Genomic DNA, 57,671 nt, shown 5'->3' with positions numbered 1-57,671 from the left:
GCCCTTCGACGGCGACGGCGACTTCTCGTGGGAGCGCTTCGAAGAGCGGTACAATTCCGATCTCGCGAACACACTCGGCAACCTCGCGAGCCGCGCGCTGTCGATGGTCGAGAAATATTGCGACGGCGTGGTGCCGCGTGGCGACGCGGTGTCGCTCGACCGCGCGGACGCGGACGATCTCGCGGAATACCACGCGTCGATCGAGGGCTCACGCGGCTTTCTGCTCAACGAGGCGCTGCGCCGTGTGATGCTGTGCGTCGCGCGCGGCAACGAATTCGTACAGTCGAGCGCGCCGTGGGCGCTCGCGAAAAGGCCCGACGGACGCGCGGAGTTGGAGACGGTGCTCGCGGGTGTGGTGCGCCAGCTTGCGCGGCACGCGATCTATCTTGCGCCGTTCATCCCGAACAAGGCGCAGGAGTTGTGGACGCAGCTCGGCGGCCCGGGACAGGTGAGCGAGCAACGCTTCGATGCGGCGAAGTCACTCGACGTGACGGGCTGGCGAGTGACGAAAGGGGCGTCGCTGTTTCCGAAGCCGGAGCAGAACAAAAGCTTGTCATCCTGAGGAGCGTAGCGACGAAGGACCCCTTTCATTACGGAGAGCTCCTCCGTCGGGACGGGGGTCCCTCGACTCGCTCCGCTCGCTCGGGATGACTACGGCTTCTTCGCCGCAGGAGGCGGCGCTGGCGCCGTCGGCGTTCCGAAATCCACCGTCGGCGGCCCTTGCTGCGCGTTGGCCGACGCCGTGAAGTACTTGCGCGCCTTGGCCCCTGTGAACTTCGCCGTGATCACCGCGGGGAATTGACGAATGTACGCGTTGTAATCGTTCACCGCGGTGTTGTAGTCCGTGCGCGCGACGGCGATGCGATTCTCCGTGCCCGTCAGCTCGTCCTGCAGGCGAATGAAACTCTGATCGGCCTTGAGTTGCGGATACGCCTCGACGCTCACCATGAGCCGGCCAAGCGCGGACGTCATCTGCGCGTTGGCGTTCGCCATCTGCTCGGGGTCGTGCGACTGAATGGAGTTCACGAGTCCGGAGCGCGCCTGCGCCACCTGAATGAAGACTTGCTCCTCGTGCTGGGCGTAGCCCTTCACGGTGTTCACGAGATTGGGAATCAGATCAGCGCGGCGTTGCAGCTGAACTTCGATCTGACCCTGCGCTTTTGATGCCGTCTCGTCGAGCGTCTGAATGCGGTTGTAGCCGCACGCGCCCAACGGAAGCAACAGCAACAGTGAGAGCCAGCGTTTCATGGTATGACTCCTCGAAAGGATCGGGTGATGGACACTACGGAACGCCGCCGAGGATTGTGTCACGCCGGCCGCGCCTGATAGCGGTCGAGATACGCCACGAGCTGCTCCATGCCGTGCAAGTAGCCGGTGAGCACCACACTCGCGTCCGCGGGCTTGAGCGCCGCTTCGCCACGCGCGTGACGCACCACGCGGGCGAACGGCTCCGCGTCGAACGACGCGCGTGCCGCGACGTCGTTCACGAGCGCGACGTTGTCCGTGGGAACCGAGCTCCCATGCAACCGAAGAAATGAGCGAAACACGATCAGAATCGCGCTCACGCTGGCGGACAACAGTTCGAGTTCGCGCTTTCCGTCATTCCCCGAAGCCAGTACGCCTTGTCGCAGCTTGAGCAGCTTGCCCATCGCTTCCTGCTCCAGCTGCAAGCGGAGATCGGAAAGCTCGACGTGAATTCCGTCGAAGGGAGATTCGCCGTGCAGCACCTTGTGATGCTCGAGAATGTCCGCGTACTCCATCGGAAAGATGTCCGATGATCCGCGCCATTCGCTCATCGTCATCGTGAGGGGTGCCGGGTTCCCCGCTTCTGTCCACGCGCGCGACGCGGCCGACGCGGCGGTGAGGCGCGACACATCGAGCACGTCGACGATCACGAGCACGTTGTAGTCGGAGTTCTTGTCGGTTTGGTTGCCTCGCGCCGCGGAGCCATAGAGCACCATCGAGCGAAGCGCCGTGCCGTACGCCGCGCGAAGCTGCGAGACGAGTTCGTCCAATCTCATGCGCGCCATGGGGCCTCTATCGTTCTCTCATCATCGCCAGGACTCACCACGATCTGCTCGATCCGCCGCCGCTGAAACCGCCGCCGCCGCCGAAACCACCGAACCCGCCACCACCGCCAAATCCACCGCCGCCGCCGAATCCTCCTCCGCCCCAACCACCGCCGCCCCCGCCGAACGGAAAGAAAATCGGGATACATCCACCACAACCGCGACGCCCGCGCCGGCCGCCGTTCAACAACGAAAGAATCACGAACAAGAGAATCATCCACACGAACGGCGGAATGCCGCCGCCGCGCATCGCGCGGCCGCCGCTCACCGGCGGCAGAGGCTCCGCACTCGGCGCCTGCAGCGTGGTATCGAGCGCGAAGTGGAATTCGCCGGCGAATCGCTGTGCGACGCGCAGCGTCATCAACTCGATGCCGCTGCCGTAGTCGCCTTGCGCGAAGAACGGGATGGCTTCGTCCTGAATCTGGCCGGACGTCGCATCGGTCAGGAAACCTTCGGCGCCGTTGCCGACTTCGATGCGAGAGTGCCCTTGGCCGTCGCTGCTCGTTTGCTTCGGCACGACGAGGATCAACACACCCGTGTTCCGCGCCGGATCGCCGGGCTGACCCTTGCGGCCGATCTTCCATTGGCGCGCGGTGTTCAGCGCGACGTCTTCGATGGGCCGGCCGCCCAGATCGGGCAGCGTCAGCACGACGATCTCGCCGCCCGACTTGGCGCGCACGTCGTCGATGATGCGCGTGATCGCCGCCACCTTGTCGGCGGTGATGACCTTCGCGAAGTCGTTGACGTAGCCGACGGGCGCCGCGGGGACTTGCGGAGCCTGGGCCGCCAGCGACAGAACGCCGAGGAAGAGGAGCGCGAGCGCGCGACGTATCACGAGGTGAAGGCTACGCGCACCGGCCCACCAACGGTAGTCAGCGATGACCCAGGCGCACGTCGGGGCGATCGATCAACGCGTTGATCAAGCGTGCCGAGAATTCGTGAATGTGCTCGGTGATGAACTCGGACTGGCCCACGAGATACTCGCGGCCAAGCAGCAGCACGATCGCGACGGACAGGCCGAACGCGGTCGGCGTGAGCGACCCGGCGAGTCCGAGCCAGATCGATTTCTCACCCGCGACGACGCCGGCCTGCGAGAGAAACGTGTCATGAATGCCGCGCACGGTACCGAGCACGCCCAGCAGCGCGGCGACGATCGAGAACGTCGGCAGATAGTGAATGCGGCGCGTCAGCTTGGGCAGTACGTGCAGCGCGGCCGCGCTCGCGACGTTTTGCAGATCGGCTTCGTCTCGGCTGCGGCTCCGCAGAATGAGCAGGCCCATGTCGGGAAGCGCCGCCGTCGATGCCGCGCACTGCTTGATCGCTTCGTCGATCTTGCCGGAGCGCACGAGCTGAATGATGCGCTCGATGAAGGGCCGCCCGTTGTTCTTCGAGCGCAGGACGATGACGTACAAGCGTTCGAGGAGCACCGCGAGGCCGGCGATACCAACGAGGAGGATCAGCAGCATGATCGGTCCTCCATGTCCATACCAGCCAAGCGTCGTTCCCATGTCGTCGAGTTCAAGTGGCACGATGAATCACTCTCGAGAGCGAGAGGTCACCGCACGTTCGCGGGGGTGCAAGACGTATGCCTTGTACGGCCCTGCGTCTTCCATGTCGCACACCGTTGTGGCGAAAGGGTTTGTGAGCCATCGACCCACCGCGTAGCTTTCATCGATCGTACGTTCGTTCGGCACCGTGCCGATGCCGCCCGACCCACCCCGCCTTATGCCTTCTATTCTGCTTCGATCGCTCGCCGCCTGCGCGTTCCTCGTGGCCTGCTCTCGCCCCGCGGCCACGCCGCGCACCACCGACACAGCCGGCGCGCGGCAAAGTGCCAGCGCCGACGGCTCGCTCGCCTCGAGCACGATGCCGCACGACAGCATCACCGATCTCGCCGACCGCGGCCGCATCGCCGGCGATCCGTCGGCAACCGTCTGGGTGCTCATGGCCAGCGACTTCCAGTGCCCGTACTGCAAGGAGTGGCACGACGCGTCGTTCCTTCCGTTGATGCGCGACTACGCGCAAAAAGGAAAAATCCGATTGGCGTTCGTGAACATGCCGCTCAGCATTCATCCGAACGCCATTCCCGCCGCCGAGGCGGCGATGTGCGCCTCGGTACAAAACAAGTTCTGGCCGGCGCACGACGCGTTGTTCGCCAGCCAGCCGCAGTGGGAGTCGATGCCCAAGCCCATCGCGAAGCTCGACAGCGTGATCGCGGGAACAGGAGTCGACATGGCGCAGTGGCGCAGCTGCATGGCGAAGCACGCGACGCTGCCGCTCATCCAGGCCGATCACGACAAGCTGCACAACGCGGGTGTGAACTCGACGCCGACGTTCTTCGTCGACGGCAAGATGCTCACGAACGACCAGGGCCTGTCCGCCGGCGTGGCGGCGGACGTGCGCGGGGCAATCGAGGCGGCACTCAAGGCGAAGGCCAAGCCGTAACGCGCGTGCGGTTTCCCATGCAGCTTGGCTACCGCGCGCTGGCGCAAATCGCGCGCGGTGCCGCGGTGGTCGCGCCGGAAAGCGAGTCCAAGCTGCTTCGGGCGTTGCGTGCGCGGCGAGGCATTCGCCGCCGCTATCGCGAATGGGCCGCCGACTATCGGGACCGATCGCGTTCTCTGCTCTGGATGCACGCGCCGTCGGTCGGTGAAGGACTGCAAGCCCGGCCGATTCTCGAACTCACGCGCGCGCGGCGGCCGGATGTCCAGCTCGCGTACACGCATTTCTCGCCCAGTGCCGTCGGATTCGCGCGCGGGCTCGATGTCGACTTCCGCGACTATCTCCCCTTCGACACACCGGGCGATGCGCGCGTGGCCCTCGACACGCTTGCGCCGACGGCGCTCGTGTTCTCGAAGCTCGATGTATGGCCCATCATCACTCGCGAAGCGAAGGCGCGCGGTGTTCGCCTGGGACTCGTCAGCGCGACCCTCTCGCGCGGCTCGTCGCGTCGGTCACGTACGGCCGCGGCGTTGCTCAGCGAAGCGTACGCCTCGCTCGAGGTCGTCGGCGCGATCGACGGCGCCGACGCCGACCGGCTCGTGGAGCTTGGCGTCGCGCCGCGTGCAATCGTCGTTACCGGCGACACGCGCTACGATCAAGTGTGGCTGCGTGCGCAAGGCATCGACCGCGCGAGCCCGATGCTCGAGCGCCTGCGCGACCCTCGGCCGACGCTCGTTGCGGGATCGACGTGGCCGGCGGACGAAGCGGCTCTCTTCCCCGCGTTCGAGACCGCGCGCCGCACCGTCGATGCTCGGCTCATCATCGCGCCACACGAGCCGACGCACGATCACGTGGCGCCCATCGTGGCGTGGGCGCAGCGCGCAAACTTGTCGGTCGCGCGGCTCGATGAGTCGCATCACACCACGGCCGACGTCGTCGTTGTCGACCGCGTCGGTGTGCTCGGCGAGCTCTATGCGCTGGCCGACGTCGCGTTCGTCGGCGGCGGATTTCATGCGGCGGGTTTGCATTCGGTGCTCGAGCCCGCGGCGTTCGGCACGCCGGTGTTGTTCGGCCCGAAGCACGAGAACAGCCGCGATGCATCGTTGCTGGCGCAACGCGGCGGCGGCGCGGCCGTGAGCGACGAATCGGATCTGGCCAAGCGCCTGCGCCAGTGGCTCGGCGATGTGGTGTCGCGGCGCGAAGCCGGTGACTATGCACGCGCGCTCGTACGAAGTGGAATCGGCGCGGCGGAGCGATCGTTCGAGCTCGTTGATCGGCTATTACGATAGCGTCTCGGCGGAGAGTTCCGCGTTACCACGGACGAACTTCGGACAACAGCGGCCAGGCACGGAGACGGCGTGAGCTGCCGTTGACGGCAGTTCGGTGACTTTTGACGAAACCCTCGGGATGTTTGGTGATCGCAACGTCCCGAGGGTTTCGTCAAAAAAGACTTCGGTTCTTTTATGAACACCCTCTGGACGCTCCCGGGTTCGAGCGTCCTGAGGGGTTTCCTAAAGAAGTATTTAAACTGCCGTCAACGGCAGTTCACGCCGTCTCCGTGCCGATCCGCCGTTGTCCGACGTTCGTCCGTGGGATGCCGTTTTGCCCGACTACCCCACTTTCTCGACTTTCTCCACCGGCTCCGCTTTCTCTCGCTTGAGCGCGCTGAGCGGCAGGTGACTCGGCCGGTGGAGGAAGAATCCCTGCACCAGATGGACGCCGAGCTGCTTGACGGTCTCGAACTCCTCGGCGCGCTCGACGCCTTCGGCGATCACTTTGGCGCCATGGTCGTTCGCGAAGCGAACCATCGTTTCGACCAGGTTCTGCTTGATGAAATTCGTGTCGATCGCGTTGATGAGCGAGATATCGAGCTTGATGAAGTCCGGCTCGAGGTTGGCGATCGAGCCCAGCCCCGCATAGCCCGAACCCGCGTCGTCGACGGCGAATCGGAAGCCGCGCTCGCGAAACTTCTGCAGCCGTTCGCGAAACTTGGGATAGTCCTTGATCGCGGTGCGCTCGGTGATCTCGATGACCACGCGCTCCGGATGCTCGACTTCAGACTCGTTGAATGCCGGATCGCTAAAGTCGTGCGGATCGACGTTGAGGAACAGCAGCTCGTCGCCGCGCAGGCGCGACGACATCCCCTCGATCGCGCGCGCGCGGCACAGCCGGCTCAATTCCCAGACGAGATCGGCTTCCGCCGCGACGTCGAACATCACTTCGGGACTCCGCAGGCTGCGCATGACGCCGCGCGCGAGCGCCTCGTAGCCGAAGATCTCTTTCGTATCGGTGACGACGATCGGATGATAGTCGACGTACACGCCGCGATCGCGCAGGCTGGACCGCAGATCGGCCACGCGCCGCGCACGCTCGCGCTCCTCGATCGACCGCGCCGCGTTGGCGGCTTCGCGAATGCCGCGATAGATCAGGCGCTCGAGGCGAATCTTCGGATTGTAGTACACGTGCGCACGCCCGACGTAGATGTCGAACAGCGCGGCGATGTCTTCGCCGTGCTGCGCCTCGATGCGCCCGCCGACGTGCCGCTGCAGCCGCGCCACGAGATCGGTGATCTCGTTCTCCGTCGCCGCGGCGACGCCGGCGGCGGGTACGTGAAAGAAAATGAAGTCGTCGTCGTTGGTGAAGCTCACCATCACGCGCGACGTGCTCATCGACGTGTCGTCGAGGAACTCGCGCACCGCCGCCGCGGTCGTCTCGAGCACCGCATCGAGCTTCTCCCAGCCGTAGATCTCTTCGATCTTCGAGTAGCGCACGAAGTTGAGATACAGCACCACGAGCTCGCCGCGCTCCTTGAACAGGTTGCGCGACCGTTCGATCATCACCGGCAGCGTCGGCAGCCCGGTGAGCGAATCGTGAAGCATCTCCTCGTACTCGACGCGCTCGACGCGGTCGTTGGTGGCCGCGCGATGCGCCGTGCCGCGTGCGACCGCCGCGCGGATGCGCTGCGCGACTTCCTCGGCATCGGCGGGACAGCGAAACCACTCCTCGACGTGCAGCTCGACGGCGCGGCGGCGCGCGGTGTCGTCCGCGCAGCCGACGACGACCGGAATGCCGCAGCTATGCGCCCGCTCGATCGCGTGACGCAGCACGGTCGGATCGGCGGACGTGATGAGCATGGCGCGCACTCCAGACCGTGCGGCCACGGCGTTCGGCAGCTCGCCCGACGACACGCGCTCCACCTCCCATCCCTCCAGGCGACTGACCGCGTCCGTGACGGAGGTATCGGTGGAATCGGTGAGCAGCCGCGAATCGCTCAAATCACGAAGCCTTGGCGCGCTGCATCGCCAGATTGCGCTCGACCGTGGTGGCCAGCGTCGGCAGATCGAACGGCTTCTCGACGTAATCATCAGCGCCGATCTGCAACGCCTCGCGCTTGTCCTGCCATTCGTCGAGCGCGGTCACCATCACCACGCGCACCGTGCGGCCGAGCGTTGGATGCTGTTTCATGATGCGGCAAACCTCCCAACCGTCGCGTCCCGGCATCATGACGTCGAGCAGCACGAGAGCGGGCCGAACCGTCTCGAACAGCGCGAGCGCTTCGTCCCCGTTGTGGGCCACCGTGATCGGGTACCCGCGAATTTCCAGGTACTGCCTGATGATCTCGGCGTTGTCGTGATTATCGTCGACCACCAGAATCGGCGGCAAGTCTGCATTGCTCATGATACAGCCCTAGGTGCTCCGGGGATGCGGCGCGAGACAGGTCGCGCGCCATCAGGCCATGAAGGGGCAATTCACAAGCCATCTACCGCTTGCCGAACGCGTACGACACGCCAACGCCGAAAAGAGATCCGCTGGGTCCACCCAAGCCCCGCGCGCGCGTCGCGCCAAACTCACCGCCGACCGTCGCACCAAGCGAGCTGGTGATGCCGAAGTCGGCGCCAACGCCAACCCGGAACAGGCCCTTGTTGCCGCTGCCGCCGCCCGTCTCGAAAACGTACGACGGCGTGCCGAATATCGAAAACCCGCGCGCCGATCCAATGGCGTGCCGCCACCCCACCGCCGCTCCCACTGGAATCTGCGTCGAGCTGGAAGTCGAGTCGATGGTGCCGGCCGTCGTCGCGGTCGTTCGCTTGACCGAGCCACCGCCGCCGATCCCGGCAAACGCGCCAAAGCCGAACGAGCCCGAGGCACCGCCCAGCGGCAGTGCGACACGCGCGCCGTACACCCCACCGGAGCTTCCGCCGGTGTGGCTCGCGAACCCGGCGCCGCCGCTGACCTCGAAACGGCCAGAACCCGGCGTCCACGAAGCGGCCGCCGCATAGACGGACCCGTCAGACCCGCCGCCTATGTCGATCGCCCCGACGACACCCGGCGTCGCCCAGGCGTTCTGGAGAATGGGCGTGCCGGGCATTTGGGCGTCCGCCGAGCCCGCTATGACGACGGCCAGTACCGCCGCCAGCCGAATGATCCACAACCAGCGTCCCTTCGTTCCCGTGCCATCAAATGATGCGTCGTACATGCGTCTTCGCGTTCCGGTCGAGGTTCGCGAAAGGCTGCGCAAGCATCGTGCACGATGCGAGGGAACCGTCCCGGCCCGGATTCCCTTCATATCCCGAACGAGGCCGCTCTCCGACTGTCTCTTGCCGGACCGCGGCGCGGCCTGCAATGTGTTAGCGCGTTTCGAAGGTGTTTTCAGGGCGTTTCCCGCTCCCGGCACTCCCACCCACCCCCACCTAGCCGCCTGTGCTTCGCGCCATGCGTCGAATCGCCGCGGTACTCGTTGGCGTCGCGTGCCTGTCCTTGTCCGCCGCGGACCAGGCGCGGGCACAGTCGCGTAGTGCCATCCTCCTGGGATGGATTCGCGACAGCGCCGGCAAGCCCGTCCCGCGCGCGGACGTCAACATCGAGTCGCTCCACGCCTGGACCCGCACCGACACCCTTGGCTTCTTCAAGCTCGCGTCCCTCGATCCCGGCAAGGTGACCGTCGGTCTGCGGCGGCTCGGCTTCGAGCCGCAGACGTTCGAGTTCACGCTTCGCCCGGCGCGACAGGACAGCGTGTCGGTGACCATGCTGCCGAACGTCGAAGTACTCGAGGCCATGAAGGTCGACGCCGCGCTCGAGCGCCGCTATGTCGCGCTCGCGGGATTCTACGAGCGCCGCGCCCGCGGCAGCGGCGTCTTCCTCACGCGCGAGGACATCGAGCAACATCACTCCAGCCAGTTGAGCGACGCGCTGCGCACGCTGCCCAACTTGCAATTCTCGCACGGCCGCGGCGGCCGCGGCATTCGCTTCCAGTCGGCGAGCGTGAAGCGATTCGACTGTCCGCCCGACTACTGGATCGACGGACGGCGCGTGACCAACACCGACGCCGACGACTACCCGACGAGCGACATCGAGGCGGTCGAGGTATACTCAGGCCCGTCGTCGACGCCCTCGCAATTCGGTGCATCGCCGGCGCGATACACGTGCGGCACGATCGTGATCTGGACGAGAATTCCCGGCCTGCCCTGAGCGGAGACGCAATGCGATTCAACCACGCCGCGAGCGCGACCCGTCTGCTGCTGACCTGCGCCGCCGCAACCGTATTCACCACCGCGTGCGCGAGCGGCAGCGCGGGCGCGGCAAGCGAGAGTGCGAGCGCGGTCAACCCGGCCGCCGACGTACCGCACCGCGACCGCAACACCATCCTCGCCGAGGACATGCACGATCTCACGGTCACGAACCTGTATGACGCGGTCCAACGCCTGCACCCCGAATGGCTCAACCCGCGCAATTCGTCGAGCATCGGGCGCCGCTCGGGCCTGACCAACGAGGCGAGCAACGACATTCAGGTCTACATCGACACGCAGCGGGCGGGCAACACGGACATGCTGAAGTCCATGGCCCTCTCCACCGCCGTGGCGCTCAAGTTCTACTCGGCCTCCGAGGCCCAGGCGCGGTTCGGGACCGGGAATCTGAATGGCGTGATTCAGGTGGTGATGACCAAGTAGAGCGGGCGTATGGGCGTATGGGCGTATGGGCGTATGGGCGTATGGGCGAGAATGCACGAGAGGCCGGCAATCGCCGGCCTCTCGCTTAGCCGCCATCGTCATTCCGAGCCGCAGGCGAGGAATCCGGCATCCCGAGCGAGGGACCGGCCGCTCTACCGTGACGCCAGATTCCTCGCTCCGCTCGGAATGACTAAATTTTAATTACGAAATACTCACGCCGCCGACGCGTGTTCCGTCACGACCCGCACCACGTTGTCCGCCACCTGCAGAAACCCGCCCTGCACGTTGAACTTGGGGCCCGCGTCGCCGCCCAGCCGCAGCACCCCCTTGCCGAGCAGCGCCATCATCGGGGCGTGGCCGGTCAGAATGCCGACCTCGCCGTCGAACGCCGGCGCCACGATCGCGTCGGTCTCGCCCTCGTAGACAGTCGCTTCCGGCGAGATCACCGAAACCTTGAGCATGTCGGTGTCTCGCTCAGCCTTGCAGCTTCTTCGCGTTCTCGACGACGTCGTCGATGCCGCCGGCCATGAAGAACGCCTGCTCCGGCAAGTTGTCGAACTCGCCCGCCACCAGCCGCTCGAACGACGAAATCGTTTCCTCGAGCTTCACATACTTGCCCGGAATGCCCGTGAACTGCTCGGCCACCGAGAACGGCTGCGACATGAAACGCTGAATGCGGCGCGCGCGGCCCACGATGCGCTTGTCCTCTTCCGACAGCTCGTCCATGCCGAGAATCGCGATGATGTCCTGCAGCTCCTTGTAGCGCTGCAGAATACGCTGCACGTCCGTCGCCGCCTTGTAGTGGCGCGCCCCAATGTAGTTGGCGTCGAGAATGCGCGACGACGACGCGAGCGGATCCACCGCGGGATAGATGCCGAGCTCCGTGATGGCGCGCGAGAGCACGACCGTCGCGTCCAGGTGCGCGAACGCCGTCGCCGGCGCGGGATCGGTGATGTCGTCGGCCGGAACGTAAATCGCCTGCACCGAGGTGATCGAGCCGTTGCGCGTCGACGTGATGCGCTCCTGCAGATCGCCCATCTCCGTCGCCAGCGTCGGCTGATAACCGACCGCGCTCGGCATGCGGCCAAGCAGCGCGGAGACCTCCGAACCAGCTTGCGTGAATCGGAAAATGTTGTCGATGAACACGAGCACGTCCGCGTTTTCCTGATCGCGGAAGTATTCGGCGACGGTCAAACCCGAGAGGCCAACGCGGAGACGCGCGCCGGGCGGCTCGTTCATCTGCCCGTAGATGAGCGCGACGTTCGGCAGAACGCCGGACTCCTTCATTTCCAGATACAGGTCGTTGCCTTCGCGCGTGCGCTCACCCACGCCGCAGAACACGGACTTTCCGCCGTGGCCCTTCGCGACGTTGTTGATGAGCTCCATGATCACGACCGTCTTGCCGACGCCCGCGCCGCCGAACAGACCGATCTTACCGCCCTTCACGAACGGGGAGACGAGGTCGACGACCTTGATGCCCGTCTCGAAGATTTCCGTCTTCGGCTCGAGGTTCACGAAGTCCGGACGCTTGCGATGGATCGGCCAGCGGAGCGCGTCCTTCGGAATCGGGTCGCCGTTGTCCACCGGGTCGCCGAGCACGTTGAGAATGCGTCCAAGCGCGGGCGCGCCGACGGGGACCGAGATCGGTCCGCCCGAGTCGACGACTTCCATGCCGCGCACCACGGCGTCGGTGGACGACATGGCGACGGCGCGCACCTGATTGCGCCCGATGTGCTGCTGCACCTCGGCGACGACCTTGATCTGCTCGCCGTCCGGCGCCGTCCCGGTGATCTCGAGCGCGTTGTAGAGCTCGGGCAGATGTTCCGCCTCGAACTCGACGTCGAGCACCGGTCCGATGATCTGGACGACCTTTCCAATATTGTGAATCGCAGTGGCGGTAGCCATGACGGAATCCTTATCCCTGTAGAGCCGCAGCGCCGCCGACGATCTCGGCGATCTCCTGCGTGATGGTGGCCTGGCGCGCGCGGTTGTACGTGCGGCCCAGAATCTTCAGCATGTCCGACGCGTTGTCGGTGGCATTCTTCATCGCGGTTCGCTGCGCCGCGTAGAACGCCGCGGTCATCTCAACGAGAGCGCGGTACACGGCATTGCGGACGTACAACGGCAACAGCTCGCCGAGAATCGTCTCGGCATCCGGGGCGAGGATGTAGTCCTTCTGCTTCGCGCCGGCCTTCGGCGGCTCGACCGGCAGCACCTGCACCGCGGCCGGCGGCGCCGAGAGAATCGATTTGAAGTTCGGATAGATCACGTAGACCGCATCGAGCTCGCCGCGCGTGAACTGATCCATCAGCGCGTTCACGATGTCCGCGGCCTGCGCCGCCGTCGGACGATCGCCGATGTCGGTGTGGCTGCTCGCGAGCGCGCGCCCGAGATAGCGATAGTAGCCGATGCCCTTCTTGCCGACGGCATGAATGTCGACCGCGGCACCGTCTTTCTCGAGCCGGGCGACCGTCGCGCGCGTTTCCTTGATGAGATTCGCGTTGAACGCACCGGCCAGGCCGCGGTTCGCCGTCAACATGATGACGGCGGCGCGCTTGACCGTCGTCGGCTGGCGAAGCAGCGGGAACCGCTCGGCCAGCTCGGACGAATACAGATTCGCGATGACTTCGCGCAGCGCCTCGGCGTACGGCCGTGCCGCGCCGACGCGATCCTGCGTCCGCTTCATCTTCGAGGTCGCGACCATCTCGAGCGTGCGCGTGATCTTGCGCGTGTTCTCGACGGATTTGATGCGGCCTTTGAGTTCGCGTCCTTTAGCCATTGGCGCGCCGGGCGTTGGGCGTTGGGCGATGGGCGTGCATTACAGGTCGCTCTTCGTGATCCCGGTCGCACGCGCAGGCGCAAACGACTTCTTGTAGTCCTCGATGCCGCGCTTGAGATCGGCCTCGATGTCCTTCGTCAGCGTCTTGCCCGTGCGAATGCCTTCACCCACCTGCGGGTATTTCGTCGCCATGTACTCGTGGAAGCCGCGCTCCCACTCGCGCACCTGCGGCACCGGCACATCGTCGATGAGGCCGTTGGTGACCGCGTAGATGATCATAATCTGCTGCTCGACGGGCATCGGCTGGTACTGGCCCTGCTTCAGGACTTCCACCGTGCGCGCGCCGCGGTCGAGCTGGCGGCGCGTGGCCTGGTCCAGGTCCGACGCGAACGCGGCGAACGCTTCGAGCTCGCGGAACTGCGCGAGGTCGAGGCGCAGACGACCGGCGACCGATTTCATCGCCTTGATCTGCGCCGAGCCGCCGACGCGCGACACCGAGATGCCGGCGTTGATCGCGGGACGAACGCCCGCGAAGAACAGGTCGGACTCGAGGAAGATCTGGCCGTCGGTGATCGAGATGACGTTCGTCGGGATGTACGCCGACACGTCGCCGGCCTGCGTTTCGATGATCGGCAGCGCGGTGAGCGAGCCGCCGGGCTTTAGAATATTCTTACCATCGACCACGCTCGGATCTTCGCTGAGCTTGGCCGCGCGCTCGAGCAGACGCGAGTGGAGATAGAACACGTCGCCGGGGAACGCTTCGCGGCCCGGCGGACGACGCAGCACGAGCGAGAGCTGGCGATACGCCGCGGCCTGCTTCGACAGATCGTCGTACACGCACAACGTCGGCTTGCCTTCGTTGTACATGAAGTACTCGGCCATCGCGCAGCCCGAGTACGGGGCGATGTACTGCATCGGCGCCGGATCGGATGCCGACGCGACGACGACGATCGAGTAGTCCATCGCGCCGGCCTGCTTGAGGCGCTCCACGACGGAGGCCACGGTCGACGCCTTCTGGCCGATGGCGACGTACACGCAGATGACGCCCTGGCCCTTCTGATTGATGATCGTGTCGATCGCGACGGCGGTCTTGCCGATGCCGCGGTCGCCGATGATCAGCTCGCGTTGTCCGCGGCCGATCGGGATCATCGAGTCGACCGCTTTGAGTCCCGTCTGCAGCGGCTCTTTCACCGGCTGGCGAACGATGATACCCGGCGCGTTCGATTCAACTTTGCGCGAGTGCTTGGCGTCGATCGGACCCTGTCCGTCGATCGGTGCGCCAAGTGCGTCGACGACGCGTCCGACGAGCTCGGGACCAACGGGCACCTCGAGCACGCGGGAGGTGCGACGCACCTCGTCGCCTTCCTTGAGCTGGAGATAATCGCCGAGGATGACGGCGCCGATGTTGTCCTCTTCGAGGTTCAGCGCGAGCGCGGTGACCTTGTTCCCCGTCTCGGACGACGTGACCTCGAGCATCTCGCCGGCCATGGCTTTTTGCAGGCCGTAGATGCGCGCGATTCCGTCTTTCACCTCGAGGACAGTCCCGACTTCTTCGACGTCGAGCTCGTGCAGGTCGGCGGCTTCGATTTCGCGAAGGAGGATGTCCTTGAGTTCGCCGGGGCGGAGTGTGGTGTCAGTGGCCATACGTTGGGTCGGAAAGGATTCCCGAGATCGGCGTGGTCGGTGCCTGTGCGTCGGGGGTGTGGGTGGTGCGTGGGTGGCTTGTGAAAAATATCACAAGGCAGGTCGCTCCGGCAAGACGCATGGAATTCCGAGTCGGATCTAACGTGTGGTATCCCATGGGTTTTCGCCGGCGAGCGAGACAGTCTATAGAGAGCGTCTGATCGGCACGCACCGCAACGATTCGGTGCCAGCGGCTTGCAACTTTGAGCCCATCTTCCGCCCATGTCTGGGAGCATCCGGGACCTCAAAGTGTGGCAGGAAGCCGTGGCCCTCGCGGCGGAAACGGTCAAGGCCGCCCGTCAGAATGCGCGCCGCGAAACCAAGATCGTGACCGATCAACTCATGCTGAGCGCCCTGAACGTGGCCAGCGCGATCGCGGACGGCTACGGGCGATACACCGCGCCCGAGCAGCGGCAACTCTATCGCGCGGCGAAGCGCGAGCTGTTACGCCTCGAAACGCAGCTCGCGATCGCTCGGCAAGCCGATCTCATCTCGGCACCGACGCACGCGGACCTGAGCAATCGCATTCAGAGCGTGCTCCGATTGCTTGGCGGGTATCTCGTGTATCTCGAGCGGCAGCTGAACGCGGAGAATGGGGTCGTGGCTCGATAGTACAGCCTTACCACGGACGAACGGCGGACAACGGCGGATCGGCACGGAGACGGCGTGCACTGCAGTTAACTGCGGTTCGATGGCTCTCTTTTGACACCTCAGGATCCTTCTGTTCGCGGAGCATCCTGATGGTGTTGAGAAAAATGATTCAATTCTTTCTTTAGAAAACCCTCAGGATGCTCCGATTCCGAAGCATCCTGAGGGTTTTCAAAAAAAGCATCACACAACGGCCGTTGACTGCAGTTCACGCCGTCTCCGTGCCTGCCCGCCGTTGTCCGACGTTCGTCCGTGGTACGCAGTTGTCGGTACTCACCCCCGACTCCGTCCATGCCCCTTCACAAATCTCTCCACGAGATCCACCGTACGAAGCCGTGTAAGCGACGCCGGCTTGGTGCCGATGACCCGCATCGCCGTGCTGGACAGATGCGACGACGACGCGAACTCCAGGATCGCCGCGACGTCCCGCAGATCATAGCCGGGGTTCTTCGCCAACTCCGCGGCCGCGACGATGCGCACCAGATCGATGATGCGCTTGAGATTCGGCGCGCCGCCCGCGGCGAACGAGCGGCTCAGATGCTCGCGCGTCACCTTCAGGAATTCCGCGAGCGTCGACGTGCGCACGGGACGGCCCGCGTGCGACACGATGAAGCGCCACGCCGCCTGCTGGAGCGGCGTGTCCAGCGTCAATGCGCGCGGCGGATCGTCGAGCGCGCGAGCGAATCGCGCCGAGTAGCCGGCGCGGCCGACGAGCTCGCGCGCCGCCTCGTCGTCGACGCCGTCGACCAGTACATCAGCAAACTCATATGTCACGCACTGCGCCAGCGCCGGACCCTCGGCAACCCGAAGCGGCGCCAGGCCGAAGAACGGCACCGTTGGAAATTCTCGCGCGAAGGACGCCGCGCGCCACGTATCCTCCTGCGCGCTGCCGATGTCGACGATCGCCGCGTCGACCAGATTCGTCCGGAACGCCGCCTCGAAATCCTCAGGAGTTCGCGTGAGCACGACCCGCGCCTTGCGTCGAGGAAAGGCCGTCTTCACGAGCGTGCGCGCCCGCTCGCGCTGCGTGTAGACGACGACGGCGGGAGTCGCGCCGCCGCCGTTCGCCGGGGCGGCAGCCGACACGGGAATACTCGTCATCGTCAGGCCGGCGCCGAGAACTCGAGCACCATCTCCTGCGCGCGCTTGAGCACCAGCCGCGCGTTCGCGTAGGAGACGAGCGTTTCCGCTTCATCGAAGTGCATCCACCGGCACGCGGTGATTCCTTCGGCGCGCTGCGGCAACGTGCGGGACTCCGCCGTTTCGATCAAATAGAAATGACAGAACTTGTGAATGAGCTGTCCGCGAAACCGGAAATACCAATCGATCGTGTCGATCGCGCCACGCACCTGCAGCTCGGCCAATCCGGTCTCCTCGGCGACTTCGCGCACGGCGGCCGCGTCGGCCTGTTCGCCCGACTCGATGTGCCCCTTCGGAAAGCCCCAGTTCTGGTAGCTGTCGCGAATGAGAAGAAAGAGCGGACGGCCGCTCTCGAAGCGATAGACGACGCCGCCGGCGGAGGTCTCGTCGCGCGCCGCGGCGCCGTTCCCGCTCTCGTTCGGCATCAGGCGCCGAAGCCCGCCGGCTCGGCTTCGATGTTCGCTTTGCCTTCGATGAACTGGCGAACGATCGGATCGCGCGAGTGCTGGATCTCGTCGACGCTGCCGACCTGGCGCACGCGGCCTTCGTACAGCATCGCGATGCGCGTTCCGACCGTGTATGCGCTTCGCATGTCGTGCGTGATCACAATGCCCGTGACGCCGAGCTTGTCGCGCATGCGCACCATGAGCTGGTCGATGACGGCGCTGGTGACCGGATCGAGGCCCGTCGTGGGCTCATCGTACAGGATGTACTTGGGGCGAAGCGCGATCGCGCGCGCGATGCCCACGCGCTTTCGCATGCCGCCCGACAGCTCGGCCGGGTAGCGGCTCTCGACGTTCGGCAGATCCACGAGATCCAGCGCCTCGCGCACGCGGTCGGTGATCTCGCTCTCGGTGAGCTCCTGCTGTTTGCGAAGTCCCATCGCGACGTTGTCGCCGATGGTGAACGAATCGAACAGCGCGGCGAACTGGAATACGTAGCCGATGCGCGCGCGGAGTTGATACAGCTCTCGGCGCGAGAGCTTGGGCACCTCGTAGTCGTCGACGAGGACCTGCCCCGAGTCGGGTTCGAGCAGCCCGACGATGTGCTTGATCGCCACCGACTTGCCGGTGCCCGAGTAGCCGATGATGACCATCGTTTCACCCTCGACGACGTCGAGCGTGAAACCCTGGAGGACCTTCTTGGGGCCGAAGGATTTGTAGACGTCGATGAGGCGGATCATCGGCGTTGGGCGTTGGGCGTTGGGCGCTGGGCGTGAGTCACGTTAAGAAATGTGATGTACGCTTTTCATCGGTGCTAGTGCGACGATCACAAAATGAAAAGGGCCGGCTGAAAGCCGGCCCTCGTCAACACGCCATACGCCCATGCGCCTACGCGGCCATACGCCCGCCGTCAGGCTGCAAAACTACCCAGCGCCCGCCCAACATCACCTTCACGCAGCCGCTTGAGTGCGCGGTCGCGCAGCTGGCGGACACGCTCCCGCGTGACGCCGAGCATGGAGCCGATTTCCTCGAGCGTGTGCTCGCGGCCGCCTTCGAGGCCGAAGTACAGACGCAGCACTTTCGCGTCGCGCGGCGGCAGGGTGCCGAGCGCCTGCTCGATTTCGTCGGTGAGGAAGCGATTCATGGCTTCCTCTTCCGTGTCCGGCATTTCGTCGGCGACGAAGCGCTCGATGAGCGAACGGTCGCCTTCGGGATCCATCGGCGCGTCGAGTCGCACGTCACTGGTGTTGAGTGCGGCGAGCGACTGCACCACGTCGACCGAGAGACCGGTGAGCTGGCTCAGCTCTTCGGGGCTCGGCTCGCGGTTGAGCTTCTGCCGGAGGATTTCACTCGCCTTGATGATGCGCGAGAGATCCGCCGTGCGGTTGAGCGGAACGCGGACCGTGCGACCCTGGCGGGCGAGCGCCGACAGGATGGCCTGGCGGATCCACCACACCGCGTAGGAGATGAACTTGACGCCCTGATCGGGATCGAACTTCCGGGCGGCAGTGAGCAGGCCGACGTTCCCTTCACCGATGAGATCGATGAGGGGGAGTCCGCGGTTCTGATATTTCTTCGCCACGGAGATCACGAAGCGGAGGTTGCGCTTCACGAGCTCTTGGAGTGCATCCTGGTCGCCGGCGCGGATCTTCTTGGCCAGATCGATTTCTTCCGTTCCTTTGAGGAGCGGATAGGTCGAGACCTCGTAGAGGTACTGGTCGAGGATGTCGCGCTCGGGTTCATTCGGAGCGATCCCAGCGGGGGCCGCACGGCGGCGACGGCGCTTGAGTTCGGTCATGTTGCGGTTAGCCCTCGCGCCTAAGGCGCGTTGGAGTCGGCATCTATGGAGCGGCGGCCACCAAGGTGAACAACCGGTGAACAAACCGGTGAACAGGGAGAACCCAAGAGTACCGCGTCGCTACGGCTATCAGACGGTGGCGTTCCCGAGACACTGGAGAATCGCGCACGCTTTCCGGAGCGACGTCCTACACGTATCCTGCTCCTGGAAAGCGCTGCAAGATACCGGCCTCTGAGATTTTCGCCAGTCCCAATTCGTTGACACTCAGTATACCCTTGGCTATACTTCGTGGTTCCTGCCGGACGCCTTAAAAAAGCCTTAAACAACGCTGTAAGATGTTTACGGGACGCGGTTTGGAGAGTTGGTGCGGGGCTGGTGCCGGGAATGTGGGACGAGGGGGCGTAGCTCAGTTGGGAGAGCGCTTGAATGGCATTCAAGAGGTCAGGGGTTCGATTCCCCTCGCCTCCATGACATGGCCCGGGACGCCCGCTGAAATGATGTGCGTGTCGACGCAGATTGCTTTGGGTTGACGCGCATTTCTCGTGCAGGCGGGTCGTTGGACGTTGGGGCTAGTCGCGGTGCACCTCTCGGGTGTGATGGTGAAGTGAGTGTCGGTCGTTTGCGGGAATAGCTCAGTTGGTAGAGCACAACCTTGCCAAGGTTGGGGTCGCGGGTTCGAGTCCCGTTTCCCGCTCTGAGAGAGTAGAATGGAGCGAAGGTTCGCTGCGGAATTCCGAGCGAAGGTGCGAGCAACGCGAGCGCCGCAGTGAGGAACCACGGTTAAAAGGGCGGTTAGCTCAGTTGGTTAGAGCGCCACGTTGACATCGTGGAGGTCACAAGTTCGAGTCTTGTACCGCCCATGCAGTTTCAGTAGGTTGCACGTCCGTTCGAAACGTTGTGCTGTTAGTACAGTTCGTATGCTGTTCGTAGGCGCCCATAGCTCAATTGGATAGAGCATCTGACTACGGATCAGAAGGTTGGAGGTTCGAGTCCTTCTGGGCGCGTTCGTCCGCATGCACACGACAATCCGGCGGGGCGTAGCTTAGCCCGGTAGAGCGCCTGCTTCGGGAGCAGGAGGTCGCTGGTTCAAATCCAGTCGCCCCGACCATTGAAGAAATTGCCCTGCAACGACTTACGTTGCGGGGCTTTTTCGTTGTCCCGAAGCCGTCCTTAGTTTCGTCCTCAGTTTCTCCGGTTTTTCGGGGAGATTCGATCTCGCGTCGTTCGAGATCTCTGACGGCCGGCTTCGAGTCAACCGGTCGTTCCCGTCACGCTCGCCTCCGTGACCTTTCTTGGCTCGCTCATCACGGCGAGCATGGTTTGACGGTCGGCCTGCTGGTAGCACGTGAGTAGCGTTCCTACGTCCTTCCACCCGCCCGCTGCGGCCACGTCCTTGACCGGGAGATCCTTCCGCTCCGTCGCCCACTTCCGGCGGTATGCGTGGAGCAATCCGCCGTCGAGCTTCGACAGGCCAGCCCGCTTCTCCAACGCAAGGATCCACCGGGCGAACACGTCGCGGCGCATCACCTCCTTCGGCTTCTTCTCCGAAGGGAAGACCCAACCGCCGACAACGCTCAACTTCGAGCGGAAGGCGCGGATCTCGTCGACCAACGCGGCAGGAATGGGCGTGACCCACTGCTGCCGTTTCTTGTCCGCGTCGGCGCGCCAGGTGATCTCTGACGCGGCGAGGTTGATGTCATCCCAGCGGAGTTGTCGGATCGAACCACTCCGTCGACCAGTCGCTTCGAGAAGCACCAACGCGAACTCCGCACGCAGCCACTTCGCGCGATCGGCCTCGGCGGCTGCGAGTCCTTCATCGGACTTCGGATCGGCGATCCTCGCTTCCGCTTCGGCCGTCAGTTCCTGCGCCGCTTTCCGCGCGCGTTCGAAGCGCTCCCACGTCGTGATAGGACGCTTCGGGTTCTTCTCTCGCGGACGCCGTACGCCTTGCAACGGGTGATGATCGAGAAGGCGCATACCCTTCCCCACTCTCACCGATGTTGCCCACTTGAGCGCCGCGTAGAGCAGCTTCAGGTCTGCTTCCACGGATCGATCACGAACCTTCCGCGTCAGCTTCGGCTTTCCGGTCTTGCGATCGATGCCGTATCTGACGCCGCCCTTGAGGCGCCAACCTCTGTAGGCGACAACGTCATCCTCGCGCAGCTCGCGAACGTCGCACTCGTCACCGAAAAACGCGCACAGAACTTTGACGCGCGTCTTTCCATCATCTCGTGTCGGTTTGCTGTTGTCGAGAAACGTTGCAGCCTCTTTGCAGTACCGATCGAGCAAATGCCGCAGCGTGACCGCTTCATTCGACGGACGCTCTTCCGTCTCGCCAAGTGTCGTCCTCGCCAGCAACTCGCGCACGATGCGCTCGGCCTCGTCTCGGTCAGTCGTATCGATGCATTTCTCATCGCTGCGACCGAGTTCGCCTTTCCAGACCGACCGATAGAACTTCCCATCCTTTCGTTTTTGAAACAGCCGGACGCGGAGCCCTCGCTCTCCGAAGGATCGCGTCCATCCGCGCGCCGTGGCGCGCCACTCATCACGCCGAGGTTTTCGTTTCGCCATATAGACCTCACTGGCGTCCGTTCCTGAGCGTCCGAGCGTCGGCGTTCACATCGTAAGAGCGCGAGCGCGCTTTGGCAAACTCGCGGCGGGTTGGCAAATCGCCAACCCGTACGCGTGGAGAACCGCGCCTGCCACCATTCGGGATTCTGCCTTCGCGGACCAACCGTCCGATGTGCTCTTCGGAGTACCCACACTGCTTCGCAGCCTGGCGAAGCGTGAGAAGTTCAGCTTCCGCCGAATCGCTCGCGTTTCTAAGGTCGCAAAGCAGTTCCCCAACTACTCTTGCCGCATCGGCCGCGACTCCGATTCGCCGATACTCTTCGGCTCGTTGCTCCCAGCGACTCACGAATTCTGCCAGTCGCTGCATGTCAGTTCTCTGGAAGCTGTTGGCCGGGCAGGAACCAGAGGTAGAACCCGTCCGAGCCGAAACCATAGCGCTTGTAGCGAATGCCGAGGCGTTTGCGAGCTCGACTCAGGCTGCGGTCGCTCGGCGAGTGCCCGGCTGCACGAAGTCGCTGCATGACGTGGGGCGGGCGGATCGGTCCTTCCTCACTGACTATGTCGAGAAGGATCTCCTCCAAGTCCACGTATTCGTCAAGCTCGACTTGACCTGAGCCAACGACCTTTTCGCCTAGATCGGTCGATCCAAGCCATTCAACGCGAGATACGCCGTCGACCTGATCCAAAGCGAATTCCATGGGAACTGGGCGCTCAGCCAAGTTCGACTTCACCACGGACAGTAGGCGTCGGCTCCGATCATCGGGATGAAGAGAGACCAGAAGGATTAATCGCGCCGCAGCCCCTATCGCGATCGAGCCGCCTCCGCGATGCACAGCCGCCGCTCCCGTATTCTTCGTCAGATGGCGAATCGGAAGGATCGTCGTACCGTAGCGTGATCCGAGGCCGGCGAGAGGGGCCAGCACGCTACGGATGTCCTGATCTTTGTATCCGTCCGCTCGGCCGAGGTGCGCTGTTAGAGGATCTACGACAACCAGCTTCACGCTGTAACGCCGTATGACATCGTCAACGTGTCGCAGGTGGTCAGTGAGCGAAAGACTTCCGTGCCCGTCACTCTGCGTCATCACGAGTGCCCGTCCAGGATCGCCGCCCGCGGCCTCCAGTCTTGGAAGAATAGTGTCGGCCGGATCATCCTCCGCGCTCAGGATCAAGACGTTTGCCGGCGCGCACACAGAGCCATCAGGGAACGGCTGCCCGGTCGTAACGCGCGCCGCTATATCCATCGTGACAGTCGACTTTCCAAGACCTGGATCGCCCTCAATCAGCGTGAGCTTGCCTTGCGGAATGAAGCCGCGCCATAGCCACTGGACGTGCTTCGGTCGCAGCTCGCTCAATCGGGTGATCGCTGGTACTTCGTTTTTCATGCGCTTCCCTCGTGGAAAGAGTGAGCGCGAAGAATCGCAATTGATTCCTATGCAGAGCAGTGGTATGTTTCTCGCTGCCTCTGCATAGGTAGCCACAGTGGGAAATCGGCGTCTTCACATCGTGGACCGGCAAGCGCTATCCGAGGCGATCGATCAGCTCGTTGAGCAGTTCGGCGGACAGGCCGAAGCGGCACGGGTAACCGGAATACAGCAGTCTCAGCTCTCTCGCCTCCTTCACTGCCGACTCGGCGAGATCGGCTTTCAACAATTCGCCCGACTTGCGAGCCACTTCGACGCGGCCACGCGCCGGCACCTAGAGCGAGCCCTTTTCTCGCCAGAGGCGAGAGACGCCTTAAGCTCTTATGAGGCATGGCTGGCGAAGGCCTGCACCGAACTCGAATCCGCTACAAACCGCCAAGCTCGCAGAGAGCTCGTGGACCGTGTCCGCGCCATGCCTAGTGTGTACGGCCACTTCGTCCATCGCGTGAACACGCTCGGCCTCGGTATTGAGCGCGACCGAATCGCTTTAGCGCTGCTCAGAACTCTCGAACCACTTCTTGTCGCAGAACAGACCGGTGGGATTGAACGCAACTGGCGCGAACTCGACGAGGCGGAACTTCGACGGTTCGTCGAATGCGGTCTTCAACGCGAGCTGATCCTTCTTACTCGCGCCAACTCCGAGATACGCGCTCAGCTCAGCAATTCGACGAGTCAAGGCAAGCCACCGAAGCTCGCCAACGGACGGCCACATGTCGGCCATGGTGGACATGGTTCTGGTTGACCGGCATGGCCGATATGGGTCAGCAGGCAGGCAGGCGCTCAGATTGCTGACGGACCGGACGCACGGGCGGCGTGGACCCGGAGAGATTCTGAATAAAAAACATCAGGACCTCCGACCCGCGCCGCGAGATATGCAAACCTGAATAACTCGTCAACGCCGACCGAACAGGAACTATCGTCGGAAATCGGTCCCGGCAACGAGGTCCTCGAAGGAGACCTTCAGAGCGGCTGCAATGCGACGAAGAGGAATCTCACCCATAGAACGATCCTGCCCGCGTTCGAATTTCGACAGTCCACTTTGATCGATGTGCGATTCAATCGCGAGTCGGTCCTGTGAGAGCCTTCGCTCCTGTCGAAGTCGCTTGATCTTCACGCCTAGGGGCTCGATCCCCGCCGATTGGGCATCAGCAGCCATTCCGTATCCTCTTGGCTGGAAAAGGTTTGAGGCACAAGCAGTCGTCGCCTTCCCTATCGTACCGCTAACTTCCTGCTTGCGCAAGGAGATCCACGGACGTAATGTCCAGAAAATGTCCCCCCGAAGATATTCCGTCGAGACGTCAGTCTCGGGAAGCGACCTGCGGCGCCTGCGCGAGAGCGTAGGCCTCTCGCAGGCAGACCTCGCCACCCATTCCGGATACAGCGCAAAGACCATTCACCGGTGGGAATCTGGCGATGGTCGACCCAGAAAGGCGGTCATGGAGTGCCTTCGCGGACTCCTCGCTGCGCCAACACCGGAGCGCAGTCCTAAATTTTCCTCATTCCGTTTTGTGGATCTCTTCGCGGGAATCGGCGGACTCCGAATGGGATTCGAGGCAGTCGGTGGAGAGTGTGTCTTCACATCGGAGTGGGATAAGTACGCGCAGATCACCTACCGAGCGAACTTCGGCTCAACGCATCCCATAGCTGGCGACATCGTGCAGATCGCTTCCGAGGTTATTCCACCCCACGACGTTCTGCTCGCCGGTTTCCCGTGTCAGCCATTTTCCATCGCTGGCGTTAGCAAGAAAAACGCGCTCGGGCGACCCCACGGATTTGCGTGCGAGACACAAGGCACGCTTTTCTTCGAAGTCGCGCGAATGCTTCGCCACCACAAGCCAAAGGCTTTCCTGCTGGAGAACGTCAAGAATCTCGCGAGTCATGACGGCGGACGAACGTTCAGAACTATCCGGCAGGTATTGACTGACGAACTCGGGTACACGATCCACTGGAAGATCATCGACGGTCGGCGCTTCGTACCTCAGCACCGCGAACGAATCTTCATTGTTGGCTTTCGCGATTTCAACGGTTTTTCGTGGGATGGCCTCGTGTTGCCGGACTTGGCAACTGGACCGAAGTTGCGGGCGATCCTTCACCCAGAGGATGGCTCAGAGACTCCCGAGCCTCCATTCACGGACGACAGCGGCAAGGTCGCGCGAAAGTACCTCCTGAGCAAGCATCTCTGGCAATACTTGAAGGAGTACGCCGAGAAGCACCGCAAGAAGGGAAACGGGTTCGGCTATGGGCTTGTGGGTCCCGATGATACGGCTCGAACACTTTCTGCTCGGTACTTCAAGGATGGATCAGAGATTCTTGTCAAGACGAGTCGCGGTACACCACGTCGCCTGACACCCAGAGAATGCGCTCGCCTTATGGGGTTTGACCGGCCGGGCCGGCCATCGTTCAAGATCGCAGTTTCAGACACTCAAGCGTATAAGCAGTTTGGAAACTCTGTCATCGTTCCAGTGGTGGAAGCTGTCGCACGAACGATGATTCCTTACGTTACTGGCGAGGGTTTGACTGCTTCGCCACAGCTTGCGCTTCCTCTCGCTGCTACCGCGTGAGGCGCACGGATGGTCGACATCGTGAGCAAGGCGACGCGCAGTCGCATGATGTCTGGGATTCGAGGTAAGCATACCAAACCTGAGCTGCTGGTTCGCAAATTCTTCCATCGGTGTGGTCTTCGATACCTGCTTCACGATCCACGGCTTCCGGGAAAGCCCGATCTTGTACTCCCGAGATTCCGTGTCGTAGTCAACGTGCATGGTTGCTTTTGGCATCAGCACCGAGGCTGTCGATTCGCCTATATGCCCGCGTCAAACCGTTCCTTCTGGCGTGACAAGCTCCAAGGCAACGTCCTGCGGGATCGACGCATCGATCGACAACTCAGACGGATGGGTTGGCGCGTTTTCACGCTATGGGAGTGCGAAGTTGAGGATGCGCGGCGACTAACGCGAATCGTCAATGCAATCAGGGGAAGCGCATGAGTCTCGACGTTCGTCGGTGGATCGAAACCGTCTCGGGTGAGGGCTGGCGCTGGTATGTCAAGCGCCTTTCCGGAAACGACACGCTGCTGAACAAGTCGCATCAGGCGGGACCATACATCCCGAAGGAGATCATCTTTCGGCTGTTTCCGAGCTTCACACCATCACAGGACAATCCTCGCGCGTCGTTCGGCGCAAGCATTGACTCCCACAACGTCGAAGCGTTCCCCACGGCCATCTGGTACAACAACAAGTTGCGAGGCGGAACGCGCGATGAGTGTCGTATCACGGGTTGGGGTGGCAAGACCTCGCCGCTGCTGGATCCCGACGCGACTGGAGCCATCTGCGTCTTCGCGTTCCATCAGGAACCAGGTCGCGACGTAGATGTATGCTGCGTCTGGCTCTGCGAGGCAGTCGAGGAAGAGGATGCAATCGAGGATCGCCTTGGACCAGTCGAGCCGGGGATCGCGCTTTTCTACGACGCCTCAGGGAAGGCAGCTCATCCAGTAGAGGCGCAACTTCGCGACTCTCCGTGCCAACTGAAATCGGAGGAGATTCCTTCGGACTGGCGGTTGAGCTTTCCCCAAGCTTCACAGATTGTGAGTTTGGCAATCGAGCGTCTTCCCACGGCGCTGAAGCAGAGTCCTGATGACCGACTGCTGCGACGACGCGAGTGCGAATATGCAATCTTCAGATCCGTCGAAGACATCGTCGCGATGCCTCGCATTCGAGAGGGATTCGCGACCGTCGATCTTTTCGTCGACTTCGCCAATTCTGTCACCAATCGTCGAAAGTCTCGAGCCGGCGCATCGCTCGAACTACACACTGGCAGGATCTTTACGGAAGAGAAGCTGACACATTCCCACGACGAGGTGTCGGAAGGCAGCAAACGCCCGGATTTTTTGTTTCCCTCTGCCTCTGCGTATCAGGACGGCAACTACCCGCCTGACAACCTGCTAATGCTGGCCGCGAAGACGACCTGCAAAGACCGATGGAGGCAGATACTGAACGAGGCCGATCGAATTCCGAAGAAGCATCTTCTAACTCTGCAGCGGGGTGTATCGCCCAATCAGTTCGCGGAAATGAAGGCAGCAGGGGTTACGCTCGTCGTGCCGAAGTCTTTGCATGAACAGTACTCGGATACTATTAGACCCGAACTTCTCTCACTTACGGACTTCATCAAACTCGCCCGATCAAAAGCTGGTTAGCAAATTCTGAGAGAGGTGGAGGACGGGTAAGTCATTGAGCGGTAATCGATTAGGTATTCAAACAGGAATACCTCACGGGCGCATGTCGCTCACACGTTCAAAATTGGCGTTATTGGCTGAGCACTAACCACGGTGGCGGCATGTCGGCGGTTCGGGGCTCCCCCCACCGTTTGCGCGATCGGCGGCTTAACGTCGCCCGCAGTAGGCCGACGAAATTCCGTCCTCAGTTTGTCCTCAGTTTCTCCCTGCAGACCCCGTCATCCGTGCCGGGAAAGTCCGGCGCCGACGCTCGGAACTCCCTCAGAATCGAACACGGTTAAGAATTGATTTCCCATCGAGATACCGGCATGTCTCGACGCGGATTGGGGTTGCACTGCCGGACCGCGATCGGTTGCCTGGCTTGATTCGGGAGCAGGAGGTCGCTGGTTCAAATCCAGTCGCCCCGACCATTAAAGAATGAGCCCCGCAACCAGCCTGGTTGCGGGGCTTTTTCCTGTCCTGCACTCCGTCTGTGATTTCCCCCGATTGGAGATCTCTGATCGACCGGTTCCCCAGCGAGCGAACCGATTACCGCCTCGACTTACGATCCCGTCGACGACAGCCCGATGTTCTTCGTCCAGTACCGCGCCGTCTGATGACTCGTCACCGTCACATCATTCGAGAGAAACCAGTTCGAGTTCTCGACGCCGACGTCCACGAGCACCCAGGTGTTCTTCGCGATGACGCCCGGCAGCACCGTCTGGACGAACATGCCTTCGTTCTGTCCGGCAGGCCAGCGCTGTGTCGACCAGGCCGGCGCATCTTCGTCGGTGACCTCGTTCTGCCATCCCACGAGCGGGTAGTAGTACACGCGCGGTCCGACGGTCGGCGAAGTCACCTGCGCGTAATACCGCAGTCCCTGCTTGAGGTCGATCGTCGACCAGCCCCATTCGTCATACACACTGCCCGAGTAGTGGCTGTTGATCACCTCGAGCAGATTGCTCACGCGCACCTGGCCCAGGGCGGGCATCTGAAACCATTGGCGCATCGCGGAGCGACAGACGACGGACGATTCATCATAGTCCGAGGCGTCGCTCACCGCGCACGCCGTGCTCGAGCCCATCTCGCCCGTCTGAAAGCTGAGGAAGAAGTTGAACGTCGGCGCAGTCATGTCATCGCTCGAGTCGCCCTTCGAAAAGAAGTTGTGCGCGAACGACGAGGACCCGCTGAACGGCGGCAGGAAGGTGTGATTCCGTTTCCGGGAGCTCTCGGCCGGAGCGCTCTCGCCGTGCCCGAGCGTGCGGTCGAACAGGGCCGCCAGCTTGCCCGCGTAGTCGAGACCGAGATTGTGGAACGCGTTGCGATCGACTCCGATGCTGTCGAGAAAGGCGTGGGACTCGTTGACCAAGCGCCGACGGAGCGCGTCGAACTGCGCCGCGCTCTCCCGGCCGAGGACGATGTTCTGGCGCGCGGCCTTGAGTGTCTGCTTCTGGAGCGCTCGCGCCGCCTGATACTTGTCCAGGTGCGACTCGCCGATGATCTGTCGCAGATGCGCTTGAAATTGATCGGCGGCGGCCCGACGGCCGTCATTGAACGCCTTTCCTTCCGCGGCACCCTGCCGCCGCAGCTCGATCGACGCTTCCGTCATCTGCCAGTAGGCGTCGTCGGGCAAGCCCTCGACGCGTCCGGCGTGCATGTCCGCCGTGTGCACTTCCGCCGTGTACATCGGCGCGGTTTTCGTCTCTGCCGTCTCCATGGTTCTCCTGGCCGGACTGTTCGAAGGCCCGGCGGCGGATGAGACGTCGTTGCGCATCGCGCGGCCGGAGCGCGGCGTCGCGTCACCCAGTCTACGGCTGAAATGAACAATCTCCTAGACGATATGCGCTGGTCCGAGCAGAAACATCTGAGAATTCTCTAATATTTCCGTGAACGCATGATTAGGCTGGAGCGGAGCGAACGTTCTCGTCGGCCCTCACCGCTCGTACTTCCACACCTCGAATCGCTGGTATGGTCCGAACGCCAGATACCCGTTCGCGAGCAAGCGTTTGAGCCCGACGATCAGCCCGCTCAAGGTCGGCCATTCGGCGATGCCGAAATTCGGGTCGAGCAGCAGCCAGTGCTCGCCGGCCCACCGATAGAACAACAGCGCGTGGCCCTTCGTCCGCGCGTTATTCAAGAATCCGAATATGAAGAACGTCGGGACCGTTCGGACGGTGTCGAGAAAGTGCGAGAGTGCGATCTCGTCGTACTGCAGGCTTCCGCTCGTATCTGCTGTCTGGCGCAAACCGGACGCCGACGCCATGAGCCGGATGCGGTCCGCCCATCCCGGACCGCTCTGGACCCACTGCGCCGCCTCGACATAGTCGTCCTCCGACGGAATGTGGAGATTGTTGATGTCGCACATGAACTTCGCGCAGATGCTGACGCACGCGCCCTCGTTGATGTACAGTTTGTCCGCGACGTAGTCTTGCGACGATTTCTCGACCATCTTGCCGGTTTGTCCGAGGCTGCGTTTGAGCTGATTGGGCATGCGGTTGAGTCGCCTCGTGATGAGTTTCCAGGACGTGCCATGGGGCAATGATACCGCTGGGCCGGAAGCGAATCGACCCTTACGATCGGGCGTGAGCCGGCGGCGCCGATTCGGAACAGCGCGGACGCTCGCCCATGAACAACCTGGCGATCTCGATGGCCCTGCGCCTCATTCACATCGTGTCTGGAGTGCTGTGGGTCGGCGCCGCGACGATGCTGGCCGCCTACGTCGTCCCCGCGGCGCGGGCGAGCGACGACGGCATGCGATACATGCGCCAGCTCATTTGGGTACGGAATCTTCCGCGCTACTTGAACGTGGTGCTCGGACTTTCCGTGCTGTCCGGCCTCCTGCTGTATGGGAATTTCCTGATGATGACGCGCGGCGCATGGCTGACGTCCCGGCGCGGCATCGTTCTCGGGCTTGGGGGTCTCGCGGCGATCATTGCCGCGGCGGTCGCGACGTTCGTGGCCGCACCGGCCATTCACCGCGCGCTCCAGCTGGCGGAAAAAGGTCCGAGTGAGCGCGACGTGGCGGCCGCCTCGCTGCGCCGCTACGGAAACGCGATGTGGTTGGTGGTGGCGCTCCTGCTCGGCACAGCCTCTATGATGGCGATCTCGCGCTACTTCTGACCGCGCTGCCACTTCGCGAGCTCCTGGCGAAATGGTGGGTGCGTCGTCGAGGTTCCGACGGTAGCCATCGCGATCGATGAAGGGGCCGAATGACAAATATTAAGTTTTTCTAATCAACCGGCCGCGCGAGTGGTATGTGAGCTCGCATCCTACCGGCCGACGTCAAGCCGTGCTACCTTCTCGCTCCCGGCTGTCAGATAACTAGAAAGTACGACTTCGACAACCGACGACGGTTGCACGGCCTCCCCGATCCCGCCGCGCCCGACTCCCCCCGACAATCGTCATGGCCAAGACACCGTTTACGGTCGCCGACTATCTGCTCACGCGACTGAAACAGCTCGACGTCACCGAGATCTTCCAGATTCCGGGCGACTACGTCCGCAACTTCACCACGGCGCTCGAGGTCTTCCCGGGAATCAAGACGATCGCCGCGATCAACGAGCTCGATGCCGCGTACGCAGCCGACGCGTACGCACGCACGCGCGGGCTCGCGGCCGTGTCGCTGCAATTCGGCGTCAGCACCTTCAGCGCCCTCAACGCAATCGCCGGTGCGTGGGTGGAGCGCAGCCCGATCGTCGTGATCACCGCGACGCCGGGAGCGGACACGCGGAACATCACCGACATGTTCGGCGTGCTCTATCATCACTCGACGGGCAACCTCGACGCCGACCGGAACGTGTACGACAACGTGACGGTGAAGGCCATCACGCTGAGCACGAACGTCGGCGCCGAGGCGCAGATCGACGAGCTGATCGTGGAAGCGCTCACGCATCGCCGACCGGTGTACATCGCGTGCTACCGCGAGGTCTGGGCCGAGCCGTGCTCGCGGCCGCCGTCCAAGCCACTCGAGCCGCGCATGGTCCAGAGCCCGCGACTGGCGCTCGAGAACGCCGTCGACGAGGCGTGGACGATGATCACCCGCGCGAAGAAGCCGCTCATCCTCGCCGGAGTGGAGGTGCTCCGATTCGGACTTTCGGATCTGCTCCAGCGGATCATCGACGCAAGCGGGTTCCTCTACACCACGACGACCCTCGGCAAGACGGTGCTCGACGAAACGGGGAGCAAGTTCATCGGCACCTACTCCGATGCCGCATCGGTCGACAGCGTGCGGCAACTGGTCATGGCCTCCGACTGCGTCCTCACGCTCGGCGACATCATCACGGACGACTACCTCGTGTTCATCCAAGCCCAGTACGCCAATATGGTGCTGGCGACGACGGATGGCGTGCGCGCGGGCTATTTCAAGTACGGTGACGTCACGATGAAGGACTTCATGGAAGCGCTCTTGAAGAAATTCAAGAACGCGAAAGGCTATCCGATCAAGGCGGTGGCGCCGAAGCAACCCAGGTACCCAAATCCGTGGGCGGCCAACTCCGATCCGAAATTCAACGATCAGCCGGACGTGCTCACGTACAACCGCTTCTTCCAGCATTCGATGAAGTTCTTGCAGGACGAAGACCTGCTGGACGAGATCGTGATGACGTACGGCGTCAGCTCGGCGATGTATGTCGCGACCAACGCATACGGCTTGAGCAAGGGCAGCTTCATTTCGTCCGCGGCCTGGCAGTGCATCGGATTCGAGACGGGCGCGGCGTGCGGCGCGCAGCTCGGCAGCGGCAAACGGGCCTGGACCGTCGCGGGCGACGGCGCATTCATGATGGGGTGCCAATCGCTCTCGACGCTGGCGCGCAACAAGCTCAATGCGGTGTTGTTCGTGATGAGCAACCAGGTGTACGCGATCGAACAGGTGTACGTGAACATCTCGGCGTTCGAGGCAGGGCCGAAGCACAAGTTCGACACCTTCGATCTGCTCCCGAAGTGGGACTATCTCGCGCTCGCGAAGGCGTTCGGCGCCGAGGGCATGCGAGTGTCCACGGTGGCGGAGCTCAACGAGGCGTTGCCACGAATCGCAAAGATCAAGGACAAACCGGTGCTCGTGGAAGTCGTGATCCCCGAGAAGGACTTGCCGCTCCAGATGTATCGCCTCGGCATCGAATGATGCCGTTCGCCACCGTCCAACACGTCAACCCAGAACTCTCATGACGCAGAAGACCTATTCCATTTTCGGCGCGGGCGCCGCGGGCCTCTACACGGCGTGGCGGTTGTTGAAGGGCAAGGCGAAGAACTCGAAGCTCGAGTCGAAGCACCTGGCCAAGGGCGACACACTCGAGCTCTACGATTGGGGCAAGTACGATTTCAACAAGAGCAATCCGGGCACGCGCTCAGCGGGTGCGCGTGTCTGCACCTGGTTCTACAAGAACGATCCGAAGAACGCGTACGTCGAGCTGGGCGGCATGCGATACTCGTTCTGGGACAAACAGGCGAAGGACGCGAACAACGGGTTGACACCGGGTCATCGCGTCGTGACGGAGGTGATCGAGCAGCTGGGGCTCGACAAGTACTCCGTTCCATTCAATGTCACGAACAACCAGCTGTTCTATCTGCGGCAGAAGAATTTTTACCTGAACGACGTCAACTCGAACAACCCGGCGCCGTACAACATGAACAACTACGGCGCGACGGTGTCGCCCGATCAGGGGTTCACGGCCGTCGAGAACCTGGCGGTGACGGCGACAACGGGCCCGCAGACCCGCCGGCAGTGGTGCGAGTTCTATAACAACGGCGAGATCACGGTCACCCTCCCCGACGCGTCGGTATTTCAAAAGGGTGATCTGCTGAAGGACATCGGGTACTGGAACCTCCTGTACGACCAACTCGGCTGCGAGGGCTACGACTACGCCGCGGACGGCAACGGCTACAGCTCGAACGTGATCAACACCAGCTCGGCGGTGTCGTTCAACATGAACAACGAGTTCACGCCGGGCAGCCAGTATCGCACGCTGTCGATCGGGTATTCGGGGATGTTCAACGCGCTCTTCGACGAGATCGTGCGGCTGTGCAAGGAAAAGGGCGTCGGCTTCAAGTACCATCCGGACACACGACTGCACTCGATTCTCTGGAAGAACGGCAAAGCGGTATTCACGTATGCCACGCGCAAGAAGCCGAACGTCGCGGCGGGGACGCGCGAAGCCGATGCGGCCTGGCTCGCGATGCCCCGCGCGGCGATCGATCTCGTCGCGCAGGCGACGCGATTCAACAAACCGCCGGCCGGCACCGTGGACGTGCTCAATCACGACAAGGTGAATCTCTACCTCGAATCGACAATCATGCAGCCGTCGTACAAGATCGGCATGTTCTTCGACCAACCCTGGTGGTCGCCGGATGCGCCGAATCTGACCAACCCGCCGACGTATCCCGCGCAGATCACCGGGTTCGTGATCACGCCGGACGTGATCGAGAGTCTTCGCAAGGAAAAGTTTCCGGCCAATGCTCTCAAGGCTATGCAACTTCTGATGTACTCGCCGTTCACGTCGGCGACGGAGCTGGTCAAGCAGATCGAGGCGTCCACCGGGCAGGCACTCGCCGTTGGTGAGGTGCAGGAGCTCACGGCGGCGGCGCGGCGCGACACCATCGGGCCGAGCGTGTCGAACTCGCCAATTCGCATGGTGGTGTATTTCGGCAACAACGCGACCGATCAGCACCAGACACCGGTATATGGCATGCTCGCGAGCTACGACGACGAGGACAACACGACCTTCTGGCAAGAGCTGGAGCTGGGCGCCAAGAACCAGCGCACGGTGCCGATCTCGCAGGACACGCAGCCGCTGGACGGCCCGCGTGTGGTGCCGAAGCGCATGGTGAAGATGCTTCGGAAGATGCTCGCCGAGTTACACTATGGGCCGAACTCAAACTACACCTCCGTGCCGGAGCCGCTCGAGGCTCGCTACGTGGACTGGTCATTGCCGCCGTTCAACGCGGGCTACCACGAATGGGCGCCGCACTTCGACATCGCCGACGTGCAGCGCAAGATCCGCAAGCCGTCGCAGCTGATCGCCGGCAAGGACGCGGACATCTTCATCGTCGGCGAGGCGTACTCGAACGATCAGGCGTGGGTGGAGGGCGCGTACTGCACCGCGGAGTCGGTGTTGAACGATTTCTTCGGCATCGAGCCGATCATCGACAACAAGCAGTACCCGTTCATCTGCCCGGAGTAGCGTGATGACGAACCGGATCACGACATCTTCGGCGGACACGATGTTACGTCAAAGTCTGCCAGATCTTGTAATTGATATCCAGGTTCATCACGGTGCAGCCCTCCGGCGCGACGAGCTTCTTCTTCATGTCGTGCTCCGGATCCGTGTACGAGCGGTACACCGAGAACTGCAGATTGCCGTTCGGCGCGCTCACGTAAATGCCCATGCGGGTCGTGTTGTCGCGGTGAATCGTGTAGGTCAAGCTGTGCGTCGTCTTATGCTCGTTGAAGATGGTATAGAGCTCTTCGCGGTCGGCGGTTGATCCCTCCCCCGTCGGAAATATCCACACATCCGTCGGCTGCACGAGCTCGATGATCGGTTGGATGTACGTCTGCCACTCGCCGAGCAGCTTCGATCGATTGCCATTTTTGCCGGGCAGATGAAACAGCGCACCGACATTGGTCTGCGCGTTGTGGAGCACCACCGGCGAGCACGTGCTGAACTGTCCGGTGTAGAAGCTGAAGTTGTTCATGTTGCCGATGGCGGCCTGTCCGGTATAGATCGCAACGGTGATCATCGCCGGGCCTCACATCGGGATGAGCCAGCACGGTCCACGCGGCTGCGGCAACTGCTCGAGCGATGAGAGTTTACTCGCGCTGCCGGAGCCGGCGCCGATGACCCGGCTCGTCGCGTCCCGGATTCTCGCGTCGATGGGGATGCTGCAGGCCGTACGCTAGTCATCGATGGCGATCCAGTTCGAGACATTGATGTCCGGATTCAACAGCGTGCATCCGCTCGGCGGGGGCTTCTTGTGGCGCGCATCGTAGATCGGATCGTCGAACGACCGCATGACCGAGAACTGCGGCATTCCGTTCGCGAGGCTCACATAGATTCCCGACCGCGGCGTATTGTCACGGTGAATCGTGAAGCTCGCATTGTGCGTGGTCGTGTAGTCGTTGAACATGCCGGCGAGCTCCTCGCGATCGGCGGTGCTGCCGCCGCCGGATCGAAAGACCCAGACGTCGGTTGGCTTGATCAGCTCGATCATCGGCTGAATGTACGACTGCCACTCGACGAGCAGCTCCGACCGTGTCCCGTTCTTGCCGGGCAGATGAAACATGCCGCCGACGTTCGTCTGAGAGTTGTATAACACCACCGGCGAGCAGGTGCTGAACTGCCCCGTGTAGAAGCTGAAGTTGTTCATGTTGCCGACAACGGCTTGGCCGGTGTAGAACGCGACGGTAAGCACGCCGTTCCCTCACATCGGCAGGAACCAACAGGGCACGTGCGTGTGCTTGAGCGGTTTGAGCGATGAGAGTTTACTCACGCTACCCGAGCCCACGCCGACGATCTCGCTGGTCGCGTCGATGTACGCATTGCCCGCGGTCTTCACGGTCGCGCGGATCGTCGCCTTCTGGGTCCGCTGCAGCGTTACGCGCGCCGTGGCGGTCCCGGATTGATCCGTTGTCACCGACGCCGGCGTCACGACTCCATGATCGACCGTGAACCCCACGAGATGCTCGGCGACGCTGGCCTGGGAACCCGTCGGCACGCTCAACTTCACGACGACCTGAACCGAGTACGAGTCGGGACCGAGTCCGTGCGAGCCAAGTCCGTATTCGGGGCGCAGCTCGAGATCGACGTCCAGGCTCAGGTTCGGCGGCGGCGTTGGCTTGGAGTACCCACTCGTGAAGCTCGACCTCCGTTCACGGGAGAGGGTCGTCGTACCGCCGCTTCCGCGCGTCAAACTGTTGCGCCGCGGGCGCACCTGATTCTCGTTGGTCGTCACGCTGCCTTGATAGCGGAGCTGCAGCACGGAGCTGTACGACAACTCGAGGCCGGTCGAGTCGTCGCGCAGACGTTGCATGGTCCATGGATCAATGCCGCCGCCCTGGATTTGCGGCGTCCCGTGCCACCCGCCGCCGCGCTGAATCACCCACACCCCATTTCGCCGCAATCCGCTCTCATTACCGACGCTTGCATCGCAGTGCACGAAGTAGCCGCCATTGCGCACGGGAACGGCATTCAGCTGCGTCGTGAAGTCGTGCGGATTCGTGGCGGAGATGAACACCTCGACGTCGAGGCTCGCGGGGGCCGCCTCGTTCGCGAGATTCTGATCGTTGATGTCCCCGCACACCTCGATGCCGCACCGCCTTCCCTCGACGCGAAACAGCTGGCTGCCGACTCCGGGCGAGAACAGCACGTCAGTCGTGAATCGGCGGCAGGTGCCATCGTCGAACTTCTTGTCGTACGTGTGATGGAGATTGGTCTTGTAGAAGATCGGCGTCGTGTTGAACCCGTCGTAGTTGTTCGTGCGGGTGTTGTGCAGGTGCGGCACCTGGCGCGCCCGCCGCCACGCGATGCTTCCGGGAACGAACACCATTCGATAATGCTGCTTCGCGATGCCTTTCAGCTCGGCGAGCAGATCGTTTTTTTCGTTTTCCTCATACAACGTCCACGTCTGTCCGGCCGGGCCGCCGGGCGCGATCGCCTTGACGAAATAGTATTCCGGCGCCGCGAAGAGAACGATGGGCTTGTTTACGCCGAGGTTCGCCGCCGCCGTCATCGCGTTCTCGTAGGCCGCGGCGGCGATTTGGGCGAGGTGATACAACTTGAGGTTGGTGGGCCAATTGGCCGACTCGAAGACGTCGACGGGCCAGATGCTCGCGAAGAATTGGCGCATGTGCCGGCAGGGCGAGGGCGGAATGACGCCACGTCGTCGCGGCCAAGTCTAAAGTGCAGCTCCGCGCAAAGCGCCGGAAGATGCGGTCCGCCGTGAGCGCTCAGCCCGCGCCGGCGCCCTTGAGCTCCTCGAGCACGCTCCGCTCCGACCACGCCAGCATGCTTCCGCGAATCGCCTTGGTGACGCGACCGCTCCGATCGACGAACACCATCATCGGCAAACGATCCATATGATGCGCCGCGAGCCACGCCGAGTCGGCGCCCACGGGCTGCGCGATCGAGCTGCCGAGATCACCCCAATAGCCCGGTGACAGCTGCGCCGGCTGCGCGGTCGCCGTGACGACCTCGCCGGCCGGGACTGACTCGAGCAACTCGGCGACGTGCGCACGCTGCGCGTCGCACTTGGGACAGTCACACTGAAAGAGATACACGACGTGCGGCACACCGGCGTCGCGCAGCGTCATGCTCTCTCCGTTCGCCAGCGGCAGATCCGCGAGCGATGCACCGTCGAGCTCGTGGACGACTTCCCAATCGGTGCGGGCCAGCTGACGCGTGCGCTGCGCCAGCCAGTGCGCGAGCACCATACCGACGACGAGCGATACCACGACGAGCGGCAGTGCGCTGCGTTGCGGCTTCGGTTGACGGACAGCGGGACGACGCGGGCGAGGCTTCATCTTTGGGAGTATCGGCCGATTCACCCAGAGAATTCACCGATCGGCCTTGGACTCAGCGCGGCACGGATTCGAGTGCGAGCAAGCGATCGAGCACCGCGTTCGGTACGGCGAACGCCGAACCATGCCGAATGCCGCGCGGTGTCTGGAGCGAATCCGGGAACGGCTCCCAGTGCGTGAAGTCCGTCGTTCGCACGGCGCCGTATCGTCCGCGGGTGTAGTAGTCGAAGTACACGTACCAATAGTCGCCGCTGTGGAGCACCGACGGTCCTTCGGTGTCCTTGTCGGTGAACGGCGAGGAGGCGGGACCGTACGGCCCAGTCGCGTGGGCGCTCGATGCAATGCGCAGCGCACGTACGGGCGGATAGAAGGTCTCGTCCTTCATCACCAGATAGTACGTGTCGCCGCGCTTGGCGATCGTCCCGTCGATGGCGCAAAAACCGCCGTCGTACAGCAGTCGCGTGGGCGAGTACGTCGTGAAGTCCTTCGTCGTCACGTAATACAAGCGGTGATCGGCGCGGCCGCGCGAGGTTCGCTGCGCCAACGAGTCGGTGGCGGGAAAGCGGCCCGGGATGGCGGATGCAAAGACGATCACGAACTCCTTCATCGCATCATCGTAGAACAGATCCGGCGCCCAGGTGTTGAGCGCCGTCGGCTCATGCGCCATCACCGGCACGCGCGTTTGCTCGGACCAGTGAATGAGATCGGGTGAATGCGCAACGCCGATCGCATGGTCCGTCCACGAGATGGTCCAGACCATGTGGAACATGCCGTCAGGTCCGCGCAGGATGGACGGATCGCGCATGAGCGCGGCGGTCGTATTCCATTCCTGCCAACCACGCCCCGCACCGGTCAACGCGGGAGCGATCACTGCGCGGCCGCCGTTGATCGGCCGCCACTGAATCCCGTCGCGACTATAGGCGAGATGGACGCCGTCCTCTCCGTTCCGCGTGAAGTAGGAGAAGAGAAACGCGTTTCGCGTGACGGGCGCCTGGCGCGTGACACGACCACATGCGCCGAGCGCCGCCGCCAGAACAACGGGGCGCGCGACGGCGCGGAGCCCGCGGTACATCGTCAGCGCGGGCCTCTATTTGGCCGCACTGCGCTGCCCGCCTGCATCGGTTGCGCGGCGGGTCCATTGCCCGCCTTTAGAATTCTCTGACGATCCGCGTACGTCTCGCCGCTGGTGATCCACCTGGCCGCAGGCTCGCCCTTGAGATAGTGGCCGAACCACTCGAGCTGGCGCTGGAGATAGTCCGCCTGACTCTCGGGCCGCGCGACGTTGTGATTCTCGCCTTCGTAGACGAGATACACGACGTCCTTGCCCAGTCGGCGCCCGAAGTTGTAGACCTCCTGACTCTGGAACGGATTCACGTTGCCGTCCGCGTCACCCTCCTCGAGCAACAGCGGCGTGTGCAGCGAATCCATCGAAAAGACGGTGGAGTTGCGGATGAACGCCTGCGGATCTTCCCACAACGACACCTGCATGCGCTCCTGGCTCGTTTCGAAGTGTCCCGACTCCGGCAATCCGGTGTTGCCCGACGTGTAGCCGTAGAAGCTCACGAGATCGGTCAGCGGCGCGCCGGCGATCGTCGCCGCGAATGTGCCGTGATTGTGCACGGCGTAGAACGCCGACTGATACCCGCCCCACGAGTGCCCCATGTTCCCGACACGCTTCGGATCGATGTCCGCGACGCGCGAGAGGACGGCACGCACCGCCGACTCCACGCAGTCGAGTCCCGAGTATCCGGGATTGCGCGCCTGAAACACGATGTCGGGACGCAATACGAAATAGCCGTTCTGACTGAACACCTGCGTGTTGTACGGATTGCGGTAGTTCGGAACGATGTACTGATGCAGGTGCGACGACAGCTCCTCGTAGTAGTACACGACCATCGGATACTTCTGCCCGGGCTGATAGTTCGCCGGATAGGTGAGCATCATGCGCAGCGGATCGCCGCGCCGATTGGTGTAGTTCATCAACACCTGCCTGCCCCACGCGTACTCGCTCTGGAACGCGTTCGTGTTCGACAGCCGTTGTGGTTGCGATGACGTCGTGCGCAGCACGAAGATGTTGGGCGATTGCGCGAACGTCTGCTTCCGGAACATGTACTCGTCGGCGCGCGCCGCCTTGCGGAGCGCGCCGACCGATTCGTTGCCCCACACGATCGGTTGCACTCCCTGCCCGATCGTCACGCGCGCGTAGCCCATCTGCTTCGTCTGCTGCGCGATGCCCAACAGCATGATCGGCCGTGCCGGGTCTATCGTGCGCTCTTCGCTGCCCGGCTGACATGGAATCGGATCGCCGTTGCGATAATCGCCGCTCGGTTGCCCGCGCGGGCCATATCCATCGTCGTTCGTTTCTTCCGCGCAGCGATATTGCGTCGAGTCTTCGCGCCCGCGCGTGAGGCGCGCGGCGTTCGACCCGTCGAGACCGACGTTCCACAGATCGAATCGGTCGTAGACGATGACGGACTTCTCGCCCGTCGTGAAGCCGGCGAGCCCGTACGCACCATGCTCCGGCACCGGATGGTCGTCGGCGGTGTTCACGAAACTACTATGAATGCTTCCCGTCACGTTCGTGCGCGCGCCATTTGTCGCGTCGAACGCCCACCACTGCTCGCCCTGTTCATAGAGCGCGTAGCGGCCGCTCGGGCTCACGATCGGATCGAAGTGCGCTTTCGAAACGATCAGCGTGCGCTTGCCCGTGGCCGGATCGACGAGATACGCATCGCGAACGGCGCGACCGGACATGTACTCCGCGGCGTACGGCGCCTCGGTCGTCGCGAGCACGACGTTGCCGCGCTCGGAGATCTGCATCGTCTCCGTCAGATCATCGGTGAGCCGAACGGGCGCGTTCGCCGAGCCGACGTGCCACGCCGCGAGCAACGTTCGCTCGCGATCCTGCGTCGCGTTCACTTCCTGTTGATGAAACTCTCGCACGTCCTTGGCATGCCAGACCTGCACGCGCACCGGCGGCAGCGCGTCTGCCGTGCGGCGTTCCGGCTGCGGCCGCGGCTCACGTGCCGCCACTCCGAAGAAGATCGTGCTGCCGTCTTCGCTCCAGCGCGGCACGCGATACGCCGCGATGCGCATCGGAACGCCCGAGCCGAGTTTGTCGGAGCTCACTTCGTGCGGCGTTGCTCGTTCGGCGCCAACGTTCGTCCATGCGACGAGCGTGTACGCCGTGTCGGTGAACGCGCTATCGCCGTGGCCGCGAAACACGGCGAGATCGAGCGCGTGCGCGCGCCACGCCAATCCGGCATAGCGATCGTTGCTTGCCGCCAGCGGACGCAATGCGCCCGAACGAGCGTCGAGCAATTGCACACCGTTGCCGGCGCTTCCTTCCGCGTCGATGAGCAACGCCAACTGCGAGCCGTCGTCGGACCAGGCGAGCTCCGCGACGTTGCCGATCGTGAGGTCCGTTCCTGACGTGAGGTCGCGGACGATCACATCCGAGGCGCGGCGTCCCGCTGTCGCCGGCCGACGCATCGCGATATGCGACCCGTCGTGGCTGAACGAGAACGATCGCGCATCGTCGTACGTCGTCGTCGCGCCAGTTGCGAGATCGATGATCTCGACTTTGCTTCGCGGGCCGCCGGAACTGGCGGTGGCCGGCGCTGCACCGCCGCCGCGGCCACCGCGCCCTCCACGCGCACCGCCCCCGCCACCCTGACCGGTATCCGCCGACACCACCAGCGCGAGCCACTTGTTGTCGCTGCTGATTTGCGGCTGCGCGCCCGACACGATCACCTGCTCGGCGCCGTCGACCTGACGGTAGTGCAAGTCATTGCGTCCGTTGCCGTGATGCACGGTGTACGCGACCACGTTGCCATTCGGCGACACCACCGCATCGTTGCCAAGGGTTTCCCATTTCGCGTAATCGGCGGCGGCGACCGTTGGTTTCTGTTGCGCGGAAACCGGCAAGGCGATGACCGACGCGATGGCGACGACGAACAGAGCTCGCTGCATGAGCTGTCCTCGAGTTGTCCTCGGACTGTATACGAACAACGGCCCACCGTCTTCGACGGCGGGCCGTTGCGGAGACACAAGTGCTACGTGCTACGCGTTTCGATCGATGCACCCGGTGAATTGCGGATTCACTTTCTCGCCGTCAGGCACCGGGAAGTTCACGTCTTTACCGTACGGCTGACCGCCCTTGAAGTACACGCCCGTCGGGAAGACGTTGTCCTGCGTGCGTCCGTACTGCCGAATGAGTCGGCGCAGGTCGCCCAACCGCTGGCCGCGGCCGAACGTCCAGAACGCCTTCTCGCGGAAGTAGAGCGAGGTCGCCGCATCCTGCGAAGCGGGCGTCGGCAGCGCGGCCATCGCGGCCGGCTGGAAGTTGCCATCCTTCGGCGGCGCGGCGCGCAACGAGTTGAGAATCGTCATCATGCCGGCGATGTCACCCGCCTTGAGCTTGCCCTCGGCTTCGATCAAGCGCGCGTCGAGACCAGAGACCATCGGCATCGGATCGTCGCGGCCTTTCCAGATCTGCTGCAGGAAGAGCGGCGTCGTACCGTCTTCCGACTGCAGGTTCTGCGACTTGCCCGTCACGACCGGCACGCGCGGATCGTTCGCCGACGCGAATGGCAAGTTGTTCTTGATGATGTTCACCGAGCCGTTGAAGATGTCGAAGCTGTCGGCGACGGTCACGCGCGACACCGAGTTGTTGAGGAACCAGATGCCGTTGTCATCCGAGTTGCTCGATGGCGACGTGGTCCACAGATACTGAAACGAGGTCGGCACCGCCGACGTGGGAACCAGCGCGGCTGCCTGCGCCTGTTGGCCCAAGTCAACGAGAATGCGGGCCTTCACGATCAAAGCGGCCGCGCGCACCGCCACCGAGTTCGCGTCGGTCGCGGAGGCCGGCACGAGCGCGAGCGCGGTGTCGAGATGCGCCGACGCCACCGCGTACACTTCAGCGTTCGTCAACGGCTTGAACGATGGATCGGAGTAGTCGACCGAACCGTTCGTGTTCTTGCCCAGCGGAATGCCGTTGCAGTACGTCTCGGCCATCTGCATCTCGGTGAACCCGAGATTCATCCACAGCTCGGCGATATCGGCATTGTTGGTCGGCAGGAACGCCGTCATGCCGTTCAACGCGTCGCGCAGGTAGCCGCGAATCTGCGTCACCTGGCTGTAGCTCAGAATGCCGTTGTTCGTGGCGATCTGGCGCTGATCGATGTCCTGCCGGTCCGGCTGAAAATCAGCATTCTTGAATTCGTCGGCGAGGTTGCCCGACTCCTGCCACAAGCATTCGCCGCAGTCCGGCGTGCTGACCAGGCGCTTGACCTTGCCGAGCGCGCCGACCTTGAGGGCCAGCGCCGCGGCAGGCGACGAGACGGCCGAGTTGTCGATCAACCCCGGGTTCTGGGGTTGGAGCAGCTCGTTCTTCCAATCAGTGCACGCGGCGGGGAACGCCAGCCCGAGAGCGATCAAGACCGCCCATCGAGCGCGATTCGTATTCGTCATCATGAATTCGTCCTCGAAGGGATCAGTACTTGAGGTTGAGGCGGAGCGTGAAATACGTCGGCGCCGCGGCGGTCTGGAACTCGTTCTGATTGTCGCCCTGCGTCAGACCGTAGTTCGCTTCCGGATCGATGCCCGTGAACTTCGTCCACAGGTGGAGGTTGCGCGCGGCGAAGACGATGCTCGAGCCGGACTGCGCGCGCATACGGCGCGTGACTGCCACCGGCAGCTGGAGGGCCGCCGATGCTTCGCGCCAACGCCAGAACTGATCCGAGATGAAGTACCCCGCGCTCGTCTTGAACGTGGAGCCATTCACGACCGAGCCGTACGACTTGGCGACCACGCGAGCCTGCTGCGAGAGCGGCGAGGTCGGCACTTCGTCCTCGTAGCAGGAGTTCGGCGCCGTGTTGCACTGGAAGTTGTTCGCGCCGTCCTGTTCGTTGCCGCCGCCCTTGTAGTCGAACAGCGTGTTGATGCGGAGCCGGCGGCTGAACAGATCGAACCCGCTCTGAATCGAGAAAATGTCGCGCGGCACATTGTAGCCGTAGAAGACGAGCGAGTCGCCGCTGACGTGCACTTCGTTCACTTGCAGCACACCGTCGCCGTTGGCGTCGGCGTAGGTGTAGGGGCGATACCACTGTCCGTTCAGCGGATACCCGACGCGCTGCTGCGTCGTCGAGCCGCTGCCCAGAATGCGCTGCTTGTTCGTGTTCGGATCGATGCCCAGATCCAGCACCTTGTTCGAGTTGTGCGAGCCGCTGATCAGCACGTCCCAGCCGAAGCTCCGGCGGTCGACGAGCTGCGCGTTGACCTGCACTTCGTGACCCCAGTTCTGCGTGCCGCCGATGTTGATGAGCGGCGTGAGCTGCGCGGCCGCCGACGACGGCGCGAGCGAGACCTGGACCAGCGCGTCGTGGGTCTTCTTATTATAGAACGTGTAATCGACGTGCAGCCGGTTGTGCAGCATCTGCGACTCGAAACCCATCTCCAGCTCGGCCGACTTTTCCGGCTTGAGGTTCGGGTTGGCCAGCTGGCTCTCCGTGAGGCCCGGCGTATCGGTGCCCGTGGTCGAGGAGCGTGTCGGAACGCTCACCGAGCCCGGCGTAAAGATGGCGAGGCCGGCGGTAGCGCCTGGCTGTACGCCCGACGCGCCATACGCACTGCGGAAGCGGAATTGATCGAGCCATGAGTACTTCGGAAAGAAGTCTTCATCCGACGCGATCCACGACACGCTCAGCTTCGGATAGTACACCTGCTGGAAGTTCGTGCCGAAGGCACTGTTCTGGTCCGTGCGCATGGCGGCGGTCAGAAAGAGGCGGTCGCGAAGGCTCGCCTGCTCCTGCACGTACAGACCGAGCGTCTTCACGGCGGTCGGCTGGCGATCCTGACCAACGCGCGTCGCGGCCGCCGTCACCGTCGTCGCGCCCGGCGGGAGCGTCGTCCCGTTCGTCAGCGCCGAGTCGACTTCGATGTTCGTATAGTCGCCGCCGAGGCTGGTCTTGAAGTTCGCCCACGGCCGCGCGTTCCACGTCGACGTGCTCGAGAGCTTCCCCGAGAAATTCCGAACGTGGCTCATGTTGTCCGTCACGCGGCCAAGCTTCGCCGTCGAGCTCTGTGGAGGACATTCCGTCAGGCGGCACAGCTGGAAGAAGTCGACCGACGCCAGATCGATTCCCGTCGTGCCCTGGTTGACCATCCAGGAGAACGGACGCCACGACATGTCGGCGCTCGACGTCATGCGCTGCACGTCGTTCATCTGCGTGACCTGCATGATGTCGCCCGGCGACCACTGCAACGCGTCGTGCAGCGGCACACCGTCGGACTGATTCGGATCCTTGTCGAGGCCGCAGGGGAACGTGCCGCCGGGGCAACCCTTGTAGCCGTAGTTCTGCATGCCCGTGTAGTAGAGCGCGATGATCAGATCGCTCTCCGGCGGGATGCGGTTGTCCATCTTCGTGAAGCCGCTGTTGAAGTTGAGGTCCACCTTCGGGCTCAACGCCGCGGACAGGTTCGCGCGAATGCTGCCGCGCTGCTGCGCCTCAGGGTGGAACCACTCGTCGCGCACCGGAATGTGCAGCGAGTCGAAACGCTGCACATAGAAGTTCTGCATCTGAATCGGACCGGTTTCGTTGTCGATGTCACCGCTCACGAAATAGCGCAGCGCCTCGTTGCCGCCGTTCACGTTCATGCCCAGCAGGCTGCGATGGCCCATGTGCACGAAGGTGTTCTGCGGATCGGTCATGTAGTTGTAGCTGGTGATGCTGTCCGTCAGGCAGTTGCCCTGGAACTTGGCCGTGGACATCGTCGGCAGCAGGCAGCGAATGCTCGCCGAGCCGGGCTTCGCCGGATTGTGGCCGAAGTTGGCGTACATCGGCTGCCAGGGTGTGCGATCGTCCACCATGCCGCCCTCGCCGGTCCAGCTCCACCGCGTCGAGCCCGCGCGGCCTTTCTTCGTCGTGATCACGACGACGCCGTTCGCGGCGTTCGTGCCGTACAGTGTCGCCGCCGACGGGCCCTTCACGATCTCGATGTCCTCGATGTCGTCCGGGTTCAGCGCGTTGAGCAACGAGAAGCGCGTGTCCGTGCCCGACGTCATATTGTCGGCCGCGAAGCGCACGCCATCCACATAGTAGATCGGCGCGTTGCTCAAGCTGATCGACGACGAGCCGCGAATGCGGAGCGTCGGCGCGCCACCGAGGGTCGAGGCGGGCAGCACCACGACGCCTGGCGACTTGGCGGTGAGCAGATCGGCGACGTTGTTGATCTTCGTCTCCTCGACGCGCTTGCCGACGTCACCGAGCGTGGAGACGGCATTGCCCAACTCGACCTTGCGCTGCTGGCCGGTAGCCGTCGTCACCACTTCCTCGAGCTGCGCCACGGCGACACTGAGCTCGAAGTCCGCGGTCGTCGGTTGTCCGGCCGTCACGGCGACGGCCTGCTTCTTCGACTGATAGCCGACGCGCAACACCTGCAACTGCGCGGTGCCGGCCGGAATGTTCCGGAGGGTATACTTGCCATCCTCACCGGTGGTCGTCGCGATCGTCGTGCCGATCACCAGCACGCGCGCCTCGGCAAGTGGTTGCGCCGAACCTTGCGCGGTCACCTTGCCGGTGATCGTGCCTTGTGCGCTCAGGCGTCCCGCTGCGCTCAGCAGCGTGAGCGCGGCGCCGGCTGCCGCAAGAATTCTCCAGCGTCCCAAATTCATGACTGTTCTCCTCCAGGGAGGTCGGGCGGGGGGTCAACATACTGCACGTACTGCAACAAGCTCCGACGGAGGCCGTCGGCGGTAGGTGCGGAATAGGATTGGCGGGAATTGCCGAATGCGCCGGGTGGCGGCGCTCAGGAATTAGCGAGGGACGCTATAGGACGGTATCAACATCGTCAAGAACCGCACGGGTGAAGTTTTTCGTCACATCACACCGCTGCACCGCTCGGGCGCGCTCACTGTGCTCACTGGTGCGAAACGCGGCGCTCGAGCACCTTTGCGATACAGAACTGACGCCCAGCCTGAGGAGAACTCGATGCCACCGACTGCCCGCCGCCGCGTACTCCAGCGTACGGCTGCCAGTATGCTCGCGATCGCCGCCGCCGGATTGCCGGCGCGCGCGCAGCAAACGACACCAACCAAACCACTCCCGACACCGGAATCCGTGATCGGCTTCCCGGTCGGCGCCGACTACAAGTTGTTCACGTACGACCAATCTATCGACTACTTCAAGCGTCTCGCCGCCGCGTCCAGCCGCGTTCGGCTGATCACCGTCGGCAAAACGTCGTACGGTAAGGCGTGGACCGCCGCGATCATTTCGTCCCCGGCGAATCTTGCAAAGCTCGAACACTTTCGCGACATCAACCAGCGCCTTGCGCATCCCGCGGGACTGAGCGACGCCGACGCGCGGAAGCTCGCCGCCGAAGGCCGCGCGTTCGTCGACATCTCAGGCGGCTTGCACGCGTCGGAAATCGCCGGCTCGCAGCACACGCCGCTCATCGCCTACGAGCTGCTCTCGCGCGCGAACGAACCCGACGTCAAGGCGATTCTCGACAGCGTCGTGTTCTTCCTGTGGCCGTCGATCAACCCCGACGGGCAGGACATCGTCGTGAACTGGTGCCGCGCGCGCGACTCCATTCCCGGCCATCCCGCGCAGATCGCGCCGATGGAGCTCTATCAGAAGTACGTCGGCCACGACAACAACCGCGACTCGTACATGCTGAACGTCATCGAGTCGCGCGTCATTCAGCGCACCTGGCGCGAGTGGGAGCCGCAGATCATTTACGTGCAGCACCAGTCGTCGCCGTTCCCGACGCGCATCTGGCTGCCGCCCTTCGCCGATCCTGTGGGCTTCCGCGTGCCGCCCATTCAGGCGCGTGAAGTCAACGCCATCGGAACGCGCATCGCCGAAGAGTTGGACGCGCACAACCAACCCGGCGCCGTCTCGCAGCTCGAGACCTACGACGCGTGGTACCCGGGCTACATCGACTACATGCCGATGTATCAGAACATCGCGGCGTGGTGGACGGAAACGCAGGGCGGCAATTGCGCCACCCCGCGCACGACGACGGTAGACAGTCTACCCCCGAATTACAAAGACCTTCGCCCGACCTCGCTCTACAACAGCCCATGGGCCGAAGGCACGTGGCACCTGCGCGACGCCATCGACTACATGGTCACCGCCGACTTCGCGACGCTCAACTACGCCGCGAAATTCAAGAACGAGCTGCTCTACAATCGCTACCAGTCGGCGCGCAACACCATCGCGCAGTTCAAGACGAGCGCGCCGTACGCGTACATCGTTCCGCAGGCGCAACGGGATCCCGTCGCGCCGGTCGAGCTGCTTCGCCGCATGGCGTTCATGGGCGTTCGCGTGCATCAACTCGATCGCGACGTGCAGTACAACGGCGCCACGTACGCCAAGGGCACATGGGTCATTCCCATGGACCAGGAGTACGCCCAGCTCGTGCGCGAGCTGTTCGAGCCGCAACGCTATCCCGATATGGGCGACGACACCCCGTACGACGCGGCGGGATGGACGCTGCCATATCAAATGGGTCTGAACGTCGTCGAAGCCACCACCCGCTTGCCGGCGGATTTCCGTTCGGCGATGAAGCTCGTGCAGGGCAAAGCCGTCGACTGGCATACGAATCCCGACGAACCATTCACCACGAACGCGATGGCCGCCGGCATCGTGCCGCCCGCGGGCGCCATCTCCGGTACGGGCAGCGTCATCCTGCTCGATCCCGCGCAGAACAATTCCTTCCGCTTCATCAATCGCGCGCTCGCCGAAGGGGCTGCGCTGCGCTACGCCCCAACGGCCGGGGCGGGCGGTCACGGCGCGTACGTCGTCAGTGGACTCGAGCGCGCGAAAGCCGACGCGCTCGCCCGCGAGCTGTTCGTGCGCGCCGATGCCGTCGAGAGCGCGCCGGCCGGCAGCGTCGCGGCACCGACGCGCATCGCCATCTACAAGGCGGCCCCCGGCAACATGGACGAAGGCTGGACGGAGTGGCTGCTCGACACCTACGGCTTCAAGTACACGCTCATCACGCCGGCCGATCTGCGCGCGGGAAATCTCGGCAACCGTTTCGACGCCGTCATCATCGGCTCGCAGAACATCGGCCCACTCGGCGGACGCGGTGGGCGCGGCGGCGGCGGCGGTGCTGGCGGCGGTAGAGGCGGCCGTGGGAATGCGGCGGCCGACAGCGCGGCAGCCGAGGGCGTGCGCGCGCTCGACGACTTCGTGAAAGGCGGCGGGACGATCGTCGCGTGGAATCAGGGCGCAACGGCCGCCGCGAACGCGCTGCGGCTGCCGGTTCGCAACGTCGTCGCGAACGTCAATCGCCGCGACTTCTTCACGGGTGGATCGATCATGCAGGCGATCACCGATCCGTCACAGCAGGTGATGGCCGGCATGCCCGACCGCGCCGACGTGTTCGTGTTCAACAGCCCGGTGTTCACGACGACCGACGGCTTCGAGGGATCGGTGCTCGCCAAATTCCCATCAGACGTTTCACCGCTCCGCTCCGGCTTCCTGAGCGGTCCGCAATACATCCAGGGCTTCGCCGCCGCGGTCGACGTGAAGCACGATCGCGGTCACGCGGTGTTGCTGGCGTTCCAGCCCGAATGGCGTGGGCAGCCGCAAGGAACGTTTCGCACCGTGTTCAACGCATTGTTCTTTGCGCGGGACGCCGCGGACTTGGCCAAACCGACGCCGGGCTTCTGGTCCGCACCGCCGGCACCCGCGCCGCGCGACACGGCCGCGGCGCGCGGCGGCCGAGGACGTCCGCCGCGCTAATCAACAGAACGTCAATGGGTTGAGATGCACCGCTCAGAGTGTGATCTTACGGATGTGCGCGCGTAGCTCAGCTGGATAGAGCGTTAGCCTCCGGAGCTAAAGGTCGCAGGTTCGAATCCTGCCGCGCGCGTCCGGGCTCACGTGTTCGAGCGTCCGTAAGTGTTTCAGAAATGTTCGAAGGTGTTCGAAGGTGTTCGAAAGGCGGGGCGCCCTTGTCGCCCCGCCTTTTGTTTTTCGCCCATACGCCCATACGCCCATACGCCCATACGCCCATACGCCCATGCGCCCGCTGTTCTGGCCCACGCCTTGCTCAGCTCGGCGATGGCACTGCGTTCACGCTTGCTCGCCTCACTGCCTCGGCCGCCCCTCCCCCAGGTTTTTCGCTCCTCGGAGCAATGGCTTCCCCACACCGCCCCGGTTGGCCCGATCTCAAACTCGGCATCGTCGCTGTTCTGACGGTGATCGCGATCGCGTTGAGCATTCTGATTTTTGGAAGAGTCGGCACGCTGCACGGCAAAAAGTTCACACTGTACGTGACCACGGATGAAGCACGCGGGGTCATTCGCGGGACCGAGGTTTGGCTCGACGGTCAACGCGTCGGCACCGTGAAGTCGGTCGACTTCAGGCCCCCGACCGTCGGCGTGAAGGATCGTTTGATCCTGTCGCTCTCCATGCTCGAATCGTCGCGCTCACACATTCGGTCCAACACACGCGTGCAGGTACGCGCGGGCGGAACGATCATCGGCGATCAAGTGGTGTACATGACCAGCGGTACGACACGCGCCGCCGGCGTCTCGGACGGCGATACGATTCGCGCCGGCGAACAGGCCGACTTCGAGTCGGTTTCGTCCGATGCCGCAGGCGCCGGGCGCGAGCTGCCGGCCATCCTCGAGAACGTCAAGCTGCTCACCGCGCAACTGCAAACCACCGAAGGCACTCTTGGCGCTTTGGGACTCGAGTCCGGTACGACGATGCGCAGCGTGCACGGCAAGACCGCACGCCTGATGGCGCGTTTATCCAACGGACGGGGTACGATCCCGATGGCACTCAGCGCGACCGACGCGTTGCGCGCGCGCGCGAGCCGCGCCATGGCCCAGGCCGATTCCATTCGCGCGCTCGTGGCATCGGACCAGCATTCCCTGGGGCGGTTTCGCCGCGACTCGACGCTGCTGCACAGCATCGGCGAGGTCCGCGCGGAGCTCGAGCACGTACAAACGCTCGCCGCGAGCCCGGATGGAACCATCGGACGCTTTCGCACCGACTCCGCACTCACACACGCGATGCATCGCGACCTCGCGGCGCTCGATTCGCTGTTCGCCGACATCAAGAAACACCCCCTTCGTTACATCGCCTTTTGAGCGAGTCGTCCGCAGTTATCTCTTGACCCTTCTTTGCGCCGTCCGTAGGTTCGCATGCACTCAAGTTCCCCTCCACGTCCGCCGCGTGAGTCGCGGCGATCGCGCGCCCACTCGTCGATGCGGCAGAGCGCGCTCCCGTTGGCCGAGCCTACCTACAGTCCCCGGCTACCCTCCCCGTTCGCGCATTCCGAGTTGTCTTCCACATATGCTGTCGGTTCCATGACCGGCGTTGCACCGTCCGTGAACATCGCCGAGCTGAAGCGCAAGACGATGCCCGAGCTCCAGGAGATGGCTGATTCATACGCCATCGCGGACGCGAGCGGCCTCCGCAAACAGGACCTCATCTTCCGCATCGAGCAGAAGCTGCTCGATCAAAGCGTCACGCTCACCGGCGAAGGCGTGCTCGAGGTATTGCCCGAAGGCTACGGCTTCCTTCGCAGCCAGGACTGGAATTACCTCTACGGCCCTGACGACATCTACGTCTCGCCCTCGCAGATCAAACGCTTCGATCTGCGCACCGGCGACACCGTCTCAGGGCAGGTGCGGCCGCCAAAGGAATGGGAGCGCTATCTCGCGCTCCTGAAAGTCGAATCGGTGAACGGCGCCGAGCCCGAAGTGGCGAAGGGACGCGTGCCGTTCGACAGCCTGAGGTCGCGCTATCCGGAAGCCCGCCTGCATCTCGAGACGAAGGACGGCGACATCTCGATGCGGATCATGGATCTCATCGCGCCGATCGGCAAAGGGCAGCGCGGGTTGATCGTAGCGCCGCCGCGCGCGGGCAAGACCATCCTGTTGCAGAAGATCGCGAACGCGATCGTCGAGAATCATCCCGAAGTCACGCTCATCATTCTGTTGATCGACGAGCGGCCGGAGGAAGTCACCGACACCATCGCGAACGTCGCCGCCGAGGTGATCGCGTCGACGTTCGACGAAGAGGCGCCGCGCCACGTGGCAGTGGCGGACATGGTGATCGAGAAGGCAAGGCGGTTGGTCGAAAGCGGCAAGGACGTCGTCATTCTGCTCGACTCCATCACACGACTCGCGCGCGCCTGCAACGCCGTGACGCCGCAGTCGGGCAAGATTCTGAGCGGTGGTGTGGACGCCAAGGGACTCGAGAAGCCCAAGAAATTCTTCGGCGCCGCGCGCAACATTCAGGACGGCGGCTCGCTGACGATCATCGCGACGGCGCTGATCGAGACGGGATCGCGCATGGACGAAGTGATCTTCGAGGAGTTCAAGGGCACCGGCAACATGGAGCTCGTGCTCTCGCGCAAGATCGCCGAGCGGCGCGTGTATCCGGCGATCGACATCGGCAAATCCGGCACGCGCAAGGAAGAGCTGCTGTTCACGCAGGAGGAGCTCAATCGCGTGTATCTGCTGCGCAACTTCCTGGCGGACATGCCGGAAGTCGAAGCGATGGAGTTCCTCATCAAGCAGATGTCGCGGTCGAAGAACAACAAGGAGTTCTTCCAGCAAATGGTTAATGGATGAGCGGAATTCCGAGCGAAGGTGCGAAGCGCCGCAGCGAGGAACAATAAATTGGATCGCGGACGCATACTCGCCATCGACTACGGCGAGCGGCGCATCGGCCTGGCGATCAGCGATCCGACCGGCATCATCGCATCGCCCGCGGGCGTGATCGTGCGGCGAGCGGGCAAGCGGCCGCCGATCGCCGAGATCATTCGTCGCGCCGTGGCGCTGGAGGCACGCGGGTTCGTGATGGGACTGCCGCTCGACGGCAACGGCGACGAGACGCCGCGCTCCACCGAAGCGCGCACCATCGCCCTCGAGCTCACGAAGCGCACCGGCATGCCCGTGGATCTCGTGGACGAGCGCTACACCACCGCCGCCGCGCTTCGTGCCGTGCGCGAGATGGGCGGATCGACCAAAGGCCGCAAGGGCGATGTCGACGCGCTTGCCGCCACGGTGTTGCTGCAACATGCGCTGCGTCTCGCGGGCTGAAGGCGCGTATCGCGTCCATCGCGTGCGTCGCATAGTGCGCGGCGTTGTGGCGACGACGATGTGTGCCATCGTCGCGGCGTGCGGCAGCGGTACCGGCGCTGCGGTGCGCGTCGCGATTCCCCCTGGTGCGACGCTGCGCATCGCGAGCGACTCGCTCGCGAAGGCCGGCGTCATTCGATTCCCCCGCCTCTTTCGCGTCTATGCCTCGGTGCGGCGCAGCGATCGCGGCATCAAGTCGGGAACGTACGCACTGCACAAGGACGCCGGCTGGGGCTTCGTGCTCGATGCGCTACGCGGCGGCAAAGGCATCGTCCACGTGGTCACGATTCCCGAAGGCTTCTCGTTGAGTCAGATCGCGGCCGCGGTCGCGGCGAAGCTCAAGGTCCCGGCGGACTCCGTGATGCGGGCGGCGAGCGACACCGCGCTCCTGCATCAGCTCGATGTGCCGACGCCGACGCTCGAAGGATATCTCTTCCCGGACACGTACACGTTCCAGGATGGTACCACCGCGCGCGCGGCGGTCGATGCCATGGTGCGGCGATTCGAGCAGGTGTGGAAGCCCGAGTGGACCGCGCGGCTCGACACGCTGCACCTCTCGCGAAACGACGTGATGGCGCTCGCGTCGATCGTCGAGAAGGAAGCAAAGGTGAACGAGGAGCGGCCGGTCATCGCGGCCGTGTACCTCAATCGGCTGCGCGACGGCATGCTGCTTCAGGCCGACCCGACGGTTCAGTACGCACTCGGCAAGCACGTGGCGCGAGTATTCTATAAAGATCTCGACGTCGACTCGCCGTACAACACGTACAAGCACAAGGGCCTGCCGCCGGGCCCGATCGCGTCGCCCGGGCGCGCGAGCATCGAGGCCGCGCTGTATCCCGCCAACGTGCCGTATGAGTATTTCGTCGCGTTTCCCGACGGCCATCACGAATTCCGCGCCGATCTCAAGTCGCACGAAGCGGCGAAGCTCGAGGCGCGGAAAGCGTGGGATTCGCTCGAAGCGAAGCCTCTAGCCCGTCGCGCGGATTCGACGCGATCCAAGTGACTCCGAGCGCCAGCGGAAGCTGACGTCGGGCACGGCTTCGCGGCGGCGTGCGCGGCGGCCGGAGCGCGTCTTCGTGTACGCGAGATGCACGCGCGTCATGCGCTCGATGACCGGAGGCAGGAGCGCGAGATCGAGCAGCTCGGGATCGAACTGTGTGCCGCGGCCGGCGGCGAGCACTTCGATGGCGTGTTCAACTCCCGCGGCGCCGCGATAGCTCCGGCTGTGCGTGATCGCGTCGAACGTGTCGGCGATCGCGACGACGCGCGCCTCGATCGGAATGCGTTTGCCGCGCAAGCGCCGCGGGTACCCGCTGCCGTTCCAACATTCGTGATGCGAAAGCACGCCGTTCGTGAGCTCCGGATAGAATGGCTCGAGCGGCGCCAGCACTTCCGCCCCGCGCCGCGGATGCGTGTCGATCAGCCGCCGCTGCGCGGGCGTGAGCCGCGTGCCTTCATGCACGATGTCGAATAACGCTTCGTGGATCTTCCCGATGTCGTGAAAGAGGGCGACACGCTCGATGCACTTCTGTTGTCGCGCGTCGAAACCCGCGGCGTCGGCAATGATCAGCGACATCGCGGCGACGCGGCGGACGTGCATGCCCGTATCCTGATCGTTGGCTTCGATGGCGTTGAGCAGCGTCTCGAGCGCGGCGGCGGCGAAGCGTTCGAGCGCGTTCCGGCTCCGGCGCTGGTGTTGGATGAGCGCGGCCGCGGCGCTGGCTCCGAGGGCAATCGACAAGCGTGAGTTCATACCGCGCTCGAAGGGCAAGAACCGGGCTGAGCGCCGCCGGCGGTGCCCTCAGCGGCGCTTCGTGTCCCTGGGGCCGCTGGTGTCCTTTGTGTCTTTTGTGTCTTTTGTCTCCTTCGCGTCGTCCCCTGTGTCGGCGAACAACCGGCTGGCGACTTCGCGCACGCGGCGCTGGCGGATGGCGTCGGTGCCGACGGATTGGATGTAGCGCTCGAGCAGCGCGATGGCCGCGTCGACTTCCGCCGGCCGCACGGACGAGCTGTCGGGATGGCGCTGCCGCATGAACCACGCGGTGAGCTTGAGACGCGTCTTCTGGTACGGCTCCCGGCCGCGGAGGAAGCTGTCCAAGCCGCTCTTGCTCACGCCGATCTCGTCGGCGACGGCGCGCAGCGACGTGTCGTCGACGCGCCGCTGGACGAGGCGACGGATGGCTGTCGTGTCGAACTGCGGCCTACCCGGCATTGACGTTCGCCGAGTGGGCGCCTAGCCTTCTGTCCGAATCTTGTCCGAATGCGTGATGATTACACGGGTGAGCTTACGCGGTTCGTGGGCGGTGGCGCAACAGCAGGTACGGCACACGGTCGAGCGGAGATGTCGGCCAATGGGATCGACAGCGAAAATGCGCGCGGCGTTGCGAGCGAAGCGGATCATTGCAGCAGCCTACTCGGTGCCTGGACGTCGAGGCAACCTGTGTCCGCTGCGCTATGAGTTGCTCGCGTCCGGCGTTGCGGTGCTCGTCGCTCGGCGACGAAGCGACGACGTCGTGGTGATCCGCGTCGCGGTTCGACTGCCCGATGGGCGCGTCAAGCAGTTGCGCGGCGAGTCACGGGTGGGGATCAAGTCGCCGCGCGAGGTGATCGCGTATTTCGAGACGTTGTACGCCAAGTACGGAGCGCCGCGTGGTTGATCGCTGCAGCGGGTGCGGCAACCGCAATGTGCCGACGGAGATGTTCCGGTGCACATGGCCGGACGGGCGCGTGACGTTGGACCGGCACTGTCACGTGTGCCGGTTGACGTGGCATCGTCAGCTGAGGGCGCTGGGCGCCGTGTTGGAGCGTGTGGACGGTGACGAGGGGCCACTCCAGGATGACCAGAGTGCGAAATCGCCCAGGATCGTGTGATCGGGCGCCGGCGTGTTGTCCGAGGTGGAAGCTCGCTACACTCAAGACACGCTCGCCCCACTCGATTCACTCGCCACAACCGACGCACCCGCTTTCATGTACGACGTCGCCGTCGTCTCCGCCAAAGGCGCACGCCGCTGGCAACAAGGCCACCCGTGGATCTACCGCAGCGACATCGAACGACGCCCGAGTGCGCCCGCCGGCGCCGTGCGCGTTCATGGTTACCGCGGCAAACCCATCGGCGTCGCCCTATGGAGCCCGTCGTCCGAGATCGCGCTGCGCATGGTCGACCACTCCGCTGACGCCGAGCTCGACGCCGCATGGTGGCACCGGCGCATCAGCGCGGCGGTCGAGCGGCGGCGACCACTCGCCACCGTCGCAACCGCCTACCGCCTGATCCACGGCGAAGGCGACGCATGCCCCTCGCTCATCTGCGATCGATACGACCGCTGGCTCGTCGTTCAACTCATGAGCGCCGGCGTTGAAACGTTTCGCGACCAGATCGTCGACGCGCTCACCGATCTCATACAGCCCGCCGGCATTCTCGCGCGGAACGACGTCGCGCTCCGCGCGAAAGAAAACTTGCCCGTCGGCGTCGAGCTGCTGCGCGGCGACGTCCCGCAAGAGATCGAGGTGAGCGAACACGGCATTCGCTTTCTCGCCGCGCCGTGGCGCGGCCAGAAAACCGGCGCGTTCCTCGATCAACGCGAGAACAGAGTGCTGATCGGCGGCCTCGCACGCGGCCGCGCGCTCGACTGCTTCAGCTATCACGGATCCTTCGCGCTCCATCTCGCACGGCACGCCGACTCCGTGATCGCGCTCGACAGCTCCGCCGACGCGCTCGTGCGCGCAGGAGAGAACTGCGCGCGCAACGGCATCGCGAACATCGAGCTCCTCGAGGCCGACACGTTCGACTACCTCCGCGAACGCCAATCAGCCGGCGATCGATTCGACACGATCGTGCTCGACCCGCCGGCGTTCGCCAAGAACAAGCCGTCGCTGCCGGCGGCGATCCGCGGCTACAAGGACATCAACCTGCGCGCGATGCGCCTGCTCTCCCGCGGCGGCCTCCTCTTCAGCGCGAGCTGCAGCTTTCATCTCACCAAGCCGCTCTTCCTCGACATGCTGCGCGACGCAGCCGCCGACGCGGGCCGTCGCATGGCGCTCCGCACGATCACGACGCAGCCGCTCGATCATCCGGAGGTCGTGACGATTCCGGAGACCGGGTATCTGAAGGGCGCGTTGTTGGAGGCGCTGGATTGATTCGCCGGTAATCCGTTACCCGCGCTGGCACTTCGGGCAGAAATACGTCGATCGTCCCGCCTGAACGATGCGCTCGATCGGCGTCTTGCACCGGCGACACGGCTTGCCTTCGCGATCGTATACCGCCAACCGCGACACCGACGCGTCCGTATACCGCGCACCGGTCGCGCGATCGATCACCTTCCGGATGTCCGCAAGCAACGCCGTCAACTGCTTCGTCGTGAGCGACGACGCCGCCGTTGTCGGCGAAATCTTCGCATGCCACAACGATTCCGCCGCGTAGATGTTGCCGAGCCCGGCGATGACGCGCTGATCGAGGAGCACCGGCTTGATTGGACCACGCCGCTTCGCGAGCGCGGCATGGAGATACTCCGCCGTCAACTTGGGATCGCCGGGCTCGAGCCCCAAGCCGAAGGCGAGGTCGGCGCCTCGCGGATGCACGTCCACGGTACTCAAGGCGCGCGGATCGTTCAGGACGACGCGCGAGCCATCGTCGAACGCGATCGTCGCGCGCGCGAAGCGCGGCAGATCGTCGCCGTCCCGATCCATGAGCCAGTCGCCCGTCATTCGAAAGTGGGCGTGAATCACGCGGCCGTCGTCGAGCATGAACAGCTGATGCTTGCCTCGCCGCTCCACCGATTGAACACGCGCACCGCGCAGCGAGCGCAACTTTGCGGGCGACACGCGACGCTTGAGCGACGGATGCAGCAGCTGGACGCGCGCGATCCTCTTGCCCGCGGCGGCGGCGCGCAGGCGCCGAACGGCA

The 57,671-nt window shown here is 63.7% G+C and carries 51 protein-coding genes and 6 tRNA genes (2 of these 57 cut by a window edge); 26 read left to right on the top strand and 31 right to left on the bottom strand.

Going from position 1 to position 57,671, the window contains the following annotated elements; all coding sequences use genetic code 11:
- On the top strand, positions 1-562 hold the final stretch of the coding sequence (locus tag VN706_03195) for a methionine--tRNA ligase (GenBank protein HXT14605.1). 989 nt of this gene lie to the left of the window's left edge; 562 of the gene's 1,551 nt are visible here — the last part of the coding sequence; its start codon lies beyond the left edge, outside the window; the stop codon is at positions 560-562.
- Positions 563-651: 89 nt separating this feature from the next.
- On the opposite strand, the gene VN706_03190 is transcribed toward VN706_03195, so the two are convergent.
- The 4 genes from VN706_03190 to VN706_03175 are packed head-to-tail and all read right to left on the bottom strand — an operon-like array spanning position 652 to position 3,598.
- Positions 652-1,248: a LemA family protein gene (locus tag VN706_03190; protein HXT14604.1), complete on the bottom strand. Its 597-nt coding sequence runs from the start codon at positions 1,246-1,248 to the stop codon at positions 652-654.
- Between the two features lie 59 nt (positions 1,249-1,307).
- Entirely contained in the window at positions 1,308-2,030 is a 723-nt protein-coding gene (locus VN706_03185) for a hypothetical protein (protein HXT14603.1), read from the bottom strand.
- 34 nt (positions 2,031-2,064) lie between these two features.
- On the bottom strand, positions 2,065-2,904 hold the full coding sequence (locus tag VN706_03180) for a TPM domain-containing protein (GenBank protein HXT14602.1): 840 nt from the start codon (positions 2,902-2,904) through the stop codon (positions 2,065-2,067).
- Between the two features lie 37 nt (positions 2,905-2,941).
- Positions 2,942-3,598, bottom strand: a complete 657-nt coding sequence (locus VN706_03175; protein HXT14601.1) for a MotA/TolQ/ExbB proton channel family protein — start codon at positions 3,596-3,598, stop codon at positions 2,942-2,944.
- Positions 3,599-3,794: 196 nt separating this feature from the next.
- Here VN706_03175 and VN706_03170 point away from each other — a divergent pair, with 196 nt between their 5' ends.
- Complete coding sequence (locus tag VN706_03170) at positions 3,795-4,514, top strand: thioredoxin domain-containing protein (GenBank protein HXT14600.1); 720 nt, start codon at positions 3,795-3,797, stop codon at positions 4,512-4,514.
- Between the two features lie 17 nt (positions 4,515-4,531).
- Positions 4,532-5,800, top strand: coding sequence for a glycosyltransferase N-terminal domain-containing protein (locus VN706_03165; protein HXT14599.1), 1,269 nt, complete (start codon positions 4,532-4,534; stop codon positions 5,798-5,800).
- Between the two features lie 321 nt (positions 5,801-6,121).
- On the opposite strand, the gene VN706_03160 is transcribed toward VN706_03165, so the two are convergent.
- The 3 genes from VN706_03160 to VN706_03150 all read right to left on the bottom strand — a co-directional run bounded on the left by VN706_03160 (position 6,122) and on the right by VN706_03150 (position 8,988).
- Positions 6,122-7,786, bottom strand: a complete 1,665-nt coding sequence (locus VN706_03160; GenBank protein HXT14598.1) for an EAL domain-containing protein — start codon at positions 7,784-7,786, stop codon at positions 6,122-6,124.
- A gap of 1 nt (position 7,787) precedes the next feature.
- Positions 7,788-8,189 (bottom strand): response regulator, encoded by a 402-nt coding sequence (locus VN706_03155; GenBank protein ID HXT14597.1) that lies wholly within the window; start codon positions 8,187-8,189, stop codon positions 7,788-7,790.
- 82 nt (positions 8,190-8,271) lie between these two features.
- Positions 8,272-8,988, bottom strand: coding sequence for a hypothetical protein (locus VN706_03150; protein HXT14596.1), 717 nt, complete (start codon positions 8,986-8,988; stop codon positions 8,272-8,274).
- Positions 8,989-9,224: 236 nt separating this feature from the next.
- On the opposite strand from VN706_03150, the gene VN706_03145 reads away from it, so the two are divergent.
- Together VN706_03145 and VN706_03140 are read left to right on the top strand one after the other, a co-directional pair.
- Positions 9,225-9,980, top strand: a complete 756-nt coding sequence (locus tag VN706_03145) for a TonB-dependent receptor plug domain-containing protein (protein HXT14595.1) — start codon at positions 9,225-9,227, stop codon at positions 9,978-9,980.
- Between the two features lie 11 nt (positions 9,981-9,991).
- Positions 9,992-10,459, top strand: coding sequence for a hypothetical protein (locus VN706_03140; GenBank protein ID HXT14594.1), 468 nt, complete (start codon positions 9,992-9,994; stop codon positions 10,457-10,459).
- 212 nt (positions 10,460-10,671) lie between these two features.
- On the opposite strand, the gene atpC is transcribed toward VN706_03140, so the two are convergent.
- The 4 genes from atpC to atpA are packed head-to-tail and all read right to left on the bottom strand — an operon-like array spanning position 10,672 to position 14,882.
- Positions 10,672-10,920 (bottom strand): ATP synthase F1 subunit epsilon, encoded by a 249-nt coding sequence (atpC, locus tag VN706_03135; GenBank protein HXT14593.1) that lies wholly within the window; start codon positions 10,918-10,920, stop codon positions 10,672-10,674.
- Between the two features lie 13 nt (positions 10,921-10,933).
- Entirely contained in the window at positions 10,934-12,364 is a 1,431-nt protein-coding gene (gene atpD / locus VN706_03130; GenBank protein HXT14592.1) for a F0F1 ATP synthase subunit beta, read from the bottom strand.
- A 10-nt stretch (positions 12,365-12,374) separates the two neighbouring features.
- Positions 12,375-13,238, bottom strand: coding sequence for an ATP synthase F1 subunit gamma (atpG, locus tag VN706_03125; GenBank protein ID HXT14591.1), 864 nt, complete (start codon positions 13,236-13,238; stop codon positions 12,375-12,377).
- Positions 13,239-13,277: 39 nt separating this feature from the next.
- Entirely contained in the window at positions 13,278-14,882 is a 1,605-nt protein-coding gene (gene atpA, locus VN706_03120; GenBank protein ID HXT14590.1) for a F0F1 ATP synthase subunit alpha, read from the bottom strand.
- A 261-nt stretch (positions 14,883-15,143) separates the two neighbouring features.
- Here atpA and VN706_03115 point away from each other — a divergent pair, with 261 nt between their 5' ends.
- Positions 15,144-15,533, top strand: coding sequence for a four helix bundle protein (locus tag VN706_03115; protein ID HXT14589.1), 390 nt, complete (start codon positions 15,144-15,146; stop codon positions 15,531-15,533).
- Positions 15,534-15,842: 309 nt separating this feature from the next.
- Here the strand turns inward: VN706_03115 and VN706_03110 are convergent, their stop codons facing one another.
- The 4 genes from VN706_03110 to VN706_03095 form a co-directional block, all read right to left on the bottom strand.
- Entirely contained in the window at positions 15,843-16,655 is an 813-nt protein-coding gene (locus tag VN706_03110; GenBank protein ID HXT14588.1) for an AraC family transcriptional regulator, read from the bottom strand.
- Between the two features lie 17 nt (positions 16,656-16,672).
- Positions 16,673-17,134, bottom strand: a complete 462-nt coding sequence (locus VN706_03105; protein ID HXT14587.1) for an NUDIX hydrolase — start codon at positions 17,132-17,134, stop codon at positions 16,673-16,675.
- Positions 17,134-17,892 carry an ABC transporter ATP-binding protein gene (locus tag VN706_03100; protein HXT14586.1) on the bottom strand — a complete coding sequence of 253 codons (759 nt, stop codon included), beginning with the start codon at positions 17,890-17,892 and terminating at the stop codon, positions 17,134-17,136. Before VN706_03100 ends, VN706_03105 begins: the two co-directional genes overlap by 1 nt.
- Before the next feature lie 170 nt (positions 17,893-18,062).
- Positions 18,063-19,034, bottom strand: coding sequence for an RNA polymerase sigma factor RpoD/SigA (locus tag VN706_03095; GenBank protein HXT14585.1), 972 nt, complete (start codon positions 19,032-19,034; stop codon positions 18,063-18,065).
- Positions 19,035-19,345: 311 nt separating this feature from the next.
- Here VN706_03095 and VN706_03090 point away from each other — a divergent pair.
- The 5 genes from VN706_03090 to VN706_03070 all read left to right on the top strand — a co-directional run bounded on the left by VN706_03090 (position 19,346) and on the right by VN706_03070 (position 20,058).
- Positions 19,346-19,418 (top strand) — tRNA-Ala (locus VN706_03090).
- A 153-nt stretch (positions 19,419-19,571) separates the two neighbouring features.
- A tRNA-Gly gene (locus VN706_03085) sits at positions 19,572-19,644 on the top strand.
- Positions 19,645-19,736: 92 nt separating this feature from the next.
- Positions 19,737-19,810: transfer RNA gene (locus VN706_03080), tRNA-Val, on the top strand.
- Positions 19,811-19,880: 70 nt separating this feature from the next.
- Positions 19,881-19,954: transfer RNA gene (locus tag VN706_03075), tRNA-Arg, on the top strand.
- A 27-nt stretch (positions 19,955-19,981) separates the two neighbouring features.
- A tRNA-Pro gene (locus VN706_03070) sits at positions 19,982-20,058 on the top strand.
- 143 nt (positions 20,059-20,201) lie between these two features.
- On the opposite strand, the gene VN706_03065 is transcribed toward VN706_03070, so the two are convergent.
- From VN706_03065 to VN706_03055, 3 genes are all read right to left on the bottom strand, one after another.
- A complete protein-coding gene (locus VN706_03065; protein ID HXT14584.1) occupies positions 20,202-21,521 on the bottom strand; it encodes a tyrosine-type recombinase/integrase in 1,320 nt (439 codons plus the stop codon).
- A gap of 368 nt (positions 21,522-21,889) precedes the next feature.
- Positions 21,890-22,903 carry an AAA family ATPase gene (locus VN706_03060; protein ID HXT14583.1) on the bottom strand — a complete coding sequence of 338 codons (1,014 nt, stop codon included), beginning with the start codon at positions 22,901-22,903 and terminating at the stop codon, positions 21,890-21,892.
- A 136-nt stretch (positions 22,904-23,039) separates the two neighbouring features.
- Complete coding sequence (locus tag VN706_03055) at positions 23,040-23,216, bottom strand: hypothetical protein (protein ID HXT14582.1); 177 nt, start codon at positions 23,214-23,216, stop codon at positions 23,040-23,042.
- Positions 23,217-23,336: 120 nt separating this feature from the next.
- Between VN706_03055 and VN706_03050 the strand changes: the two genes are divergently transcribed.
- From VN706_03050 to VN706_03040, 3 genes are all read left to right on the top strand, one after another.
- The gene (locus tag VN706_03050; protein ID HXT14581.1) at positions 23,337-23,684 is read left to right on the top strand and encodes a hypothetical protein; all 348 of its coding nucleotides are present in this window, start codon (positions 23,337-23,339) and stop codon (positions 23,682-23,684) included.
- 304 nt (positions 23,685-23,988) lie between these two features.
- Complete coding sequence (dcm, locus tag VN706_03045; protein HXT14580.1) at positions 23,989-25,503, top strand: DNA (cytosine-5-)-methyltransferase; 1,515 nt, start codon at positions 23,989-23,991, stop codon at positions 25,501-25,503.
- Between the two features lie 419 nt (positions 25,504-25,922).
- Positions 25,923-27,131 (top strand): type II restriction endonuclease, encoded by a 1,209-nt coding sequence (locus VN706_03040; GenBank protein ID HXT14579.1) that lies wholly within the window; start codon positions 25,923-25,925, stop codon positions 27,129-27,131.
- A 580-nt stretch (positions 27,132-27,711) separates the two neighbouring features.
- Here the strand turns inward: VN706_03040 and VN706_03035 are convergent.
- Complete coding sequence (locus tag VN706_03035) at positions 27,712-28,866, bottom strand: hypothetical protein (protein HXT14578.1); 1,155 nt, start codon at positions 28,864-28,866, stop codon at positions 27,712-27,714.
- Between the two features lie 216 nt (positions 28,867-29,082).
- Positions 29,083-29,640, bottom strand: coding sequence for a hypothetical protein (locus VN706_03030; protein HXT14577.1), 558 nt, complete (start codon positions 29,638-29,640; stop codon positions 29,083-29,085).
- A 134-nt stretch (positions 29,641-29,774) separates the two neighbouring features.
- Between VN706_03030 and VN706_03025 the strand changes: the two genes are divergently transcribed.
- From VN706_03025 to VN706_03015, 3 genes are all read left to right on the top strand, one after another.
- Positions 29,775-30,269: a hypothetical protein gene (locus VN706_03025; protein HXT14576.1), complete on the top strand. Its 495-nt coding sequence runs from the start codon at positions 29,775-29,777 to the stop codon at positions 30,267-30,269.
- Positions 30,270-30,552: 283 nt separating this feature from the next.
- Positions 30,553-32,268 (top strand): thiamine pyrophosphate-dependent enzyme, encoded by a 1,716-nt coding sequence (locus tag VN706_03020; protein ID HXT14575.1) that lies wholly within the window; start codon positions 30,553-30,555, stop codon positions 32,266-32,268.
- 40 nt (positions 32,269-32,308) lie between these two features.
- Positions 32,309-34,324, top strand: coding sequence for a hypothetical protein (locus tag VN706_03015; GenBank protein HXT14574.1), 2,016 nt, complete (start codon positions 32,309-32,311; stop codon positions 34,322-34,324).
- Between the two features lie 43 nt (positions 34,325-34,367).
- Here the strand turns inward: VN706_03015 and VN706_03010 are convergent, their stop codons facing one another.
- Positions 34,368-34,880, bottom strand: a complete 513-nt coding sequence (locus VN706_03010; GenBank protein ID HXT14573.1) for a hypothetical protein — start codon at positions 34,878-34,880, stop codon at positions 34,368-34,370.
- A 19-nt stretch (positions 34,881-34,899) separates the two neighbouring features.
- Between VN706_03010 and VN706_03005 the strand changes: the two genes are divergently transcribed.
- Positions 34,900-35,040: a hypothetical protein gene (locus VN706_03005; protein HXT14572.1), complete on the top strand. Its 141-nt coding sequence runs from the start codon at positions 34,900-34,902 to the stop codon at positions 35,038-35,040.
- Here VN706_03005 and VN706_03000 read toward each other — a convergent pair.
- The 7 genes from VN706_03000 to VN706_02970 form a co-directional block, all read right to left on the bottom strand.
- Positions 35,037-35,552, bottom strand: a complete 516-nt coding sequence (locus VN706_03000) for a hypothetical protein (GenBank protein ID HXT14571.1) — start codon at positions 35,550-35,552, stop codon at positions 35,037-35,039. The two genes, VN706_03005 and VN706_03000, sit on opposite strands and share 4 nt — an antisense overlap.
- Before the next feature lie 9 nt (positions 35,553-35,561).
- On the bottom strand, positions 35,562-36,986 hold the full coding sequence (locus VN706_02995) for an Ig-like domain-containing protein (GenBank protein ID HXT14570.1): 1,425 nt from the start codon (positions 36,984-36,986) through the stop codon (positions 35,562-35,564).
- 100 nt (positions 36,987-37,086) lie between these two features.
- Positions 37,087-37,659: a hypothetical protein gene (locus tag VN706_02990; protein ID HXT14569.1), complete on the bottom strand. Its 573-nt coding sequence runs from the start codon at positions 37,657-37,659 to the stop codon at positions 37,087-37,089.
- Between the two features lie 52 nt (positions 37,660-37,711).
- Positions 37,712-38,728, bottom strand: a complete 1,017-nt coding sequence (locus tag VN706_02985) for a glycoside hydrolase family 43 protein (protein ID HXT14568.1) — start codon at positions 38,726-38,728, stop codon at positions 37,712-37,714.
- A gap of 2 nt (positions 38,729-38,730) precedes the next feature.
- Positions 38,731-41,628, bottom strand: coding sequence for a prolyl oligopeptidase family serine peptidase (locus tag VN706_02980; protein ID HXT14567.1), 2,898 nt, complete (start codon positions 41,626-41,628; stop codon positions 38,731-38,733).
- Positions 41,629-41,718: 90 nt separating this feature from the next.
- Positions 41,719-43,134 carry a hypothetical protein gene (locus VN706_02975; protein ID HXT14566.1) on the bottom strand — a complete coding sequence of 472 codons (1,416 nt, stop codon included), beginning with the start codon at positions 43,132-43,134 and terminating at the stop codon, positions 41,719-41,721.
- A 19-nt stretch (positions 43,135-43,153) separates the two neighbouring features.
- A complete protein-coding gene (locus VN706_02970; GenBank protein ID HXT14565.1) occupies positions 43,154-46,333 on the bottom strand; it encodes a SusC/RagA family TonB-linked outer membrane protein in 3,180 nt (1,059 codons plus the stop codon).
- A 316-nt stretch (positions 46,334-46,649) separates the two neighbouring features.
- Here VN706_02970 and VN706_02965 point away from each other — a divergent pair, with 316 nt between their 5' ends.
- The 6 genes from VN706_02965 to mltG all read left to right on the top strand — a co-directional run bounded on the left by VN706_02965 (position 46,650) and on the right by mltG (position 53,774).
- Positions 46,650-49,412, top strand: a complete 2,763-nt coding sequence (locus VN706_02965; GenBank protein HXT14564.1) for a M14 metallopeptidase family protein — start codon at positions 46,650-46,652, stop codon at positions 49,410-49,412.
- A gap of 56 nt (positions 49,413-49,468) precedes the next feature.
- A tRNA-Arg gene (locus tag VN706_02960) sits at positions 49,469-49,542 on the top strand.
- Between the two features lie 265 nt (positions 49,543-49,807).
- Positions 49,808-50,770 carry an MlaD family protein gene (locus tag VN706_02955; protein ID HXT14563.1) on the top strand — a complete coding sequence of 321 codons (963 nt, stop codon included), beginning with the start codon at positions 49,808-49,810 and terminating at the stop codon, positions 50,768-50,770.
- A 240-nt stretch (positions 50,771-51,010) separates the two neighbouring features.
- Positions 51,011-52,261, top strand: a complete 1,251-nt coding sequence (gene rho / locus VN706_02950) for a transcription termination factor Rho (protein ID HXT14562.1) — start codon at positions 51,011-51,013, stop codon at positions 52,259-52,261.
- 48 nt (positions 52,262-52,309) lie between these two features.
- Complete coding sequence (ruvX, locus tag VN706_02945) at positions 52,310-52,732, top strand: Holliday junction resolvase RuvX (protein ID HXT14561.1); 423 nt, start codon at positions 52,310-52,312, stop codon at positions 52,730-52,732.
- Between the two features lie 22 nt (positions 52,733-52,754).
- Positions 52,755-53,774, top strand: coding sequence for an endolytic transglycosylase MltG (mltG, locus tag VN706_02940; protein HXT14560.1), 1,020 nt, complete (start codon positions 52,755-52,757; stop codon positions 53,772-53,774).
- Here mltG and VN706_02935 read toward each other — a convergent pair.
- The gene (locus VN706_02935) at positions 53,739-54,524 is read right to left on the bottom strand and encodes an HD domain-containing phosphohydrolase (protein HXT14559.1); all 786 of its coding nucleotides are present in this window, start codon (positions 54,522-54,524) and stop codon (positions 53,739-53,741) included. The genes mltG and VN706_02935 overlap by 36 nt on opposite strands.
- A gap of 48 nt (positions 54,525-54,572) precedes the next feature.
- Positions 54,573-54,983, bottom strand: coding sequence for a hypothetical protein (locus VN706_02930; GenBank protein ID HXT14558.1), 411 nt, complete (start codon positions 54,981-54,983; stop codon positions 54,573-54,575).
- Positions 54,984-55,122: 139 nt separating this feature from the next.
- Here VN706_02930 and VN706_02925 point away from each other — a divergent pair, with 139 nt between their 5' ends.
- On the top strand, positions 55,123-55,428 hold the full coding sequence (locus VN706_02925) for a hypothetical protein (GenBank protein ID HXT14557.1): 306 nt from the start codon (positions 55,123-55,125) through the stop codon (positions 55,426-55,428).
- 310 nt (positions 55,429-55,738) lie between these two features.
- Positions 55,739-56,905, top strand: a complete 1,167-nt coding sequence (locus VN706_02920; GenBank protein ID HXT14556.1) for a class I SAM-dependent rRNA methyltransferase — start codon at positions 55,739-55,741, stop codon at positions 56,903-56,905.
- Positions 56,906-56,920: 15 nt separating this feature from the next.
- Here the strand turns inward: VN706_02920 and mutM are convergent, their stop codons facing one another.
- Positions 56,921-57,671, bottom strand: the 3' portion of a protein-coding gene (gene mutM / locus VN706_02915; GenBank protein ID HXT14555.1) for a bifunctional DNA-formamidopyrimidine glycosylase/DNA-(apurinic or apyrimidinic site) lyase. Its footprint extends 26 nt past the window's final position; the window shows 751 of its 777 coding nt (coding positions 27-777); its start codon lies beyond the right edge, outside the window — the gene reads right to left on this strand; the stop codon is at positions 56,921-56,923.

This window comes from Gemmatimonadaceae bacterium (genome assembly GCA_035606695.1).
Taxonomy (GTDB): domain Bacteria; phylum Gemmatimonadota; class Gemmatimonadetes; order Gemmatimonadales; family Gemmatimonadaceae; genus JAQBQB01.
The sequence above is the reverse complement of the archived record's forward strand: the minus strand, read 5'-3'. Positions and strand labels throughout refer to the sequence as shown.

Bases quoted from the DNA above. Each gene is read 5' to 3' on its own strand.
- VN706_03190 (HXT14604.1), bottom strand. From the start codon at position 1,248: ATGAAACGCTGGCTCTCACTGTTGCTGTTGCTTCCGTTGGGCGCGTGC.
- VN706_03185 (HXT14603.1), bottom strand. From the start codon at position 2,030: ATGGCGCGCATGAGATTGGACGAACTCGTCTCGCAGCTTCGCGCGGCG.
- VN706_03170 (HXT14600.1), top strand. From the start codon at position 3,795: ATGCCTTCTATTCTGCTTCGATCGCTCGCCGCCTGCGCGTTCCTCGTG.
- VN706_03165 (HXT14599.1), top strand. From the start codon at position 4,532: ATGCAGCTTGGCTACCGCGCGCTGGCGCAAATCGCGCGCGGTGCCGCG.
- VN706_03155 (HXT14597.1), bottom strand. From the start codon at position 8,189: ATGAGCAATGCAGACTTGCCGCCGATTCTGGTGGTCGACGATAATCAC.
- VN706_03150 (HXT14596.1), bottom strand. From the start codon at position 8,988: ATGTACGACGCATCATTTGATGGCACGGGAACGAAGGGACGCTGGTTG.
- VN706_03145 (HXT14595.1), top strand. From the start codon at position 9,225: ATGCGTCGAATCGCCGCGGTACTCGTTGGCGTCGCGTGCCTGTCCTTG.
- VN706_03140 (HXT14594.1), top strand. From the start codon at position 9,992: ATGCGATTCAACCACGCCGCGAGCGCGACCCGTCTGCTGCTGACCTGC.
- atpC (HXT14593.1), bottom strand. From the start codon at position 10,920: ATGCTCAAGGTTTCGGTGATCTCGCCGGAAGCGACTGTCTACGAGGGC.
- atpD (HXT14592.1), bottom strand. From the start codon at position 12,364: ATGGCTACCGCCACTGCGATTCACAATATTGGAAAGGTCGTCCAGATC.
- atpG (HXT14591.1), bottom strand. From the start codon at position 13,238: ATGGCTAAAGGACGCGAACTCAAAGGCCGCATCAAATCCGTCGAGAAC.
- atpA (HXT14590.1), bottom strand. From the start codon at position 14,882: ATGGCCACTGACACCACACTCCGCCCCGGCGAACTCAAGGACATCCTC.
- VN706_03115 (HXT14589.1), top strand. From the start codon at position 15,144: ATGTCTGGGAGCATCCGGGACCTCAAAGTGTGGCAGGAAGCCGTGGCC.
- VN706_03105 (HXT14587.1), bottom strand. From the start codon at position 17,134: ATGCCGAACGAGAGCGGGAACGGCGCCGCGGCGCGCGACGAGACCTCC.
- VN706_03100 (HXT14586.1), bottom strand. From the start codon at position 17,892: ATGATCCGCCTCATCGACGTCTACAAATCCTTCGGCCCCAAGAAGGTC.
- VN706_03065 (HXT14584.1), bottom strand. From the start codon at position 21,521: ATGGCGAAACGAAAACCTCGGCGTGATGAGTGGCGCGCCACGGCGCGC.
- VN706_03060 (HXT14583.1), bottom strand. From the start codon at position 22,903: ATGAAAAACGAAGTACCAGCGATCACCCGATTGAGCGAGCTGCGACCG.
- dcm (HXT14580.1), top strand. From the start codon at position 23,989: ATGTGCGATTCAATCGCGAGTCGGTCCTGTGAGAGCCTTCGCTCCTGT.
- VN706_03040 (HXT14579.1), top strand. From the start codon at position 25,923: ATGAGTCTCGACGTTCGTCGGTGGATCGAAACCGTCTCGGGTGAGGGC.
- VN706_03035 (HXT14578.1), bottom strand. From the start codon at position 28,866: ATGGAGACGGCAGAGACGAAAACCGCGCCGATGTACACGGCGGAAGTG.
- VN706_03030 (HXT14577.1), bottom strand. From the start codon at position 29,640: ATGCCCAATCAGCTCAAACGCAGCCTCGGACAAACCGGCAAGATGGTC.
- VN706_03025 (HXT14576.1), top strand. From the start codon at position 29,775: ATGAACAACCTGGCGATCTCGATGGCCCTGCGCCTCATTCACATCGTG.
- VN706_03020 (HXT14575.1), top strand. From the start codon at position 30,553: ATGGCCAAGACACCGTTTACGGTCGCCGACTATCTGCTCACGCGACTG.
- VN706_03015 (HXT14574.1), top strand. From the start codon at position 32,309: ATGACGCAGAAGACCTATTCCATTTTCGGCGCGGGCGCCGCGGGCCTC.
- VN706_03010 (HXT14573.1), bottom strand. From the start codon at position 34,880: ATGATCACCGTTGCGATCTATACCGGACAGGCCGCCATCGGCAACATG.
- VN706_03005 (HXT14572.1), top strand. From the start codon at position 34,900: ATGAGCCAGCACGGTCCACGCGGCTGCGGCAACTGCTCGAGCGATGAG.
- VN706_02995 (HXT14570.1), bottom strand. From the start codon at position 36,986: ATGCGCCAATTCTTCGCGAGCATCTGGCCCGTCGACGTCTTCGAGTCG.
- VN706_02990 (HXT14569.1), bottom strand. From the start codon at position 37,659: ATGAAGCCTCGCCCGCGTCGTCCCGCTGTCCGTCAACCGAAGCCGCAA.
- VN706_02985 (HXT14568.1), bottom strand. From the start codon at position 38,728: ATGTACCGCGGGCTCCGCGCCGTCGCGCGCCCCGTTGTTCTGGCGGCG.
- VN706_02980 (HXT14567.1), bottom strand. From the start codon at position 41,628: ATGCAGCGAGCTCTGTTCGTCGTCGCCATCGCGTCGGTCATCGCCTTG.
- VN706_02975 (HXT14566.1), bottom strand. From the start codon at position 43,134: ATGATGACGAATACGAATCGCGCTCGATGGGCGGTCTTGATCGCTCTC.
- VN706_02970 (HXT14565.1), bottom strand. From the start codon at position 46,333: ATGAATTTGGGACGCTGGAGAATTCTTGCGGCAGCCGGCGCCGCGCTC.
- VN706_02965 (HXT14564.1), top strand. From the start codon at position 46,650: ATGCCACCGACTGCCCGCCGCCGCGTACTCCAGCGTACGGCTGCCAGT.
- VN706_02955 (HXT14563.1), top strand. From the start codon at position 49,808: ATGGCTTCCCCACACCGCCCCGGTTGGCCCGATCTCAAACTCGGCATC.
- VN706_02935 (HXT14559.1), bottom strand. From the start codon at position 54,524: ATGAACTCACGCTTGTCGATTGCCCTCGGAGCCAGCGCCGCGGCCGCG.
- VN706_02930 (HXT14558.1), bottom strand. From the start codon at position 54,983: ATGCCGGGTAGGCCGCAGTTCGACACGACAGCCATCCGTCGCCTCGTC.
- VN706_02925 (HXT14557.1), top strand. From the start codon at position 55,123: ATGGGATCGACAGCGAAAATGCGCGCGGCGTTGCGAGCGAAGCGGATC.
- VN706_02920 (HXT14556.1), top strand. From the start codon at position 55,739: ATGTACGACGTCGCCGTCGTCTCCGCCAAAGGCGCACGCCGCTGGCAA.